Here is a 57,671-nt window from a genome sequence, read left to right on the forward strand (position 1 = left end):
AACCCGAACCCCATAACCCCCGACACTAAAAAGATCAAGAATTCTTACAACAACAGCGGCCGGAAGTTCAAACATTCCCCGCAGCTGCGACCAGGCCCCATATGTAAATATCAAATCCAATTGATATAGTAACGCTTTAATGTTGACGCGGAAAAATAAGGCGTCCACATAGAAAACGAACCCATGTCTGCATAAAATGCAGTCAACGGGCTCGTCACAGAGCGCACTGGCTATTTGATTGCGGCTGCAGCTGGAGCATGATCGCTTGCCAGCCTTCAAAAGTCTTATTAATGCATATACATGAGGCCTACTGTTCCAGGGCCACAGTGGCTGCCGATCACGCAACCTGCATGGATGGTGGCAATTTCGTCCACCCCTGTCTGTTCCCGGAGTGCTTGCTCCAAGTATCTGGCATCCTCTTCTGCCAGGGTGTGGGCGACTATCAGGAGCTCCTTGTCGATCTCATCTGCATGGGCCAGAGCGTGCTGCAGCATCTGCTCGACGACCTTTTCTTTCTTGCCGCGAATCTTGCTGACCGGGACGATGGCACCGTCAATCAAACGCAGCACAGGCCGGATTTTAAGCAAACTTCCAATAAAATTTTGCATACCGGAGCAACGCCCGCCCATATACAGATAGTCCAGCGTATCCACAACAAATTCTGTCTCCACCCGGCTGCGGCACTCCTTCAGCATAGCGGCAATCTCCAGGGCGTTTTGGCCTTTTGCTGCCGCACGGGCGGCTTTTATGACCAGAAGGGCTATGCCTCCGCACAGCGTTTCGGAATCAACTACCTGCACCCGGCCTTCCGGGAACTCCCCGGCAGCCAGCAGGGCATTCTGATATGTAGAGGATAAGGCAGAGGAAAGACTGATATAGACGATATTGTCTCCATCCCGGATCACCGGCTCGAAGGCAGTCATGAAATCGGCAGGCGAGGGTGCGGCTGTCTTGGGAAGGGCACCACGTGCAGCTACCTGTTCATACACTTCCTCAGGCGTGATATCCACCCCATCCTTGTAAGTGGCATCGTCGAACACAACATACAGCGGCACGATACCGATATCATATTTTTCCTTCCAGCTTTGAGGCAAATCAGATGTGCTGTCTGAAAAGATTTTTACGATAGACATGAATTTCTCCTTCACCGATTCTAGGATGACATTCTTTCATAGTATAAAAGCCGTATAATCTGTAATTATACCAAGCCCGCACCAATTCTCAAAATGAAAATAATAGTTTCGCTCCTACATCTGCAAAAAGACCAGCCGCACTGCGGCTGGTCTTGAAAATAAACGTAGAACAGTTACTTCTTCATCACCGGAATCCACACTTCACAAACGTAATCCTCGGCACTCGGATCTCCTGGTGGATATAGCTCAAACTCGGGTCCGCCTGTATGCTCATAGCCTGTTCCCGGGAACCACTCCTGGAAAATCCGCTGCCACACCTGTTGAATCGCATGGGGCATAGGGCCGACTGAAGTGAATACAGCCCAGCTTGCAGCCGGAACCACAGCAGTCTCATAGCCTTCGGGGTTAGTCTCCGGGGTACCCTCCACTGCAATCCAGTAGGACAGCAGTTCTTTTTCCATGTCCATACCCATACAGATTCCAAGCCAATTGGGGTCAGTGCCGAGCTGAATCAGCTTATCCGAAGTGCCGTCTGCATTGCATTCATTCCAGAATTCCGGGATTCTGCGGAAATTTTCTCCATCCCGTGTAGTAACCTCCATAGATTTACCGATAACGGTAAAAGCTGCTTTTTCCACGATTTTGTATTCCATTTCCTGATCTCCCTTCAAAGATAGATGGAAGGAGAGGCGGGGGAATGCTTTGAGCTGCACTCCGGGCTCACGCGCGGCCGATGGGGTTAGCCCATGTGCCTTGCGGAATGCCTTTGCGAATGCCTCGGGGGAGTCGTAGCCGTATTTCAATGCCACGTCCAGCACCCTGATTTTTGAAATAGCCAGCTCTTGAGCCGCCAGGGTTAATCTCCGTTTGCGGATATAGTCTGCCACCGTTACCCCGGTCAGCATGCTGAACATACGCTGGAAGTGAAAAGGAGAGACATGGGCTACCCTGGCAACGTCTTCGATGCGCATGGGTTCAGTCATCTTACTTTCCATATAATCCAGTGCATTTTTCATGCGGATCAGCCATTCCAAATCTGCCATCTCCCTTTGTATCCATACTATCATGCTAATCCTGCGCCAGTCCTGTTATTCTCTGCTCATTGAAGACAGGTCTGATAATAGTATAGCCTTAGAGAGATGAAGAAGTCAGCTCCCCAGCCGGCAGACTCTGGCCTCATAAGGACGCAGGGTTCCCCGGTCCATGGCTGCTTGCTCCTCTGGATAATTGCTGATGATGGTTTCAGTTACAGCGTTCAGCTCATCCAGGAGCTCTACGGTTTGCGGAGTTTCACAGAAATTCAGCAGTATCAGCCACCGCTCGCCCTCAAGCGTCCGGGTATAAGCATAAATGTTTTCATGCTCCGGCAGCAGCAACTCGTAATCGCCGTATACCATAATAGGATGCTCTTTGCGCAGCCGGATCAGCTTCTGATAATAGTAAAATATCGAATCCGGATCGGCCAGCGCCTGTTCCACATTGATCTCCTCATAACGCGGATTGAGCTTCAGCCAAGGAGTTCCTTCCGTGAATCCGGCGTTGGCTGAAGAGTCCCATTGCATAGGCGTACGTGCATTGTCCCGGCCTTTGGAATGGATGGCATTGAGGATCGTATCATGATCACCGCCGCCCTCGGTCACCTTTTCCCGGTACATGTTATGAATTTCAATATCCTTGTAATCTTCAAGCCGGGAGAACTTCACGTTCGTCATACCGATTTCCTCACCCTGATAGATGTAAGGTGTCCCCTTCAGCGTGTGCAGCAGGGTAGCAAGCATTTTGGCCGAAATGACGCGGTACTCCCCGTCATCGCCGAACCTGGAAACCATCCGGGGCTGGTCATGGTTGTTCAGGTACAGGCTGTTCCAGCCTTGTTCCGCCAGACCCACCTGCCATTTATGCAGAATGTCGCGCAGCTTGGTCAGGGTCCAGGGAGCCACATTCCACTTGCCGCCAGGGCCGGAATCCACGTCCATATGCTCGAATTGAAAAACCATCTGCAGCTCTTGCCGGTCTTCAGCAGTGTAGAGGATGGCGTCCTCTACCGTAGCTCCAGGGGTTTCACCCACTGTCATCACATCATATTTAGCGAGAACCTTGCGGTTCATTTCCTGGAGATATTCGTGAACACGCGGTCCGTTCATATAATATTCCCCGCCACCGGCCAGCTCGCCGGGAGCAAGACCCTCCTGATGGGCAGAAGGCAGGCCTTCGACCTTGGAGATCATGTTGATGACGTCCATCCGCAGTCCGTCCACTCCTTTGTCCAGCCAAAAAGCCATCATCTTGTACAGCGCATCCCGCAACTTCGGATTCTCCCAGTTGAGATCCGGCTGCTTGCGGGAGAACAGATGCAGGAAGTATTCGCCTGTCTTCTCATCCAGCTCCCAGGCCGGACCGCTGAAGATGGAACTCCAATTGTTGGGCATTTCGCCATCAGGACCGGCGGGACGCCAGATATAATAGTCCCGGTACGGACTATCCTTGGAGGAGCGGGACTCCAGGAACCATGCGTGTTCATCCGAGGAGTGGTTGATGACAAGGTCCATCATCAGCTTGATACCGCGTGTATGCAGCCCGTTCAGCAGCTCCTCCCAGTCGCCAAGTGTGCCGAATTCATCCATGATATCTTCGTAATCACTGATATCATAGCCGTTGTCATCATTTGGGGACTTATAGACCGGCGACAGCCAGACGACATCGACCCCCAGCTCCTGCAGATAATCGAGGCGCGAGATAATCCCCCGCAGATCCCCGATCCCGTCTCCGTTGCTGTCCTGGAAACTGCGAGGGTAGATTTGATAGACTACGGCTTCTTTCCAAAAGGTTCTGTTCATATGAAACTAGCTCCTTTGAATGGGATTTTAATATAAGATGGGTTATAAAATAGAATTAGCAAGTATGTTGGTTCCAGGGAAAGTTAGGAGTTTCGGCCGCTGTTGTTCTCGGATTTCTATATTTAATGTTCAATATTTCGGATGAAATCCGAGAACAAAGGCGGACGCTAACGCTCCTGCACTTCCAAATTCCCCGCCACCTTTCTTGCCGATTCAATTTTCCAGTGGAACTTATAAAAATATCCCCGAAGCGGAGCTTCGGGGTAACGGCAGCAATTACACCGTAACAGAAGAGCCTTCAGACGTAACGCTGCTCAGACCGTTCACAGTATAATCCTTGCCATGAATCGTGATGGACGCCGGAATATCGGTTTCGTTGACCACGGTAACCAACGCATCCGTAACGTTCACCTTCAGACGGGAGCCGCGGAACATGATCTTGAACGAATAAGCCGTCCAGTGGCCAGGGTTGGATGGATTCAGAATCAGCCGGCCCGACTGCACACGCAGTCCGCCGAAGCCGTGCACGATCGACATCCAGGTTCCTGCCATGCTGGTGGTATGGCAGCCGTCTTCCGTATCGTTGTTGTAATTATCAAGATCCAGTCTCGATGTGCGCAGGTACATTTCATAAGCCTTTTCCTTGTACCCCAGCTCGCAGGCAAGAATCGAATGGATGCAAGGGGAGAGGGAGGATTCATGAACGGTGATCGGTTCATAGAAATCGAAATTGCGCTTTTTGGTCTCCAGGTCATAGCGGTCGCCCAGGAAGTAGAGTCCCTGCAGCACATCGGCCTGTTTGATGAAGCAGGAACGCAGGATGCGGTCCCAGGACCATTTTTGATTCAGCGGCAGATTCTCCGGCAGTACATCCTTGACCTGAATGATCTCCTTGTCGAGGAAACCGTCCTGCTGCAGGAAGATCCCGCGTTCCTCATCGGCTGCATAGTACATTTTAGCGACAATCTCATTCCACTTCGCCGTTTCATCTTCTGCAAGCTCCAGCTTGTCGACCAGCTCCGCATAGCGGGAAGGCTCATTCTCCTGCAGATACGCCAGCGCTTCCAATGTATATTCCATCGTCCAGGAAGCCATCCGGTTCGTATACCAGTTGTTGTTGACATTGTTCTCATATTCGTTCGGACCGGTGACGCCAAGCATTACATATTTGTCCTTGTGCGGCACATAGTGCACGCGTTCCTCCCAGAAGCGGGAAATTTCCACCAGCACCTCAAGGCCGTATTGGCCAAGATAGGATTGGTCTCCGGTGTAGTTCACATAGTTATAAATCGCATAGGCAATCGCGCCGTTGCGGTGAATCTCTTCGAACGTAATCTCCCACTCGTTGTGGCACTCCTCGCCGTTCATCGTCACCATTGGATAGAGGGCACCTTTTTTGAAGCCGAGCTTGCGGGCATTTTCCTTGGCTTTCTCCAGATGTTTGTACCGGTAGATCAGCAGGTTGCGGGCAATCGAGGAATCCGCAGTACTTAAGTAGAATGGTACACAATAAGCTTCTGTATCCCAATAGGTGCTGCCGCCGTATTTTTCCCCGGTGAAGCCCTTGGGTCCAATGTTCAGCCGGTCATCTTCACCGGTATAGGTCTGATTCAGCTGGAAAATATTGAACCGGATCGCCTGCTGCGCTGACACATCGCCTTCAATGATAATGTCGCTTTCCTTCCATTTATCTTTCCAAGCCTCCGCCTGTTCGGTCAAAAGCGCCGAAAAACCGGCTTCCCGGGCACTGTGCAGCGCGGTTTCTGCGGCCTCAACCAACTGGCCCAGCCCATGATTACGGGAGGTGACATTTGCGGCATACTTATAAATTACCACCTGATCGCCGGATTTTACCGGAAAGGATACTTTGCTGGCTACATATTTCTCCTGCTCGATGGCTTCAGCTGTACGGGTAAGCTTGTCACCATTCACGAGAATGTCGAACAGATAAGCCGAGGTCACGTGAAAATCGAGTTTCTTTGTTTTAAGCGTCAAATGCCCGCCGTCCGGTGCGCCTTTTTTCTCGACTTCATTCCAGAATTTCTCGTCATAGTTGGCATCTTTGTTCTTAATGTCACCGTCGAGGTAGGGGGTGATGGTCAGCTCTCCGGCAAAATTAAGCGGGGTGATGGCATAGCGGATGGCACCAATCTCGCGGCGGGCCATGCTGACAATACGGATGGTCTCGACCCGTACTTCCTTGCCGCCCTCTGTGGTGGCTGTGAAGCTGCGGGACAAGGTGCCTTCCTTCATATTAAGCTCCCGGTGGAAATCGTTAACGGTGCAAGTCGCCAAATCCAGCGGTGTGCCGTCAATGTCAATGCTGATCCCGATCCAGTTCGTGCTGTTCAGCACTTTGGCAAAATATTCGGGGTAGCCGTTTTTCCACCAGCCCACCCGTGTTTTGTCTGGATAGTAGACGCCAGCCATGTAGCTGCCTTGCAGGCTATGCCCGCTGTACTGCTCTTCAAAATTAGCGCGTCCGCCCATGTACCCGTTCCCGAGGCTAAAGACGCTTTCGGAAATTTCCTGGGTCTGCGGATCAAAGGATTCTTCGATAATGGACCATTCGTCGATTTTTAAATATTGTTTCATGCGTACCGGCTCCTTTTAAATGGGGAATGATATAAATGGAACTATCTGTTCAATGTTGCAAGTTACATGGCCGCTCCACAAGCGAAAGGTTGTTACGATCGCTGTTGTCCCCGGATGCTCCGATTGAAGCTTAAGGTAAGCATCCGGGGACAAAGGCGAGCGCTGACGCTTCTTCACAATCTTTTCGCCCGTTCCGCTCTCACGTAACTCCAGTTCTCACATATAGTTCTTTTATAAAAAAGTAGGGCAAAAGAGACTCACATTACTTATAACTGTTAATGTTCGTCAAACGCTTGTAAATGATTCCCTGAGTGCTGCAACGCTGATATGCGCCAGCGAAGGGACGACGATATCCGCTGCCGAAAGTGTCTCCGGCGAACCGATACCCACACTGCGCATGCCGGCGCGGATAGCTGCGGTGATTCCTGCTTCGGCATCCTCGAAGACAACACATTCTTCGGGTTCAACATATACGGCTTTGGCTCCGAGGAGGAAGACTTCCGGATCAGGCTTGGCCGCGCTGGTATGTGTGCCGTCGATAATGGCATCGAAATAGGGCGTAAGCCCGGTGTTCTGCAGGATCATCATTGCGTTTTTACTGGCGGAGCCGAGAGCGGTCTTGATCTTCTGCGCCCGGCATTCCTTCAGGAAGTCCAGGGCGCCCGGCAGAATCTCCGAACTGTCCATCTTGGCGATGTATTCGACATAGCGATTGTTCTTCTGCTCGGCGAGCTCGGCTTTGCGTTCTTCGTCCAGAGTCAGTCCGCCGATCTCCAGCAGAATGTTGAGCGATGCCGTCCGGCTGACGCCCTTGAGACGTTCGTTGTCCTTCTCGGTGAAGACGAAGCCGAGCTGCTCGGCGAGCTCTCTCCAGGCAATGTAATGATATTTGGCGGTGTCGACGAGCACGCCGTCCAAATCGAATAAACAGGCTTTGATTTCTGACATATTGAACCTCCTAAAAGTTTTGTGAGCATAACGTCATCGATTCACTTCGTACAAAACTCGCTTCGAAAGCATACGCTTAAGTTTTGTAAGCATAACCTCATCGATTCACTTCGTACAAAACTCGCTTCGAAAGCATACGCTTAAGTTTTGTAAGCATAACGTCATTGATTCACTTCGTACAAAACTCGCTTCGAAAGCATACGCTTAAGTTTTGTAAGCATAACGTCATTGATTCACTTCGTACAAAACTCGCTTCGAAAGCATAGGCTTAAGTTTTGTAAGCTTGCTCTTTATGTAGCGCAAACGTTTGTACAAGTGTCGAAAAAATAAATGAAGCATCGATAGCTTCATTTATTTTGTTGCGAAGTTACTTCTTCACTGGTGAATACATGGAAGATTCCCTGACGATTAAGCGGTGCGGAATCACGAACCGGTTCGTATATCCGTCATGGTTATCCGGTTTCTGGATGCTCTGGATCAGCACCTGGGAAGCGGTGTAGCCTAGATGATAGATACCGATATCGATACTGCTGATCGGCGGGCTCGACAATTCCGAAAGCGGAATATTGTTAAAGCTGACGATGGCCAGATCCTCAGGAACCTTGTATTTCAGCTCATTCAGCCCGCGAAGGACGCCGAAAGAGACCATATCATCGACTGCTACAAGTGCTGTGGGACGGTTCGGGAGATTCATGAAGAAAGACATCGCCCTGTAGCCGCTGTCCTGCAAAAATTCACCTTCGACAATCCATTCAGCCCGCATTTCCAGTCCGTTCTTCTCCATCGCTTTGCGGTAACCTTCAAGCCGGTCGCGTGAAACGATGAGGTTGGGCGGCCCGCTGACGAAGCCAATGCGTTCATGTCCCATCGATATCAAGTGGTTGGTAGCATCGTAAGCAGCCATGATATTATCGTTATCCACCGATAAGATGTTCTCATAGCGGTCACTTCGCCCTACCAGTACAAAAGGGTAGCCACCCGATTCCAGAAAATCAATCACGGCATCGTCTTTGCGTGAATACAGCAGAATAACGCCGTCAACACGGCGGCCTTTGAGCAGGCGTGAGACGGACTCAAGCTCTTCCTTCTCATTCGCGCCGGAACTGATCAGCACATCATAGCCGGACCGGCTGGACTGTGTAACGATCCCGCGGATCAATTCCATAAAAAACAAATTGGAAAACAGCTCTTCAGCCGGTTTTGGCAGGATAATGCAAATGCTGTTCGTCGTCTTCGAAACCAGGCTTTTGGCCATCATATTCGGAGTGTAGCCCATTTCCTCCATAATCACTTTGACTTTACGGGAAGTTTCTAGGCTAATTCTGGGATGGCCTGACAACACCCGGGATACCGTGGAGGGAGATACTCCCGCTTTCTTAGCCACGTCCTTGATGGTAACTGTCATAGAAACCTCCTTATGGAACCGTTTGCTTTACTCTGTAATATTAATCGAAGAGCTGTTAATTGTAAATAGTGAAACTCTTGTTCAGGGATATGATTAGTGGTTCTGCAGGACAGCCGGAGATGGTGCCTCCCTGTACTTTACCAATGAGATCAGGTGATGAAGGGGAGGATTAGGAGCTTTCTGCAAAGGCTGCTGAAAGGGGGGCGGTGTATTTTTCTGTCATCAGCGATGTAATGAACGGACTTACTACTGGTTGCTCTGATCTGGATTTTTCAAACCCGATGATCCGCAGTGTTGTGCAATATTGTGCAAATTACGGGTGTGTTTGTGTGCAAATGATACCTGTTGCAGAATTGGAATTCTAGATGAGGTCTACAGATTCATTTGGAAATGATTGTTGACAACGCTCCAGGTAGAGGATTAGTATGTTGAACAGAAATAAAAAGCGCTTACAATCGTTGGTTTTGCTTGATTAGCCTTTCTCTATCCCTAATTTTATATGGCTTATCCGCCACATTCCTATTTTTGCAAACGTTTGCGCATAAACGGAGCAAATCAGCGGATAGCAGACAATATTATTTGGCCGGGAGGGAGTTAGGTGACAGGGAATAAAGGGGGGATGGAAGAGGAACGGAGAGGATTATGGGATTGAAGCCGCAATGAACAACATGAACTAGTCCAAGAATATGCGGTGAGATTGAGGAACACCTGCTTTTCAGGCTAATTCAATTACGGGGGGTATTCGCACAATGAAACGAGCGTTATGGGGCAAGAAGGCATTTGCCATCTGTATGATTGTGGTTTTTGTATGTTCTTATTTCTCATATCCGGGCAATGTGAAAGCGCAAACATCTAAAGTCGTGCTCGTTGGCAATCTTCAATCGGAATTATCAACGGAGGCAGCGCCTACAAGTGACTGGAATCCGGATGCCAGCGTGACACAATTAACCTATGTGGACAATGGGATGTATAAGTTCACGGGCACCTTGCCGGCAGGCGTATATGAATACAAGATCGCCTTGAACGGCACCTGGGACGAGAGCTACGGATACAGCAGCTATACCAATCCCGCCGGAGTCAATACAGACGGCAATATTCAGATAACGCTTACTGCCGAGACCAGCGTAACTTTTTATTATAATGACCTCACCAAGAAAATCGCCGATTCCACGTACTATACACCTCTTTCGGTTGATAAGCTGCCGAGGCTGACAGGAACACTTCAAACGGAGCTGGGCGATGCCCGGGATTCTTCTCCGGCTGATGCGGGAGCCACGTTGTCCGATCCTGATTTTGACGGGATCTATGAACGGGTAGCCGATCTGCCTGCAGGAGAATATGCCTATAGAGTGTATGTTCCCGGAGATACCCCGGAAGCAGATAAGCTCTATCCAGACCAGGATCAGACCCTGAAGCTTCCTGCCGATCTGAAAGTCACGTTCAGGTACAATGCACAGGACCACGGGGTCAGTGCCTCTTTTACAGCACCGGCTGTACCCGGAAAGGTGATTCCTGTACCGGAGGGGCAGCTGCGGATTCATTACAACCGGCCGGCCGGGGATTACTCCGATCAGGGACTGTGGCTATGGGATGATGTAGCTTCACCTTCTGCAGGCTGGCCGACAGGGGCAACCCCTTTTCCTGAAGGACAGACTGATGCTTATGGAGCTTATGCCGATGTGCCGCTGAAGGCGGGGGCCAAGAAAGTCTCCTTCCTCGTCGTTAACCGCAGCACACAGGCCAAAGACAAAGGCGACAAGCTGTTCACGATCAATACACCGCAGACCAATGAGCTGTGGATCAAGCAAGACTCGGATATTGTGACTCCTTACGAACCGGTGGTGCTTCCGGCCAATACCGTGCGGGTCCATTATACGAGAGAGGACAGCAATCAGAACCAATACGGCTTATGGCTGTGGGATGATGTGGCTTCCCCGCCGGTCACCTGGCCGGGAGATGCAGCACCGTTTCTTGCGGAGCATACCGATGCCTATGGGACTTATGCGGATATTCCACTAAAGGGAAATGCCAAAAAAATGGGCTTTGTGGTGGTGAACCGTTCTAGCGGCGATAAGGACGGAGGCGACAAAACGTTCGGTCTGCTTGACCGCTACAATCAGCTGTGGATCAAAAAGGGTGATGATCATGTATATGTGTCCCCTTTTGGAGAACTGCCTTTGAGTCTTGCATCGGCGGAGGTGCTGTCCACCAGCAAGATTCTTCTGACCTTTACCTTAACGGACGGACTGGACGCTGCCGGGTTGAAATCTGCTATAACGGTCACGGATAAAGCGGGCACTCCGGTTCCTGTCACTGCCGTGACGATCAAGAGCACGACTTCGGTAGAGGTGGACACAGGAGCTTTTGAACTGGATCAATCTCCGCTTAGTGTGACTTATTCCGGGAAAAGTGTATCCGCTTCCGCAGGCTGGAGAATGCTTGATGAAATGTACAATTACACCGGAGATGATCTGGGAGCGACCTATCATCCGGCGGACAAGTCGGCAAGCCTGAAGCTCTGGGCACCTATGGCGAGCAGTGTAGTGGCGAATGTGTACAGCAAGACCGACGCTGCTGCAAAAGTCGGACAGGTCAGCCTGACTCCAGGCGATAAAGGCGTCTGGTCGGTGGAGCTGAAGCCGTCTGATCTGAGTGGTGCGGGGGATGTGCGTGGCTACTACTACCAATACGAAGTAACGAATAACGGCGTAAGCAAGCAGGTACTTGATCCTTATGCCAAGTCAATGGCTGCATTCACTGTGGATACCACGGATGCGGCAGGGCCTGACGGTGACAGGGTGGGCAAAGCGGCAATTGTTGACCTCAGCGGGACGAACCCGCCGGATTTCAAGGCAGGGGCTATTGCTGGCTACCAAAAGCGCGAGGATGCTGTTATTTACGAGGTCCATGTACGGGATTTCACTTCTGATGTATCGATTGAAAGCCAGCTGGGCGGCGAACGTTGGGGCTCTTACGCAGCTTTTGAGAAGAAGCTCGATTATATCAAATCCCTGGGCGTGACCCATATCCAGCTGATGCCGGTGATGGCCTGGTATTATGGCGACGAGACGAAGATGGGCAACAGGGAATCCGCCTATTCTACCCAGAACAATGAATACAACTGGGGGTATGATCCGCACAGCTATTTCTCACCGGATGGGGCATATTCACAGCATCCAACCGATCCCGAAGAGCGGATCAAGGAGCTGAAAGGCCTGATTGATGCGGTCCATAAGGCGGGCATGGGGGTCATTCTCGATGTGGTGTATACCCATATGGCCAAAAAAGATTTTCTGGACGACATCGTGCCGGATTACTACGCCTTTAAGGATGCGAACGGCAACTTCGTCGGGGGTTTCGGCAACAATCTGGCGACCAGCCACAAGATGGCCGAGAAGCTGATGGTGGATTCGGTCAAATACTGGTTCAGCGAATATAAAATAGACGGCATGCGCTGGGATATGATGGGTGACGCGACAGCGGATGCTGTTCAGGCAGCCTATGATGCCGCTGAAGCGATCAATCCGAAGGCGCTGTTCATCGGAGAAGGCTGGAAAACCTTCGCCGGGGCGGCCTCCGATCCGCTACTAACCGGCAAAGGCGCAGACCAGTCCTGGATGGACAAAACGGATAGTGTCGGTGTATTCTCCGATGAATTCCGCAATGAGCTGAAGTCCGGCTATGGCTCGGAAGGGGAGCCGCGGTTCATCACAGGCGGAGCACGTTCTATCGCTACGATCTTCAACAATATCAAAGCACAGCCCTCCAATATTCCTGCGGATGATCCGGGCGATGTCGTGCCGTATATCGAAGCCCATGACAATCTGACGCTGCATGATGTCATTGCACAGTCGATCAAGAAGGACCCGTCAATAGCCGAGAATGAGCTGGAAATCCAGAAGCGGATCCGGCTGGGCAATCTGCTGGAGCTGACTTCCCAAGGGACAGCCTTCCTGCAAGCGGGCCAGGAGTATGGACGCACCAAGCAGTGGAAGGCAGCGGGGGTGCCCGAGCAGAAATATACGGAATTAAAGGATGGGAACGGGCAATCCTTTGGCTATTTCATCCACGACTCCTATGATTCTTCGGATGCGGTTAACCATTTTGATTGGGCCAAAGCAACGGATGAAGTGAGCTATCCTGTTCAGAATACAACCCGGGCTTACACGTCGGGGCTCATTCAGCTCAGACAATCTACCGATGCCTTCCGGCTTGGTGACAAAAGTCTGGTGGACTCCAATGTCAGCCTGATCGCAGCGCCTGAGATCAAAGCAACCGATCTGGTGATCGGCTACAAGAATAAAGCGACCGATGGAACCGGGCTCTATTATGTCTTCATGAACGGGGACAACACAGCAAGAACCCTGACGCTGTCCGAGGATCTGACCGGAGGGCAGGTGCTTGTAGACAACGATCAAGCGGGAACTGGGGCAATCCCTGCCGGAAGCCAGTCGGGCTTCACGCTCACAGCAAATTCGATTACGCTGGCCCCGCTTACTGCCGTGATCATCCGTAAGGACGCTGCCGCCGCCGTTCTGGCTTCTCTTGGAACGGACAGCCCAAGCTATTCGCTCCAAACCGGCAGCACGCATCAAACGGCTGTAATGGCTAAATACGATGATGGCAGCTCCAGAAAGGTTACCGATAATGCGGCCTATATCTCCAGCAATCCGCAGATTGCCACGGTGACAAGCAAAGGACTGGTCAAAGCCGTTAAGGCAGGTGCAGCCACGATCACCATCTCCTATGGCGGTCTCTCTACCAAGGTTACTGTTGAAGTGACCAAAGATGCGGTGGATACCAAAAGGTATGTCCAGATCACCTATGTCCGTAAAGATAAGGATTATACAGACTGGAATCTCTGGGTGTGGAATACGGGGGTCAAAAACGATCAGATTGATTTCACCACCTTCAAGGATGGTAAGGCCAGTGTGCTGATTGAGGTGGCACCGAATGCCACAAGTGTGGGCTTTATGCTGCGCAAGGGAACAGACTGGAACACTGGCAAGCAGGATTATCCGGATGACCGGGTTATACCGTTGACGGCGGGTGAAGCTTTTACCAAGGTGATTGTGACCAGTATGGTAAAAGAGCTGGATATCAAGCCGGTGATAAGCGGTCCGGTGATGAAGGATGGGACGATTACCTTCCGGTACCGGGACGATGCCCTGTTCCGCAGTGATAATCTGGCTGCAATCAATGCAGTTAAGGTCAAAGTGAACGGCACGGAGTATCCAATGGTGTACGAAGCGGCCAATGAATGGTTCAGCTATCAGCTGAAGGATGTGCAGGAAGGCACGTACAAGTATACCTTCCTCGTGACCAGGGACGGAGTGACCGAAGAGCTGACCGACCCGAAAAACACCGTGAACGGTGAATCGGCTGCAGTCTATCATATCCCGGCTGTCACGATTACTGCATTAGTCCAGCCGGAGGCTATTAACTCCAATGAAAATGCAGTGGTTACCGTTAACGCTGCTTCTCCGGAAGATGTATCCTATGTGGACGGTTATATGGATCTGACTGCCCTCGGCGGACCGGGCGCAGTGAAGCTGGATACAGCGCTCATGAAACAGACGGTTGCGGTTAAGGACACTGTGCCAGCGGGGATCAAGACCATCCCGATCACTCTAATGGATCAATACGGGAATTCGCATAAAGGTGCAGCCAAAGTCGAAGTAAAGGCAAGAACGTATACAGATGACCGGCTTGATTTTGACTGGGATGAAGCCCGGATCTACTTCGCGCTGACTGACCGGTTCAAGGACGGGGACAGCACGAATAATACCGGTGTCGACAAAACCCATCTGGAAGCCTATCACGGCGGAGATTTCCGCGGAATGATCGACAATCTGGACTATCTTCAAAAGCTTGGCATTAATACTCTATGGATTACGCCGATTGTAGACAATATCGATTTCAACAAGGGTGTTGATTTCGGCGGAACGCAGTATGCTTACCATGGCTACTGGGCCAAGGATTTCACCCAGCTGGATGAGCATCTTGGCAATATGGCAACGTTCAAGGAACTGATCGAGAAAGCCCATGACAAGGGCATCAAAATTATGGTGGACGTTGTGCTCAACCATGCCGGTTACGGCCTAAAGGCGAAAGACAGCTATCCGGGCGTTACGGCTGAGGATAAGGCTCGTTTTGAAGGGATGCTCCGCACAGACGGTGTATCCGCTGACACCGACCCGGTTAAAGGTGAATTGGCAGGGCTGCCTGACTTCAAAACCGAAGATCCGGCAGTGCGCAAGACTATCATCGATTGGCAGACGGGCTGGCTGGACAATGCCCGGACAGAGCGCGGAGATACCATCGACTATTTCCGTGTGGACACAGTGAAACATGTGGACGGCACAACCTGGAAAGCGTTCAAAAATGCGCTGACCGCGATTGATCCAGAATTCAAGCTGGTCGGAGAATATTACGGCGGCACTTTGGACAACGATGGCGGTAACCTGAAGTCTGGCCAGATGGACGGACTGCTTGATTTTGGCTTCAAGAACGCCGCAAAAGACTTTACAGACGGGAAAATTTCGGCTGTGGATGCGTATCTGCAAACCCGGGAAGCGCAGATGGATAACACCGGAATGATGGCTCAATTCCTGAGCAGCCATGACGAGAACGGCTTTTTGTCCAATGTTGTAGGCGGAGACAAGGGCAAGCTGAAGGTGGCTGCCGCGCTGCAAATTACGGCCAAAGGACAGCCGGTTATCTACTATGGGGAAGAGCTGGGTCGTTCCGGTGCGAATGCCGGAGACATGTCCAAAGGAGAATTCAGTGAGAACCGCGGGGATATGCCTTGGGATCAGCTGAGTGCGGAACAGGGGCTTCACGATCACTACCAGAAGCTGCTGAACATCCGTGCCAAGTATTCGCAGATCTATTCCAAAGGTGTGCGTACCAAGCTGGCCGGCTCGGATGAGCTGGGTTATCTGGCTTTTGACAAGCAGTATGGAACTGAACATATTGTAACAGCGATCAACACGAAGACAGGGGCGGTATCCGTCAGCCTTCCGGTTCCTTTTGCCGCACAGGCTGCGGTTATGGATGAATACAGCGGCAAGACCTATACGGTATCACAGGATCAGAAGGTGACGGTTGAGCTGCCGGGCAGGGATGACGGCGGGACGGTTATTTTGGCCGCAGTTCCGAAGGTAACGCCGACGCCGACACCGTCGGTGAAACCTACACCTACACCTAGTGTGACACCTGCACCAACAGCGACACCTGTGTCTACGCCAGTCTCGTCTTCGGCTGTTGTGCCGACAGCTGTACCTGCTTCAGATACGCAGCTTGTGAGCGGAGACACTCTGAAGAACGGCAAGGACGGTAAAGTCAATGTGGAACTCGCTTCAGGCAAGCAAGCAGTGCTATTGCCCCTTCAGGCTGCAGCCTTGCTGGGGTCAAATGATCTGGTGCTCCACATGAATAGTCTCACAATCACGCTGCCCGCCCAGGTTCTGGGTAAAATTCAAGGGACATTGGCTGGTGCGGATGCGGAGGGTGCGCAGATTCTATTTAGAGCAGCGCCGCTGCAAGGCAATGCATCAAGCACTCTGCTGGCTGGTCTAAGTAAGGACCATACGGCTGTAAAAGCGGCATCGGATGTCTATGAGTTCAAGCTCAATATTGTGCGCAAAGACGGTACGCTTCTTCCGGTAACCTCATTTGCAGAACCAGTTACGCTGGCCTTCCAGATTAAAGGAAATCCCGACAAGGTGCTGCTCGGTATCTACTATCTGGGTGACGGCAACCATTTGGAGTATGTCGGAGGTACGCAGCAGGGGGATGTCATCACTGCTGAGGTTACACATTTCAGCAAATATGCAGCGCTTGAGATCAACAAATTCTTCTCGGATGTTCCGGCTGGCCACTGGGCAGAGACGGCGATTAAATTGCTCAGCGCGAAGCAGGTGATTTCGGGGGTTACGGCTGCCGAATTCAAGCCGGAAACTTCTGTCACCCGTGCGGAATTCACTGCACTGCTCGTACGGGCGCTGGGACTCCGAGCTGACGGGCAGGCTGCATTTACGGATGTGAAGGCGGATGCCTGGTATGCTTCCTATGTGTCCGCAGCAGTCCGTCAAGGGATTGTGACGGGACGCAGCAAGGACTTGTTCGCTCCGGGTGCAGCAATCAGCCGTGAAGAGATGGCTGTTATGATCATTCGGGCACTGGAAGTGAAGCAAGTCAAGAAGATGGAAGCTGTAAATGGCAGCCCGGCATTTGCCGATGCTTCCAGCATCAGCTCATGGGCAGCAGCTTATGTTCATGCTGCTGCAGAGCAGGGGCTTCTGCAGGGCAGAGCGGACAACCGGTTCGCGCCGAAGGCATCGATGACCCGTGCTGAAGCTGCACAGGTGGTCTATAGATTGCTGGATAAATAAGCTGCTTAGTGAGTCTACAACCACAGTGAGAATTGTCTGCTTCACGGAGCGTGTGAAATGTATGGGAATTAGCATGATGTCCTATCAATTTAGTAATTAGTAACCCAAAGGGCCCTCTTCGTCGCGAAGAGGGCTCTTTGTGTTGGTTAGTTGTTTAGTTATGCTGTATGGATGCTAATAAATGCTGATCAATGCTGATCAATGCCTGATAGATGCTAATTGTGCTGATGGACGCATGGATGGTGCTAAGTGGAAAAAGTAAAACTAATTCGTTGCAATCCTGGCTACAAGCGGTTTTAGTTGGATTTTGTATACTTAATATTTCTATTTCACCACATCCGGCCGGATATGTCGGAATTAGTTATCCTTTTTCCAACGAAGACCGCTCCCTGAAGAGGAATGGACTGGATTAGTTATCCTTTTTCCACTATGGGTATTACACACGCTGGATATCTTAGCTTAAGGATACTTTTATTCCGGCTGCAGTTTACCCCTTGAGTTTTGCGTTCAGCTGTGACGAGTCAGAAGCCTATATACCCAGGAGTTACTTCACCGTACAACCGCTCCAACTTCTTTTACAGCAGCGCCTTAAGCACCGCATACCCGTAGGCAGGCAGCTTGATCGACAGCTTGCTGCGGTCGGCGCGCAGCGCTTCGCCTGTGAATAAATTCTCCCAGTTGCGGTCCTCCACATCAAGGCGGAAAGTTTGTGCTGTTTCCTCTGTGTTGACCAGTACCAGGATGATGTCGTCACCCAGACGACGCTCATAAGCCAGCTTGCTGCCGTGTCGTCCGGCTTCCAGGAAGGTGAAGCTGCCGGTACGAAGCGCAGGATGGCTGCTGCGGATTTCAATCAGCTTGCGGTAGTAGCTGAACAGGTCCAGGTCCTGATTCTCAGGATTCCATTCCATGCATTTGCGGCAACCGGGATCACCCTCACCATCCATCCCGATTTCATCGCCGTAGTAAATGCAAGGTGTGCCCATGAAGGTGAATTGGAACAACGAAGCGAGCTTTTGCTTGTTCTTGTCTCCTTCAGCCAGAGTCAAAAGACGCGGAGTGTCATGGCTGTCCAGCAGGTTGAAGGCTACTTCACTAGCCTGCAGCGGGTAGCGGGAGAGCTGTTTGCCAATGGCGTTAGCGAAGCTTTCGGCATCAAGTGTGCCATAGATGAAGAAGTCGAGCACCGCATCGGTGAACGGGTAATTCATGACTGCGTCGAATTTGTCGCCCTCCAGCCACGGTGCAGATTCATGCCAGATTTCGCCCAGGATATAGGCATCGGGGTTTGCTCTTTTGACGACCTTGCGGAAATCGCGCCAGAATTCATGGTCTACCTCATTCGCCACATCGAGCCGCCAGCCGTCAATGTGGGCCTCGGTAATCCAGTATTCCGCGACCTTCAGCAAATAGGCCTTCACTTCGGGGTTCTCGGTGTTCAGCTTCGGCATCAACGGCTCAAACGCAAAAGCATCATAGGTAGGAACACTATCCACTACCTGTAACGGGAATTCACGGATATGGAACCAGTCTTTATAGCGGGAAGCTTCGCCCTTTTCAAGTACATCCACAAACGGGGCAAAGGTTCGGCCCGAGTGGTTAAACACTGCATCGAGCAGGACCCGGATGCCGCGTTTGTGGCAGGCGTCGACCAGTTTTTTCAGCGTTTCGACATCACCGAAATGCGGATCCACAGACATGTAGTCTTCTGTATCATATTTGTGGTTGGTAGTGGCGGTAAAGATCGGCGTGAAGTAGATACCGGTAATGCCAAGCTCGCTCAAATGGTCTAGATGGTCGATGACTCCTTGCAGATCACCGCCGAAGAAGTTCTCCGGTGTAGGCGTTTCGCCCCAGGGCTGCACATGTGCCGGATTGCGGCTGGGATCTCCGTTCGCGAACCTTTCAGGGAAAATTTGATAAAAAATAGCGTCCTTCACCCAAGCCGGTGGAATAAAGACGTCGCCGCGGTTGATGTACGGAAATTCAAACAACCGATTGGGGTTGGTAGGGCGTTCAGTCTGGAAATCACTTTCGGTCATCCAAATGCGTTCATGTCCTTTTTGCAGCAGAAATCCATATTTAAGCCGCCGGTGCTTGGGGACCGAAGAGCATTCCCAATAGTCGAACATCGCATCCGAGGTGAAAAGGGTCATCGGGATTAGCTCCTTGGTGGCATCCCAGGCATATTTATCTCCGGCCCAGGCGAAGACCTCGGTTAAATCCCCTTTTTTGGCGCGCAAGCGCAGATGAATCGTCTCGTGATCATAGGCATAAGACCAGTTTAAACGCGGACGGTGGTAGACAGCTTCAAGCAACATTCATAATTCCCCCTAAAAGTTTTGTGAGCATAAGCAACCTGGAACAGCTTCGTACAAAACTGGCTTCGGAAGCACACGCTGGGTTTTGTGAGCATAAGCAACCTGGACGGAATCTCTGCTAAACAGGCAGCAGTCATCCCTTAGGCGTTACAGATGAATAAGGCCGTATTTCACCACAAAAAGGTAATAACATGAAATATGAATCCGTTATGCCTTGTTGCACCCTTTTTTATGCCTTAATGCACCAACCGGTCCGTTCTATGTACACAACAAAAAGGCACAACCGCCGCCGGGTGGCTTGTCCGAGGTTGTACCTTTTTGAAGTAACATTGCCTTTTAGTTGTTCAAAATGAAAGGACGGCAGTGGTGCCTTGTTGAAAGGACAGGCTGCTTATAATGTTTTGGATTATAGCACGGAATAATTATAGGTTCAATACTTTAGTACAAACCATTGCACAAAATAAAAATACAAAGAAAACCGGTTTTCTTTTGTAAAAAATATTATTAATAACATAAAAATAACCATTTATCAAGAATAAATCTCCGCTGAACACAATTTTATAGTGATTAACTACTGTAAAACGGAAAAAATAGGAGTTTCCTTCTGAAATAGAGAGGAAACCGGTTTTTTTATAAAAAAAACGAACAAATTCGCCTAAATTTACTATGTGCAAACGTTTTTGCAATTATGATTCCTGTTGTATTATGAAATAGGAAATGAAGCGCTTTCCAGAACTTGATGAAGCGTATATAGAAGGGGCAACAACGAATACATACTTTTTTTTTGAATCCCCTGAAATCGTTTGCGCAAGATCTGGGGCATCATCGTAAGTGTGAGGTATGATACACAAATTAGGAGGGGTTTAAGCAATGGAAATGAAAAAGCTCATGGTTCTCACCGCAGCGTTCTCTATGGCAGTATCCATCACGGCGTGCGGTTCTAACAACAATGGCAATAACGGGGGAAATGCTGCGGCAAGCAATGCACCAACAGACAACGCTACAGCTACTAATGCTGCTACGAACAGCGGTAATGCTGCTGCAACTGGTGAAATTGCACCGGAAGACGGCGCATCGCTGCTTGTATGGGAGAGTAAAGAAGAGAGACCTTTTGCCGAAGAAATCGCCAAACAATTTACAGCTAAATATAACGTTCCCGTGAAAATTGAAGAGATAGCTCCGCCGGATCAAGTAGGCAAGCTTACACAGGATGGTCCATCCGGTCTGGCTGCAGACGTAGTACTGATCCCGCATGACAATCTGGGCAAAGCCGTAAGCGCAAGCCTGCTGCTTCCAAACGATATCTTTACTGAGCAGACCAAAGCAGACAACACAGAGGCTTCCATCATAGGCTCCTCCTTCGACGGCGAATTGTACGGCTATCCTAGAGCGGCAGAAACTTATGCTCTCTACTACAACAAATCGTTGGTCAAAGAAGCTCCTAAATCCTTCGATGACGTGATTGCCTTCAGCAAAACGTTCACAGACAAGGCGAAGAGTAAATATGGAATTATGTGGGAAGTGGGCAACATGTACTTTGGCTATCCGTTCATTGCCACTACCGGCGGTTACCTGTTCGGTAAAGACGGCACAGACAAAGACGATATCGGCCTGAACAACGAAGGTGCCATTGAAGGTCTGAAGACTTTCGTCAAATTGAAGGAAGCACTGCCTGTCAAGAGCGGTGATATTACTGCAGACATCAAACGCAGCTTGTTCAGCTCCGGAGATGTAGCCATGGATATGACAGGTCCTTGGGAGCTTGCCGCCTACAAGGAAGCGCTTGGTGACAAGCTGGGTGTTGCCCCAATCCCAACTATTGACGGCAAAACAGCAATTTCATTCTCCGGCATCAAAATTTTCGGTGTCAATGCTTACTCGAAATATCCGAACGCAGCCAAATTATACGCTCACTTTGCGTCAAGCAAGGATGCACAGCTCCTGCTCAATAAATTGATCGGTTCCATTCCAACCAACAATGAAGCGCTGAAGGATGCACAGATTACGGGTGATCCGTACATCTCCGCTTTTGCTGAGCAGGCGAAGAACTCCCAGCCAATGCCGTCCATTCCTGAAATGGGCAACGTATGGAGCCCTGTGAATGCGGCCCTTCCGGAAATTTGGGATAACAACGCTGATCCGAAGGCGGCAATGGATAAGGCCGTTCAGCAGATCAAAGACCTCAATAACGGTTCAACTTCTAAGTAACAGAGGTTTTTAAACAGCACATCATTAGCACATAGTGGATATTCATTCGCCCGCCGCTCCGGGTAGCGGCGGGCGGTTTCCTGAATTCCGCGCGGAGAGGAGAACGGAAGAGAAATGCAGCGACACCGCAGCAGAGCCGCAATACTGTCGACCATTTTTATGGGATTGGGACAAATATATAACCGCCAATTCATTAAAGGGCTTATTTTTTTAGCTGTAGAGGCTGGAGCTCTGGTCTATTTCATCGCTAATTTGGGAAGGGCTTTTTGGGGGATTACTTCACTAGGGGACTCTCCAAGCCATTTGGTAAAGGTAAAGGGAATCACGAAAATGGTGGCTGGAGACCATTCCATCGTCATTCTGATTCAAAGCTTGATCACCCTGATGTTCTTTGTGTTATTCCTGATTGCCTGGTATATGAATATTAGGGATGCCCATAAAACCGGAGAAGAACGCGATAACGGTCGTCCTTCGAATACATTCAAACAGTCTGTACGCTACATTCTGGATTACAAGTTTGCCCAGAGCTTTTTATTGATTCCGGGTCTCGGTATTTTGTTTTTTACCATTATGCCGATTATCTTTATGATCATGCTGGCCTTTACAAACTTTGCCGCACCGGATCATATTCCGCCGGCGAAGCTGGTGGACTGGGTAGGGTTTCAAACCTTCCGTAATCTGCTGGTCCTCAAATCATGGAGCCATACCTTTTACGGTGTACTTACCTGGACGATTGTCTGGGCGGTTCTATCAACTGTAACTACTTATTTCGGCGGGATGCTTGTCGCTCTGCTGATTAATCAAAAAGGTATCCGTTTCAAGGGTCTGTGGAGAATGATTCTTATTTTGCCTTATGCGATTCCGCAGATGATTTCCCTGCTGCTGATGCGCAATCTGTTCAACGGGCAGTTCGGCCCGATCAACCAGTATCTCGGCTATTTCGGACTTGGAAAGCTACCTTGGCTGACAGATCCGTTCTGGGCTAAGTTCACTGTTATTATTGTCAACATGTGGGTAGGGATTCCAGTATCGATGCTGCTGATTATGGGTGTGCTGACTACGATCCCGCGAGACATGTACGAAGCAGCCGAAGTCGACGGGGCGACCAATTATCAAAAGTTCCGGATTGTTACGCTGCCAATGATCTTGTTCTCTACTGCACCTACGCTGATTATGCAATTTGCCGGCAATATCAACAACTTTAATGCAATCTACCTTCTGACTCAGGGGAATCCGGTCAACGGGAATTATCAGTATGCCGGATCAACGGACTTGCTGGTAACGTGGCTCTACAAGCTGACGGCGGATCAGAACAAAAATAATATGGCTTCCGCAATAGGCATTATACTCTTCATTATTGTAGCCGGGTTCTCCCTGTACAATTACCGCCGGACCAAATCATTCCAAGAGGAGGATATGATTCAATGATTATCGGACGCAAGCTTACGAGCATTATTCGCTTGAGCCTCAGTTACATCGTTCTGATTGCGCTGGCGATTGCTGCAATCTATCCGGCACTCTGGATTCTGCTAGCATCCTTCCGGCCGGGCAAGTCTTTGTACAGCAAAACGCTGATTCCTGAACACTTTACGTTAGCGCATTACAAGGAACTGTTCACTTCACCGGTCTATATGTTTGGGACCTGGTATGCGAATACACTTAAGATTGCCGTATTCTCTATGCTGATCGGTGTGGTGCTGACCCTTCTGACCAGTTACGCTCTATCCAGATTCCGCTTCAAAACCCGTAAGACTACCATGTCGGTACTGCTCATTCTCGGGATGTTCCCGGGCTTCATGAGTATGATTGCGATCTATCTGCTACTCAATCAGTTCGACCTGCTGGATACGCACATGGCACTCATTATCGTCTATGCGGCAGGAGCGCCCCTTGGCGGTACGCTGATCGCCAAGGGCTTCCTGGATACCATTCCACGATCATTGGATGAAGCGGCGCGGATTGACGGAGCCAGCAATTTCGGTATTTTTGTCCGGATTATTCTTCCGCTCTCCCGGCCTATGATTACCTATATGGCGCTTACTCAGTTTGTCGGCCCGTGGGTGGATTTCATCTTTGCCAAGCTGATTCTGCGGACCAAGGAGAACTGGACGGTCGCTGTCGGGATGTGGGATATGGTCAATACGATGCAGAATTCCAATTTCACACTGTTCGCAGCGGGGGCGGTGTTGATTTCCGTACCGATTATGATTCTGTTCGGATTCCTGCAGCGTCTGCTCGTTGACGGTTTGACCGCTGGCGCCAGCAAAGGATAGTTGTCTTGCCTGCTTCATGAATCACCGAAACACAAGGTACAGCCTTTATGTTGTCTATTAAGGGCTGTACCTTTATTTTGTCCTGAGGAGAGAGTGTAATGAAACGCCCGCGTAACTTACGATTTAGATCGGTAGGCATCAAGTTGTTCGTCATTTTGTTCTGTACGATTGTGCTGCTGTCCTCGGTCCTGGGTCTGACTTCATATTATGCAGCAAAAGGCATCATTACAGATCAGGTTGCTGCTGCTTCCTCCCAGTCCATCGTGCAGGCTGCAGACAAGCTGGATTTTCTATTTGCCGAGTATGAAGCACTTTCGCGGCAGTTTGCCGTGGATTCCATTTTAAAAGCAGATATGGAGACGGTGAACCATCCGGGAGCCGGAACTGTCGCCAAAGCGGCGGCTGAGGACCGGATCCGCCGCAAGCTGGACTCGGTCAAAGGCTCGGATGAACGGATGCTGGGCATCCGGCTTATCTCAAGAAACCTGGTGGAGTCCGAATCTTACAAGTCGACAGGCATCAGCGCCGTCCGCAGCGACGAAGGCATTCTGGCAAGAGTAAAACAGATTGATGAAGCCAAAGGCGATCCCGTCTGGTTCTCGGTAAGGGCCAAAGGCTTCTTCGATGTGTATGCCGAGTCTTCGATGACGATGGGCAGGCTATTACGGAATATCAAGCATCCCGAAGCGGAGTACTACATGCTGATTGAGATCAAGGGTCAGGCGCTTACAGATATTCTCTCCAATCTGCATATCGGGCGTGCCGGTGAGATTCGCATTCTGGACCCGTCAGAAAGTATTGTGTATGGAGCGGACAACAAGCTACTCGGCGAAGCCTCATACATACACCCTGAAACAGAGCCACCGAAGGGGCAGCTTCATTCGTTCACAAGTGAAAACGAGCAGGGTGCTCCTCAGCTTGTGGTCTATCAGCCGCTGGATACGGCCAAGTGGACGCTGATGGGATATGCTCCGGTTAGTGATTTTACCAAATCTGCGGACAAGCTGCTCTACATCACACTGTTGGTTGTTCTCGCTGCGGTTGTGATTGCTCTGTTGATCGGCTACCTTCTGGTCCGCCAGATTGGCCGTCCTCTAGGCAAGCTAGCCCGGCTGATGGAGGAAGGCGAGCAAGGCAATCTTCAGGTGCGCACGAGCTTCAAAGGCCAGGATGAGATTGGCCGGCTGGGCCACAGCTTCAACAAGATGATGGAGCAGATCGCATTATTAGCAGGCCAGAGCGGCAGCTCGGCAGCTCAGGTTCTGTCTACCTCGGAGCAGTTGGTGAATGCGTCCGGTACGACCTCCACCCATGCAAGAGAAGTGGCGGCTGCCACTGAAGAAATTGCTCACGGGGCAGCCAGTCTGGCGCTTGAAGCAGAGAGCAGTAACCGCAACGTGGAATTGATGAATCTACAGATCAAGGAAGTGAAGGAGATCAATCAGGCCATGGATACTTCGGCGGAGAAGGTCATCACAGTCAGTGACCAGGGAGCCGAGCTGATGAAGACACTGGTTGCCCAGAGCGAATCCACTGTGCGGATGATGGATTTGATTCAGGAAAATTCCATCAGACTGAGAGAAAGCACACATCTGATCCGCAGCATCCTGACCCCAATGGTCGCTGTGAACAAGCAGACGAATATTCTGGCGCTCAATGCTTCCATTGAAGCTGTTAGAGCCGGAGCAGCCGGAAGAGGCTTCATTGTAATTGCCGACGAAATCCGCGGTCTGGCCAATCAGTCCAACCAATCGATTGCCTCCGTGTCAAGGATTACCGAGGAGATCAGCAGTCATATTGACAATACGGTTCAGGTTGTGGGCGAGACTGCTCCGCTATTTCGTGAACAGATTTCTTCCGTACGGGAATCTTCTATTATCTTTGAAGATGTCCGGGCAGAGATGGAGCAGTTCATCGGCTATTTGAATGAGTCGTCGGCGTCGGTCACGGCACTGACAGAATGCCAGCACCTGCTGGGTGAATCCATGGCTAGCGTCCGGGCGGTGGTTCAGCAGACCAGTGCCTCCACGGAGGAAGTGGCCTCCATGTCCTCACAGCAATTCATCGTGAGCGAGGAGCTGGTCGCTCTGTCCGGCAAGCTGGAGACGCTGGCTGAGGAGCTGAAGCAGTCGCTGGTTTCTTTTCACGGATAAGCTTGATAGATAAAATGGGCCCCTGCGTCGAATCAATCATCGGCGCGGGGGCTTTTTGCATAGTCTGTTTTCTGTTATACCTATCCGATTCTTGTACGGGCAGGGTTCAAGGGATACACTTGTCCTATATGGAAGGCTCCGAAAGGTCTTATAGGAAGAAATATGAACGCTGCATACAGAAAGGGGGAGACTGGCTTGCCAGAATTAAATGGAAGCCTGTTTCAGCAGGCTTTGCTGGAAGGAGAATATGGTCCACATTTTTTTGCCTACTATTATAAGCAGTGGAATTCATATACGATGGCGTACCATCAGCATCATTCGACGGAGATCATGTACCTGATTTCGGGAAGCTGTATAGTCGATGTGTGGCAGGATGCGAATGCAGAGGAACGCTTCCGCCTGAAGCGGGGAGAGCTGATTATGCTGGATGCTAATGTGCCGCACCGTCTAATTGTCGAGGAGGGCACGTCCTGCCGGATGCTGAATGTTGAATTTGGCTTCACAGCTTCTACGGGAGCGGCCCCTTCCATCGCCAGACTGGCCGGGGAGGAAGAGGACCTGGCCGCACTGCTGCGTATGCCATTCCGCAGTCTGGTGCTGCCGGACCCTGAAGAGGTATTTCATGTGCTTAAATCGCTTGTACTGGAGCTGGACCGGCACGGCGGCGATGGTGAAGCACGGGGAGCCGGGCAAGGGGGCATAATGATCGGGCTGCTGTTTGCCGAGCTGCTGCTGCGCTTATCCAGACTTCGTCGGGAACAGCTTCAGACCAGCCAGCAGCCCTCGCAGCTCTATGTGCGGCGCGCGATTGAATTTCTGCATCAGAATTATGACCGCAGTATTCAGGTCAAAGAGGTTGCTGCCGAGGTCAGCGTTCATCCCGGTTATTTGCACCGCATCTTCCGGGCGCATACGGGCCGGACACTGACGGACTACCTGAATATGCTGCGTATGGAGAAGGCAAAGATGCTGCTGGGACAGAGCGAAATCCCTGTTGCGGAAATCGCTGACTATGTAGGGATCAGCAGCAGGCAGTATTTTCACCTCCTGTTCAAGAAGTACACCCGCTGTACTCCAGTGGAATACCGTAATTCGATAGAACGCTTCTCATGGAGTGATCATCAGCCAACGGCTACAGACAGGTGAGGATTATTGACAGGTTACCGGTAAAATAGTCATGATATTGGTAACGCTTCCCGCGGCCACCTTGCTACAATGGACAGGAACCATTCATTCATTGGGAGGATGATGATAGCAATGTCTTTTAAAGTAGCTTTTATAGGGGCGGGCAGTATCGGGTTCACACGCGGCTTGTTGCGTGACCTGTTGACGGTACCGGAATTCAAGGAGATCGAAGTCTCCTTTATGGATATTAATCCTCAGAATCTGCAGATGGTCACCGAGCTGTGCCAGCGGGATATCCGGGAGAATGGCCTGAAGATCACCATCTCGCCTACGACAGATCGCAGAGAAGCTCTCGAAAATGCCAAGTACGTATTTTGTACTATTCGTATGGGAGGGCTTGAGGCGTTTGCAACCGATGTGGATATTCCGCTGAAGTATGGCGTAGACCAGTGCGTAGGTGATACCTTATGTGCAGGCGGAATCATGTACGGGCAGCGGGGGATTGCCGAAATGCTGGAGATTTGCCGTGATATCCGGGAGGTGGCTGCGCCGGATGTGCTCCTGCTCAATTACTCGAACCCGATGGCCATGCTGACCTGGGCCTGCAATAAATACGGGGGTGTACGGACGATTGGACTGTGTCACGGAGTGCAGCATGGGCATCAGCAGATAGCCGAGGTCTACGGGCTGGAGAAATCCGAGGTGGATATAATTTGTGCCGGGATCAATCACCAGACCTGGTATATCTCCGCGAGGCATAATGGCAGGGATCTGACCGATGGGCTGCTTGAAGCTTTTGAACAGCACCCGGAATTCAGCCGGACGGAAAAGGTACGGATTGATATGCTGCGCCGCTTCGGCTATTACAGCACCGAGTCTAACGGACATTTGAGTGAATATGTTCCGTGGTACCGCAAGCGCAGCGGTGAAATTATGGACTGGATCGACCTGGGCAGCTGGATCAACGGAGAAACCGGGGGATATTTACGGGTCTGCACAGAAGGCCGCAACTGGTTTGAGACCGATTTTCCCAATTGGATGAAGGACCCGGCGCTGGAATACACTTCTGAGCAACGGGGCGAAGAGCATGGCTCCTATATTATTGAAGGTTTGGAGACGGGCCGAGTGTACAGAGGCCATTTTAATACCGTCAATAACGGCATTATTGCCAATCTGCCGGATGATGCCATTATTGAAGCGCCGGGATATGTCGATCATAACGGCATCTCTATGCCGCTGGTCGGTGAGCTGCCGCTTGGTCTCGCCGCTGTGTGTAATGTCAGCATTTCCGTACAGCGTCTGGCCGTTGAAGCTGCCGTTCATGGCGATGACAAGCTGCTGCGCCAAGCCTTCATGATGGACCCGCTGGTTGGAGCCGTCTGCAATCCGAAGGAAATCTGGCAGATGGTCGACGAGATGCTGGTTGCCGGAGAACCTTGGCTGCCGCAATACAGCGCTGCGATTGCCGAAGCGAAGGCACGCCTCTCCTCGGGTGAACAGATCCCGACCCTCACTGATAATGCCGGCGCTGCCCGGTTGAAGGTGAAAAGCGTGGACGAAATGATGCAGGACCGTGATGCCGCGAACAAAAACGCCGGTGAATCCGATAAAGGCAAGGATCGGGAGAAGGTAAATTAGGACTTCAAAGGAATGACATGGAAGTTGACGATAAAGTAGAAAGGGTGATTTTAATTATAATGGGGGTATAAGGTATTTGATGAAGAATTTAAATATGAGTAAAATTGCAGTGTTCTTTCTGGCCTTCGTTCTGACAGTTATGTCTTTGGGTCCGGCAGCAGCCTCCGCAGCGGCACCAAACGTGAAGACGATCCGTGTCTTCGTCCAGAGCAAGGAAATCCATCCGAAGGCTGCTCCTATCCTGCAGGGGGGCAGAGTGTACATCGAGTTCCGCAGTGTTGTACTGGCTTTAGGATTCAAGTTCAACTACGATGCGGCCAAAAAGGTGATCACAGCAGATTCGGAGGATACTTCCTTCAAAATTGATCTTAAATCGGGGAAGACCTTTCTTAACGGCCGTGAATTTACCTACAGTAAAGATGCTCCAATGATACTGGGCTCCGGAGCCAATGTACTGGTTATGAATCATTTGTTCAATGCTACCTCCAATATTAGAGTGAACTATGATGCCGTTCATAAAAATATTGTTGTCTACCAGACCGAAGCAGAGTCTGTCGATTATCTCTCCCTTGCCAATAAGGAAGCGGTTGTTCCGGATGCCGACAAGGTAGCCATCTATACGTTGCTTGATAAATATATACAAGCAATGAACGATGAGGATGCACTGGCGCTGATGGCGGTGGATCGCTCTCCTGAAGCATATTATACCAATCGGAATCTGAGCAAAGATCAGGTCAAGCTGCTGCTGGAAAACAACTTTCTCAAACACGAGCTGAAGTATACCAAGAAGCAGGCGACCGTTGTCTCATATGGACCGAATAAGGCCACAGTCTATTTTGTTTATACTGTCAGTGACAAGGATGATAAAAGTTCAGTGATACAACTATTTTATTATCTTAAATCGGTTGTCAAGGCCTCCGATGGCAAATGGTATTTGGATAACAAGGGGGATACTGTGCTGCATGTTGAGCTTTTATTAAGTGACGAATAACTGTCAATTGTTCAAAAGGATATCGACAGTAAAAGACCTCCACCTTTCCGGGTAGAGGTCTTTTCTTACTGCACAGTGTGCTTTTTGCCGAAAAAGGTCTTCAGTGCCTGATAGACTTCCTTCTTGTCCTTGATCACATAGTGCATGAACTGCTCCTGCTTCAGATGACGGTATGCAGACATCAGGGTACTGCTTCGGTTGTATTGGTTAACCTCTCCATAGCCGAACATGTTGCTGCGCTTCAGCAGCTCTCCGATCAGCTTGACGCAACGTTCATTATCAGAGGTGAGATTGTCGCCGTCAGAGAAGTGGAAGGGATAGATGTTATATTTGGAGGGCGGATAACGGCTGTCGATAATGTCCAGCGCCTTCTGATAGGCTGAGGAGCAGATGGTTCCCCCGCTCTCGCCACGGGTGAAGAAGTCATGCTCGCTGACCTCCCTGGCCTCTGTGTGGTGTGCCAGGAACACAATTTCCACCTTTTCATACTGGCGCCGGAGGAAGCGGGTCATCCAGAAGAAGAAGCTGCGGGCACAGTATTTTTCAAAGGTGCCCATGGACCCGGAAGTATCCATCATCGCAATAATCACCGCGTTGGAATGAGGCACCGTGATATCATCCCAGGTTTTGTAGCGCAGGTCGTCGGGGCTGATGCTGTGAATGCCGGGTTTGCCCCGGCTGGCATTGCGGCGCAGGTTCTCAAGCAGGGTACGCTTCTTGTCAATGTTGGACATCATGCCTTTTTTGCGGATATCGTTGAAGACGATGGATTTGACTTCGATCTCTTCTTGTGCCTTGGGGGCAAGATGGGGCAGTTCCATATCCTCGAACAAGATGTCCTCCAGATCCTCCAGATCGACCTCCGCTTCTACCGTATCCTGACCGGGCTGATCGCCTGCCTTATCGCCTTTACCCGGCTGGGCGGACTGGGAATCGCGGCCGAGTACATCCCCGACCTGACTTTCACCGTCGCCCTGGCCGACGTGCTTCTGCTTGCGGAAATTGTAGATAATCCGGTACTCATCCAGACTGCGGATAGGCACTTTAACGATTTGCTTGCCGTCGGACATAATAATATTTTCTTCGGTCACGAGGTCAGGCAGGTTATCCTTAATGGCTTCCCGGACCTTCTGCTGATGACGTTCCTGATCCTGATGGCCTTTACGGTGAAGGGACCAGTCTTCTTTGGATACGACGAACGCGTAATGACCGGATGATTGCGGCAGAACGACCACCTCCCATGGAATATTAATCGGTACGGGCACAAAGGGTGACTGAAGGGCAGGTTGTAACTAAAGTATATTCATGGGGCTGGGGGATATGTGAACCTTCTTATTCACTGATTTCTTCGATGATCATTTTATAGCTGTTCGAGCGGGTCTCCCCGGAGTATCTATGCCCATCGATAGTGTACATATAGAGTGCGGTTAAAGAGCCCTGGAGAGCACGGCCCAGATAACCGGGATTGATGCGGATTACATAGCTGAGTTGGATGGTTTGCCCCGGTTGTACCGTACCGAGGGGGATAATCCCGCTGTACGGGGTTTCAGGTGTAACATAACCCGTTGCGAGGGTGCTTCCCTGGGGAATGATCTCTATGAGCGATACCTCAGCCGGATAGTTGCCGCTGTTGGTAACGGAAATATAGAATTCGGCAATACCGCCGGGTTCAGCTATTGGAGGCTCACCTGTAACTTGAACAGAGATGACCGGTGAAAACAGCAAGGAGACTACGGTGTTGGAACGTTCAGTCTCCCTTACAATGCGTCCATCAGGCAGTCTATAAGTATACTGTACGCTGCCCTGATTCTGGATTACAGGGTTCTGGTGTATGTTGGTCTCGGCCGGGATGGAGACAAGAAAATCAACAATAGCCGCGGAGCCTGCCCTTAGGGTGCCAAGGGGAATACCCTCTCTGGGATGGGTCCCCTTCTGAGCAGTTCCGTTGAGATTCACACTATCCCAGATAAATAGTGTGTCGTCAGGCATAATATCTGCAAGGACTGCATCCACCGCCAGATTCCCGCTATTGCTGACGGTGAACACATAACGCAGATGATCCCCGGGAGCTGCGTTGGATTTATTAACCTTTAGGCTGACGGACAGCCCGGAGTGAACAACGGTGACATTGACCGTGTTGCTCTTGGTATCAGCCGTATCCCCGCCTGTGTAGTAAGAAACAACGGCCTGCGTGGTTAATACTGATGTTGCAGGGGTTGAAGTGACTCTAACCTGATACGTGATTTCTGTGGTTGTACCTGTGCCCAGCGGCGCCACTAGTATGCCTTTGGCCGGGTCGTTATCAGGCGAATAAATACCGCCGGAGATGACACTTCCGGGGAGGAACACGGTCCCATCCGTCACAGGAATGGTTGCTGTAATATCGGTCAGCAGCCGGGTTCCCTCGTTCTTTAGCCACAGTGTGTAGGTTACAGTATCCCCGATAAATGTGGTAGATGTGCTTGCGACTAGCAGAATGGAGAGCTGGTAGGAGAGCAGAGCAACTGTAACCTGGTTTGATAAAACTTCTCCCTGCACGATCCTCCCCTCCGGAGTGCTAAAGGAATAGACGGCCTTGGCTCTATTGCTCAGCTTCAGTGAAGGCGGAAGTGCAACAACAATGACCTGAAAGGCAATCTGTACGTCGGTCTGTGGAAAGATCGTTCCCAGCGGTATGCCGGAGGAAGGAGAGACCCCGGGAAGGGGAACTCCATCTCGCAGGACGCTGTTGGCCATAAAGGATACGCCAGAAGGAATAGCGTCTATCAGGGTAGCCAATGCCGACACATTGCCTTCATTTCGGGCAACGAATGTGTATACTAGGGTCTCTCCAAGGGAGGCACTGGTTTGATCCGCGCTTTTTAATATAGAAAGAACCGGACCTACAATCGGGGTGTTGATCTTATTAGAGTAAGTAATGGAGTCTATGCCCGCTGCCGATCGGAAGAACACCTTGGATTGATTGGTTACAACAGGTTGAAAGGGGGAAGCAGAGCTCATGTCTGAATCACCCTTACCTGGAAGGTGGTGGTAGAGGAGGCTCCGGGCGCAACCGTTCCAATTACAATGCCTGTAGCAGGACTAGCGCCGGGACGGGCGGCTCCATCCACCGTGACACTGCCGGTGACGAACTGGCTGCCTTCTGGAATCGGGTCAACCACCACTACATTATTCACGGGAACAATTCCGTTATTCGTGACCACAATAGTATACGTGATTATGTCTCCGACGACCGCATCAATAACAGGAGTGCTCTTGACGGCCGTTACATCAGGAGAGGAGACCGGAATAACCAGTTTGTTCGACAAAGATGAGCCAGAGAGCAGACGGCCATCCGGCGGACTGAATGTGAAGGTGGACGCGGCCTGATTCACAAGCTGCTGCGGTGATGGCAGCGATGCCACGGTGACCTGCAAGGTAATCGTCACGGTGATAGTTGCACCCGGAGCAACACTGCCGACATTCAGCCCGCTCGCCGGATCAGCTCCAGGCTGTGATACGCCATTTACGATTACACTGTTCGGAATAAACACCGCGCCTGGAGGAATAGTGTCTGTAATCGTGACATTCGCCGCAAGGTTGCCGGTATTCGTGATGTTGAGGAAATAGGTTACAGTATCTCCGACCGTTGCGTTTGTGGTATCCGCTGTTTTGACAATGTTAATGAACGGCTGGTACACCGGGGTAGCTAGAGTGTTGGAATATGAAGCCCCTGAGAACGCCCCGGAGGTAAAGCTCACGGAAGCCTGGTTGTTCAGAATGGCTGGCGTAGGCAGTGTATTAACAAGGATGCTGAAAGTGACTTGTATTGTTGCTCCCGGTGCAACGGTGCCCAGTGATATGCCATTGGCCGGATTGGCTCCCGGCAGAGGAGTTCCGTCAACGACTACGCTGCCGCTGACAAAGGAAGCGCCCGCCGGAATGGGATCACTGAGTACTGTATTATTGACCGGTGTAATGCCGCTGTTGGTAACAGAGATGCTGTAACTGATGGTATCCCCGATAACGGCATCGGTTGCAACTGTAGTCTTGGCGACAAGCACATTTGGCGATGAGACTGAAATCTGATTGATGTTGGAGAGCGATGTCTGATTGAAGGTCCGGGCATCCGGTAAGGTATAGGCATAGGAAACAGTAGCCTGGTTGGTCAACTGCTGGCTGACCGGCAAAGTATCGATAACAACAGAGAAAACAACACTAAGGCTTGCCCCGGCGGCAATCGATCCCAGTAGAATTCCTGTTGCAGGGTCAGACCCCGGAGACGGAGAACCGTTAATCAGCACGCTGTTGGCGAGAAGAGTGGACCCGGCGGGAATGGTATCCGTTAAAGTGGCATTTGCCGGGTAATTCCCTTGATTACTTACATTGACCGTATAAGTAATCGTGTCTCCAACCGTCGCATTTACAGAGCTTGAGCTTTTGGCTGCACTGATAACCGGCTGATAGACTGGTGTAGTCTGGATATTGGAGAAGCCTACACTAGAGAGTGCTCCGGAGGTGAAACTGACAGAGGATTGATTGTTCAGCAATCCGGTTGCCGGCAGCGAGGTTACCGTAACGTTAAAGCCTACGGTAACTGAAGCGCCAGGGGCAATAGTGCCTATGGTTACACCTGTAGCCGGAGAGGTTGCGGGTCGCGCCACACCATTCACCAGCACACTGCCTGTTACAAATGTAGTACCTGCAGGGAGCGCATCTGTGAATACAGCATTATTGACAGCAGCAATCCCATTGTTGGTCAATGTCACTGAATAAGTAATGGTATCGCCAATGGTGGTAGCGGTTGTTATTGTCGTTTTGACTACGGCGAGATTCGGATTCGAGACAGGAAATGTAATGGTATTGGACAGGACCGAGCCGCCAAGCGTCCGCCCATCAGGCAAGGTGAAACTGTAAGCTACGGTTCCTTGATTCACCAGCACTTGAGGATTGGGGAGTGAAGTGATCACTACCGAGAAGGCGACTGTTACTGTTCCTCCAGGAGTGACAATGCCGGCGGCAATTCCAGTAGACGGATCAGCCTGAGGGAGCGGGGAGCCATTAATCAGCACGCTGTTGGGCACAAAGATGGTACCGGCTGGAATATTATCCGTAATGGTTAGGTTTGCTCCATAATTGCCTGTATTGCTGACCGCTAAGAAGTAGGTTACGGTATCGCCTACTGTGGCATTCATTGTACTGGCGCTTTTGACGGCGGCAATAATCGGCTGATATACGGGGACGCTAACCAGATTGGAGAATACCGAGCCGGAAAAAGAAACGCCCGAGGTATACGTAACTGTGGCCTGATTGTTGATTGATACGCTAGCCGGGAGGGATACAACCGTTACACTGTATGAAACTATAGCAGATGCGCCAATAGCCAATGTGCCTATGCTTATCCCGGTAGCCGGATTGGCATTTGGAAAAAGAACGCCGTTGACCGACACACTGCCTGGCACAAAAGCAGTTCCCGGTGGGGGAGGATCACTTAGTATTATATTGTTGACCGGATCAATCCCGTTGTTGGTAATATTGACGGAATAAGGGATAGTATCTCCAATGGCAACCGATGTAGAGGTTGTGCTTTTCACCACAGCGACGTTAGGCGCGGAGACGCCGATCGTCACCACATTGGATAATGCTGTGCCGGTCAGCAGACGTCCGTCAGGCGGTGTAAAAGTGAAGGTTGCCGAAGCCTGATTGACTATTTGCTGTGGGGAGGGCAGCGAAACAATAATGACGGTGAAACTGACGGTCACACTTGCGCCCGGAGCCACAATTCCGACAGCGATCCCCGTATCCGGGGCTGATCCCGGCTGGGGGAATCCTCCTACAATAACACTGTTGGGATCAAATTCAGTGCCGTCCGGGATGTTGTCTGTAAGGGTTACATTTGCGGTAAGATTGCCGGTATTATTGACTATAATCGAGTAGATGACAGTATCGCCAATGGTTTTATTGAACGCGTCGGGACTCTTGACCAAGGAAATTTGCGGCTGAATGACCGGTGTAGTTGTAATGTTGGATGATGAGGAGCCTGAGAATACACCGGAGGTAAAGCTGACGGTTGACTGGTTGTTGATTTGTGAAGGAATCGGCATTGTTATCTTCACCTCAAATGTTACGGCGACTGAGGCCCCGGGGCCCAGACTGCCGATTGGAATGCCGGCGGACGGGATTGATAGCGGCTGGGAGACACCGCCCACAATTACGGTTCCGGAAATGAAGGCTGCATTCTCAGGCAAGGGATCACTGAGAATGATCTTGCTGACAGCAGCAATACTGTTGTTCGTCAGAACGGAGGTGAATGTTAGAATATCACCCGTAACGGCGTCAATGGCATTCACGCTTTTTACAATACTTACGTTAGGCGCGGAGACAGGAATGGAGAGTGTATTCGATACGGAATTCCCCCCAAGCTGCCGGCCATCGGGCAGGGTGAAGCTGAAGGCAGCCGCCGCTGTATTAAGCAGCAGCTGGCCGGGTGGCAGCGCGGTAACTGTGACCAGGAATGAGACGGTAACACTGTCGCCTGGTGCGAGTGGTCCTACAGGAATGCCTGTGGCGGGATTGAATCCCGGCAGAGGCGTGCCACCAATGGTCACGCTGTTTGCTTCGAATACTGCCTGCGGCGGCAGAGTGTCGGTCAAGTTCATCGTTGCGGCAATGTTCCCGGTATTACTGACAAGAATGGAATAGGACAGGGAGCTGCCGACAGAGGCCTGTGCTGCATTCGCGCTTTTTTCAAGAACGATAACGGGGATGAACACTGCAGTGCTGATCGTATTTGACAGAGCGGCACCACTGAAAGAACCGGAAGTGAAAGAAGCGCTTGCCCTGTTCACAAGGACTGCCGGATTCGGCACGAAACTCACATTCACCTTAAAGGTTACAGTTGCCGTGGTACCTGCAGCGATGGTTCCAAGGCTAAAGCCGGCGCCAGGGTTAGCGGAGGGTAGCGGCGTCCCGTTGATGGTGACACTTCCGGCTACAAATGCACCGCCAGTTGGAACCGGATCGGACAGGACCACGTTGTTCACAGGTACGCCACTGGGATTTTTGACAGCCACAGTGTAGGTGATATACTCCCCGACAGCAGCATTGGTAAGATTCACACTTTTGATCAGGGTGATGCCCGGTGCGGATACCGGAATACTCACCGTGCTGGACAAGCTTGTTCCAGAGAGGGAGCGCCCGCTCGGCAGTTGATAGGTGTAGTTGCTGCTGGCTTGATTCACTAGCACGGCTGGTGACGGAAGTGACTGCACCACTGTAAGGAAGGTAACAGTAACCGTTGCTCCAGGGCCCACAGCTCCCAGCGGTATCCCCACAGTGGGTGAATCCGATGGACGGACCACACCGTTGACGGTGACACTGCCGGGCACAAAGGCTGATCCTGCCGGAATGTTGTCACTTAGAATAACTGTGGCAGCCAGATTCCCCGAATTCTGCATCTGCAGGGTGTAGAGAACATTCCCGCCTACAGTCGCACTGGCTGTATTCGCACTCTTATTGATCCCTATGACTGGCTGATAGACAGGCGTTGCCGTCGTATTGGATTGGGTGATCCCTGTAAACACACCGGAGCTGTAGGATGCGGATGAGCGGTTTGAGAGCTGTGCAGGTGAAGGTACAGAGGTCACAGATACCTGAAAGGTAACGGTGACACTGGCGCCTGCTGCAATAGTACCTACAGTTATTCCCGTTCCAGGATCAGCAGACGGGCGCGAAGATCCGTTGACATTGACGCTTCCCGCAACAAAAGTGCTACCCGCCGGAAGCGGGTCAGACAATATAAGATTGGTGACCTGGGCAATTCCATTATTGCTGATTATGGAGGTATATAGGAGGACGTCACCTACGGCAACATCAGGGAAGCTTGCGCTTTTTACGATCACAACATTCGGCAGAGTAACAGGAATTGTAAGCGTGTTGGAAGCGGCTGATCCGGCCACCGTCCGGCCATCCGGTACCACAAAAGTATACGCGGCAGTTGCCTGGTCTACGAGCTGAGACGATGGAGAAAGACTATTTACCACTACCCGAAACTGGACGGTTGAGCTGCCTCCGGCAGCAATGACGCCGATGGCGATACCTGAGGCTGGATTGCCTGCTACCGGGGTTCCGTTCACTGTGAAGCTTCCGGGCACATAGGAGCTGCCGGCGGGAATATTATCGGTTAGCGTAGTAGTTGCGCCAATATTACCCGTGTTAGCAATCTGCAGGGTATAAATAATTTGATCGCCGACAGTGGCATTTGTGGTGTTGGCGCTTTTGACAATGCCAAGGACCGGAGAGTATACCGGCAGAGAGTCAGTATTTGAAGGAATAACTCCAGTCAATATCGATCCGCCCGCTACGCTCTGGAACGTAAATGCGAGATTGGCCGTATTGGCAACAATCTGCGAAGGTGGCAATGAAGTGACTTTGGCTTGGTATGTAATGGTCACAGAGGTGCCGAGAGTCAAAGTCCCAAGGGGAATGCCTGCTGTTATATCATACATAGGCCTAGGTATACCGGCTACAACCACACTTCCGGTCACAAAAGTTAAGCCTGCCGGCAAGGCATCTGACAAAACGGCGCTGGTCGCACTGGCAGTGCCCGTATTGCTGACAGTTACGGTATAGGTCAACGTATCTCCGACGATGGTTCCCGCCGCATTTGAGCCTTTGGTTAAGGTGATTTTGGGAGCATTGATGTCAATCTGCAGCGCATTTCCATTGACAACATAGGCATCGCCAGATGTGGTTAGGGTCAATAAGGCAGAAGACTGATTGTTGACGAGTCTCGCGGAGACATCGACATTGGTGATATCCCAGCCTTGACGTCCAGCAATGATGTTGGTTCCAGGACTGCCGTTGGTCTGATTGCGGGTCCCAAAGGTCCCGGTTGTATTGAGCACACCGGCATCATTATTTATCTGTGAAGCAAAAAAGTTGGTGGCGAAGTTATTGGGGCCAGACAACGCTACCTGGGTAGAGGTAGTTGGACCAAACAGCGCCTGATCTCCGGAACGGTTGGCATCTCCTTCCTGTGCGCTGAACAGAATTCTTCCGCCCAGTGCTCCTGACACAGGAGTCGCGAATCCAGTAATGGTTGTGACCACAGGAGCAGAACTGGCCTGTACAAGCACAGCGCCTGCCCGGAGAGACATATTGCGGAAAGGAAGAGACGGATTCGAGTAAATAACGCCTAAGGTCCAGCCCGCATGATTCGCTGTAGTATCGCCAGTAATTACTATCGTACCGACTACACTGCCTGCGGTATAGCTTCCGGCCCCCCCTGTCTGAATAATGCTGGTTACATTCGCGGAACGTACATAAGCGAAGCCTCCGCCGCCCAAATCGACAGAATTGCTGGTCGCTGCGTCCGGGGAGACACTGAAGAGAGTGCCCGCCGGCGTGGTGAAGGAGATCGGATTGTTAATGACAGAACTCAGGTTGACGGAACCGTTAATATAGGAGCCTGCCCAAATCAGCTCTGCATACAGCACTGTACTTCCTGAAGGTATTGACAGAATGGCGGCCGAGCTGTTGCTTGTATATAGATTTGTAGTTCCAGCGGGATAGGTTCCAAATGTGGAGGAAGTATTTACTGTGGTAAACGCCCCGATACTATCTTGAGTGCCCGGTACACCAGTTGTTTCAGACCTGCTCAGGCCTAGCGTGTTGCCCGTGAAAGTGATGGCACCGGTCGCGTTAATTGTAGCCCGAACGACTAGAGGAATGATTTTCACCTCCTTATAAAGAAGATACAGTATGTTATGACAACAATAAAAAAGGCAGACCGCTCGTTTTTTGAGAACGGTATGCATTTTATTCGGTTTGTTATTAGCCTATGACAGAATGTGGTAATAATTGTTTGTTATGGGCACATAATTAAGTTTATCTTGTCTATTCTGTGATCGGTCTTCTCCGGGCGAGCAGGGCGCGGGGTTCAGGGTAGGCTTTGCGGCTCATGTCTTCGAGCTCTTCAGCAGTTATTGGTTTTTTAATCACCGCAAAATGGTACATAATTTCATGAACGACATTGGACTGCAGCGTCTTCAGAATCTCCAGTTCCTCGGCTTCATAAAGAATGTCGTCAAAAGGATACTGATAGAACAGCTCCATCCGAAGCAGCCGATAGTCAAAGGGTGGCGCAGGCACCGGATAATCGGGGATTTCCGGAGAGACGGCTCCGGAGGAAGGCTGGAAAAAGCTGCCCGTTAAATGGCGGGGAGTATACTCGTCGAATTTCTGCTTGAACAGAGGATTAGAAATGTGGGGGAAACTGTGGGCATAAGGGGCCAGAATACAAACAACAGCTTTGTGGGTGCTGATCCGGTAGATTTCCGCCATTACGGCAAATAAATTGTCCACATACGGCAGCACACGGCTGGCCATAACAAATTCTGCAGTATTGTCCGGCAGTGGAATTCCCGTATTAATATTGCACACGATATCCACTCCGGGGCAACCTTCACGGCCGATTCCCAGATAACCAGATTCTTTGCCGGAACCGCAGCCGATATCTATTTTCAAGGAAATCACTCCTTCAGGGTCATTCTAAAAAAGGCTCTTCACCATTGTATTAATTTTGCAGCATGCTGCGTCCGGCGAATGCCTATCCAAGTTGTAAACGGTCCAATCTATATAGCAGAAAGTTTATGCAACCCGGGCGAAGGGTTATTCGTTAATAAGAGTAAGCCTAGCCAGGCGATTCGATTACCGTTTCACCAATGAGGAGGCAGTCAACATGAAATCACAACGTAAACTACCTGTTCTGGCGGCAACTGCTGTATTAATGCTGGCTATAACCGCATGCAGCGGTAATACCCCGGCCGAGGCTCCGATAGAGCCTTCGTCCACCGCCTCTCCCTCTCCGGCACAGAGCACGGCATCACCGTCACCAAGCCCTTCGACTGAACCCAGTTCTTCTTCTGCAACTGAACCCAGTTCATCTCCTGCACAGGAAGCAAAGATGATTCACGGTACAGGAATCTATGTCGGACAGATTGATAATCACTCGGTAGAGATCAAGACAGAAGAAGGAGCAACATCATTTGAGCTTGGTGCGGGGCTGGAGCAGTCTCTAGAGACCTTAAATATGGATGATCCTGTAGTCTTCGAATATGCCAAGCGAAGTGTAGAAGGAGACTCCTCCATTTCACAGCGGGTGCTGTCGAAGCTGGAAAAGTCTGCGGAGAGCGGAAGCGCAGCACCTTCAACAGGTAGACTCGCCAAGACGAAGACATTCAAGCTGACGCTGGAGGGCATGGAGGAAGAAAAGACGGCGACCCTGGCGACTGGAGCGGGATATTCACTCTATGTATTCGATATCTTCACGTTTGATGCGAAGACTGGCAAGCTGGCAATGAAAGTTGATCCCGGGTATTACGCCGAGATTACCAAGCTGCCCTCCGACTTCAATCTCGATGCCCTTCAACTGGAGGGTGAGGAGGAGCTGGCTTCTACTGGCAAAGTGACTGCACTTGGTCAAAAGGAGCGTGACCAGCGGATGACCGGCATCCGGCTCTATCTTACTGCTATGGGATCCGATTTGACCCGGGAGTATGTGGTGAAGGAAATGGACGGGCAGGGATATGTCATCAAGCTGAACATTCCGCAGCGGGAGGCTTCAGAGGGATTTGGACCGCATGTCTATGCTTCGCTGGACAGTATGGTCAGCCGGTAATTCCGTACTGGGCTGCAGTTTACACTAGGAAAAAAAGGGCCGCTTCCGAATAAAATCGGGGCGGCCTCTTCTTTGGAATGGGTAAGTGTTTGGCCTCAGGCTGAACCGGCATTAACGAGTACGGTGGCAATCATCAGCATGAACAGCAGCAGAATGACTCCATTAATTATAGTGCCGATGACAGCAAGTACCCTGCGGCGCTTGCGGAGGGTAAGTCCGATTATGCCGATTACAGCCCCGATCACATTAACCGCTGCCAGGACGAGTACAGACATTCCCAGGTAAAAGATAGACTCTGCAGAATTGGTAATGAAAGAGTCGCTTCCACCTGTGACGGAGGAGACGTTAGCACCTACAACGACAAAGGCAATAATATAGCCGGCAAGGGTAATCAGGGCGATAACAAACGAGGCAATACCGGGGCCGGAATGTTTGAAATCCCGAGGGTTTTCTTCATACAGAACTTGCTCTTCTTGTGGCGGAGAATAATCGTCCATGTGAGGCACTCCTTGTATCCTATTTGATATAAATGATGGTAGTACCCACTTTTCCATAAGATGGCGGCAAATGCAAGCCCGGTTTGCAAAATGTTCCAAACTTACGGCTGCTGGAAATACAATGTCCAGTTACGGTAAGATAGGAGAAGTTCAATAGAAGGAGCTGTGTATCCATGCAACGAAGATTTATAGCCTATGGAGCCTTGCTGGTCATGCTGTCTGTCGGCATAGGCGCGTTCGGAGCGCATCTGCTTAAAACTGTGATCAGTGAAGACTACCTGAAGGTCTACGAGACCGGTGTGCATTATCACATGATTCATGCGCTTGGACTGATTCTCATTGGGCTGGCGGCAGGTCAATGGGGGGAGAGCTCACGTCTGCGCTTAGCGGGACGGCTGCTGATGCTGGGGATTATTTTCTTCTCCGGCAGCTTGTACATGCTGAGTATTACCGGCATTAAGGTGCTCGGAGCGATTACTCCTCTTGGCGGGGTATGTTTTATTGCCGGGTGGCTTTGTCTGGCTTGGGAAGCTTTTTCACGAAAAGATTGATGGATACTCAGAACGAAGACCATAAAAATACAAACAAGCACCTGCCCCGAAGATTCCTTCCGGGACAGGTGCTTGTTTGTCTGGTGGTGAAGGTGTACATGGTCTACGAAAATTCGTCGATTTCATTGAGCTTGAACGTATACACTTGCTTCTCATCCACATGATATACACTGAGTGAATTGGCGGCTTCATCAAAATTCAGGATACGGCAGGGCATAGACACCTGTTTGCCGTGCCGGTTAGCGCGGAGCCGGACCAGTTGGTTGTTCTGAATGTATAGTCTGATTTTACCGTACGCATCTGCAGGAGTTGCCGCAGTTGTAGCCGCAGGTGTGACTGCGGGGACATTCTTGGGTTCAGGATTTTCAGCCTGCTTACCCGGTTGCTTCACTGGCAATTTAAAAGGTACATGAGCAGCCGTGGCGGGTTCCTGCTTCAGTGCAAGCTTCGCGGACCGGAGGAGGTTATCAATTGTTTTTCCGAGCTCAAGACCTGAGTTAATGTTGAAATCCGTGATTTTCTCATTGCTGTTCAACATTTCAAGCAAGTATTGCAGTGCAAGCGGGTTAGTACGGGCGTTGATCAGGATGTCGACATTGAATAAATAATTGCCGTCCGTGTGTTGTAGTTTCTTGTCCATAAATCCCCCAGCTTTGTCAGTAGACACTATTGAAAATACTATTTTAAAAGTATATAAACTATACCATTAATTAATGAATAAGCATATACCTCCTTATTGGGAAATCAGGACTATTGACCCTCATTTAGCGGAGAACTAGTCCTTCATCCGCACACTGATCCCCAATAAAGCATACACATACAACGTGATGGAGGATCAAGAACAAGGAGGTCATGTTGGTTGGTTACCATGGAGCCTGTTGTCGTAGGTGGTCATGTAATGATTGGTGTCGAAGTAAAGCTTCCCAAGACTACGCTGCTGTCGATCAGCACGGATAAAGGGTATATCATGTGCGGAGCGCTTGACGTGGGGTTGCTCAATGGAACGCTTAGCGACCGCAGGATTATAGCAGCCCGGGCCGTTGGTGTGCGGACATTGCCGCAGCTTCTGTCTGCACCTATGGAGTCCGTAACCATAGAAGCTGAGAAGCTGGGAATTGTACCGGGAATGACCGGGGCGGAGGCCTTGCTTCTTATGCTGTAAGCTGCTCTCACCCTGCCCGGTACTTTATTAAGGGAGGCCTCCGGGCCTCTTTTTGCTGCTTCCACCGCTTCAGTCCAAAGTTGATACTTCTGGAAAAGCATAAGCCGGACAGGCTTGGCTCATCCTACAGAATAAGCCATCAACAAGGAAGGCGTTCAGACTTGGTGTCTTGCACCAGAAAGGATATTTCATGTTTCGTCTCCAGTATGAAAGGGTAAATTCAGTATAGACAACTGCATGCCGGACCATGGACAGGCAGCCGGCTAAATTATGGATAAGGAAGGGATATTACAATGGCTAAAGCATCTGGCAAAGTCAACACAACTTCACTCGAACAAGTACTCAACCGTGAGGTTGCAAACCTGAACGTACTATACGTCAAAATTCATAATTATCACTGGTATGTGAAAGGAGAGCAATTCTTCTCCCTGCACGTGAAATTTGAAGAACTGTATGATGATGTTACCCTCAAAATGGATGAGGTGGCTGAACGTCTGCTGAGCATCAAGGGCAGTCCGGCGGCTACCATGAAAGAATATCTTGAACTGGCTACCATTCAGGAAGCTACAGGCAAAGAAGATACCCGCGGCATGGTTCAGACCCTGATTGAAGACTTCGCCACCGTGGCCGAAGAGCTTACTGAAGGCATTGAGCTGGCCGAGCAGGTGAGTGATCAGCCAACGGCCGATTTGTTCATCAAAATCCGCAGCGATTTGGAGAAAAACCAATGGATGCTGCGTTCTTTCCTGGGCTGATCATCCATTGCGAATAATCGCATCTACAATAGAAGTAAAGCCTCCAGTGCGGGGGCTTTCTTTTTTGATTTTTTTCAAATACAAGACTTTAAATGATTACATGGATTGAAAATAGATATTTGTAAAAAAACATGGTTTGTAATAAAATTAGTGAGAATCATTGATAATCACTCCGTTACACTTTATAATAATTATAATATGATATAAAATCTAATTTTGCTGGCATCAGGGATAACCTGTTACAATACAGCTTTCTGATTTCGCAAATCGAACAATGGGGGGAAACATTATTATGGCAGCAGATTTTGTCATTGAGGGACTGAAAGCATCAATTGAAGGAAAAGAAATTCTGAAGGGAATTAACCTTCAAATGAAGGGCGGCGAAATTCACGCCATCATGGGACCGAACGGTACCGGTAAAAGCACCCTGGCTTCGGCTCTGATGGGTCATCCCAAGTACGTGGTTACTGAGGGTACGGCTGTTCTGGAAGGCGAAGACCTGCTCGAAATGGCTGTGGATGAACGCGCGCGTGCCGGTCTATTCCTGGCGATGCAGTATCCAAGTGAAATTAGCGGTGTAACGAACTCCGACTTCCTGCGCAGCGCGATCAATTCCCGCCGTGAAGAGGGAAGCGAGATTTCCTTGATCCGCTTTATCCGTCAAATGGAAGCCAAAATGAAAGAACTGGATATGAACCCTGAGTTTCTGCACCGCTATTTGAACGAAGGCTTCTCCGGCGGCGAAAAGAAACGCAACGAAATTCTGCAAATGATGATGCTGGATCCTAAGATCGTCATTCTTGACGAAATTGACTCCGGCCTTGATATTGATGCGCTCAAAATTGTCGCTGAAGGCGTCAACTCCATGCGCAGCCCGGAACGCGGTTTTCTTGTGATTACCCACTATCAGCGCCTTTTGAATTACATCAAGCCAGATTATGTGCATGTCATGATGCAGGGACGGATCGTGAAATCCGGCGGCTCCGAACTGGCCGAGCGTCTGGAAGCAGAAGGTTATGAATGGGTAAAGGAAGAGCTTGGCATTGAAGATGAAACTGTAGGACAGGAAGCTTAAGAGACGCCAGGAAGGAGGAAACCACTTATGACGACGCAAACCATTCTTCCGGTGGATGCACAGCTGCTCAGCGAATTGTCGCAGAGCAGCGGCGAACCGGGCTGGCTGAAGGACAGCCGTTTGAACGCACTTACGCTGGCCGCTGGGCTGGCATTGCCGAAATTGGAGAAGACCCGGATTGACCGCTGGAATGTGAATACTTATGGAAGCTACAAAGCAAGCCAGACCATTACTTCACTTAGTGAAGCCCCTGCTTCTGTTGCGGCTCTGATCAAGGATCAGGAGGAAGGCAGTCTGATCATTCAGCGCAACTCCAGCGCCGTGTATGTCCGGCTTGCTCCGGAGCTAGCGGCTCAGGGCGTTATTTTCACCGATCTGCAAACAGCAGTCAAAGAGCATGGGGATCTGGTGCAGCGTTATCTGCACAAAGCTGTCCTGCCTGACGAGCATTCCATTGCTGCGCTGCATGCGGCCCTTTGGAACGGCGGGGTATTCCTCTATGTACCTAAGAACGTCATTATTGAGACCCCGCTGCAGGCGGTTCTGCTCACAGATGATGCTGAAGCTGCTTTTGTTCCGCATATTCTGATTGTAGCCGAAGCTAATAGTTCTTTGACCTATGTCGACAACTATGTATCGGACAAAGCGGAAGCCGGACTACACAACGGTGCGGTGGAAGTATTTGTAGGCGCTGGTGCCAAGGTACGTTATGCTACAGTTCATCAGCTGGGTGAGGATACGACCGACGTGACTTACCGGCGCGCTATTGTTGAGAATGATGGAACGATTGAATGGATTGTAGGCGAGATGAACTACGGTGATACCGCTAGCGACACCAAGTCCGTGCTGAAAGGCAACGGATCCAGCTCGGATGCCAAAGTCATCGCAGTGGGATCGGGCGCGCAGAAGCTCAGCTATACAACACAGGCCCAGCATTTTGGCAAAAACACACCGAGCGATATGATTACCCGTGCAGTAATGCGCGATTCCGCAACCTCTATTATTAACGGTATTACGAAAATTGAGAAAGGCGCAACCCGGGCCGATGGCCAGCAGACGGAGAAAGTTCTGATGCTGAGTCCCAAAGCACGTGGCGACGCCAACCCGATTCTGCTTATTGATGAAGACGATGTTACAGCAGGCCATGCCGCTTCCGTAGGACAGGTCAATTACGAGCAGGTGTACTACCTGATGTCCCGGGGGATTTCACGGCATGATGCAGAAACACTGATTATATACGGCTTCCTTGCACCTGTAGTGTCGCAAATTCCACTGGAGGGACTGCGCAATCAGCTCCAATCTCTTGTGGAAAGGAAGTTAGGCCAATGATTAACAGCGCCATCCGGGAGCAATTTCCCATACTGAACCAGAAAATCAACGGACATCCTCTGGTGTACCTGGACAGCGCGGCAACCTCACAGAAGCCGCGTCAGGTCATTGAGGCCGTGAAGTCTTATTATGAATGGGATAACGCTAACGTGCACCGCGGTGTCCATACACTGGGCAGCCGCGCTACGGATGCATATGAAGGAGCCCGCGAGAAGCTGGCCAAATTCCTTCATGCCCGCAGCACGAAGGAGATTATTTTTACCCGCGGTACAACAACCGCCCTGAATATTGTGGCTTCGTCTTACGGCCCGGCCCATGTGGGTGAAGGCGACGAAATTGTCATCACCCAGATGGAGCATCACAGCAACTTCATTCCATGGCAGCAGCTTGCGAAGAAGACAGGGGCAACCTTGAAATTCCTTCCGCTGCAGAAGGATGGAACGATTACACTTGCAGATGCCGAGGAGACGATAACGGATAGAACCAAGATCGTCGCCATCGCCTATGTCTCCAATGTAATGGGTGTTACCCATCCGGTAAAAGAGCTGGCAGCCATCGCTCACCGTCACGGCGCTGTAATTGTTGTGGACGGAGCTCAGAGCACACCGCATATGAAGGTGGATGTTCAGGATCTGGACTGCGATTTCTACGCATTATCCGGTCATAAGATGCTTGCACCTACAGGTATAGGCGCCTTGTATGGCAAAAAAGCCTTGCTAGAGGCAATGGAGCCTGTTGAGTTCGGCGGTGAAATGATCGATGATGTGGGTCTGTATGAATCCACCTGGAAAGAGCTTCCATGGAAGTTCGAAGGCGGTACACCGATTATCGCCGGTGCTGTTGGCCTCGGGGCAGCGATTGATTTCCTTCAGGAAATCGGGATGGATGAAATACACCGCCACGAGATGGAGCTTGCCGCATGTGCGGAAGAGCGCCTCTCGGAGGTGGACGGACTGACTATTTATGGTCCTCGCAGCCGTCAGGTCGGTGTGGTCACCTTCAATCTTGGGGATGTTCATCCTCATGATGTGGCTACTGTGCTGGATGCTGAAGGCGTTGCTGTCCGTGCCGGGCATCACTGCTGCCAGCCGCTGATGCGCTGGCTGCAGGTCAGCTCGACCGCCCGTGCCAGCTTCTACCTGTACAATTCGGAACAGGATGTAGATGCGCTGGTGCAGGCTTTAATCAAGGCAAAGGAGTATTTCGCCTATGAACTTGGATGACTTGTATAGACGCGTAATTATGGATCATTATAAAAATCCCCGGAACCGTGGTTCTTTTGCAGATGACGCTCTGAAGATTGAACTGAACAACCCAACCTGCGGTGACCGCATTACGCTTCAGATAAAGGTGGAGGACGGCATCGTCAAGGATGCCCGTTACAGCGGCGAAGGCTGTTCAATCAGCATGTCGTCGGCTTCCATGATGACGGAAGCGGTCAAAGGCCAGACCGTCCAGCATGCACTCGAGCTGGCTGACCGCTTCTCCTCCCTGATGAAGGGGGATGCAGTGGATTTTGGAGACTATGAAGATATCGAAGCCCTTTCCGGTGTTAATAAATTTCCGGCGCGGATCAAATGTGCGACCCTCGCATGGAATGCACTTCGCAAAGGTATAGACGTGGAAGAAGAGCATCATCAAGAACACTAAAAACAAGGAGGCTGACACCATGGCTAAGAAAGCGCCTGATATGGAAGAGTACCAATACGGGTTCCGTGACGAGCATAAGTCGATATTCCAGTCTGGTAAGGGACTTACGGCCGAAATTGTTAAAGAAATCTCCGCCATCAAGAATGAACCGGAGTGGATGCTGGAATTCCGTCTGAAATCTCTGGAGCAATTCTACAAAATGCCGATGCCTAATTGGGGCGGTAATCTTGACGAGTTGGATTTTGACGAAATCCAGTATTATGTAAGACCATCCGAGAAGCAAGGTAAGACTTGGGAGGAAGTTCCTTCCGAGATTAAAGAGACCTTCGACAAGCTGGGTATCCCCGAAGCGGAACAGAAGTTCCTGGCTGGGGTCTCCGCGCAGTACGAATCCGAGGTTGTCTACCACAGTATGCAGAAGAGCCTTGAAGACCAGGGTGTGATCTTCACCGATACCGACACAGCACTGCGTGAGCACCCGGAACTGTTCAGAAAGTTCTTCGGTACGATTATCCCGCCTACGGATAATAAATTTGCTGCACTGAATAGTGCGGTATGGTCTGGCGGAAGCTTCATCTATGTTCCAAAGGGTGTGAAATGCGAAGTACCTCTCCAGGCCTACTTCCGTATTAACTCCGAGAATATGGGCCAGTTCGAGCGTACACTGATTCTTGCCGATGAAGACAGCTTCGTGCATTATGTAGAGGGCTGTACGGCTCCAATCTACAGCACAAACTCGCTTCACAGTGCGGTGGTTGAGATTCTGTGTATGAAGAACGCACGCGTTCGTTACACAACCATTCAGAACTGGGCACCGAATATCTACAATCTGGTTACCAAACGTGCCGTTGCGGAAGAGAACGCTACGATGGAATGGGTCGATGGCAACATCGGTTCCAAGCTGACCATGAAATATCCCGCAGTGGTACTCAAAGGCCGCGGAGCCAAAGGTTCTGTATTGTCCATTGCGGTTGCCGGCAAGGACCAGCATCAGGATGCAGGTGCCAAAATGATCCACTTGGCTCCAGACACGACTTCGACGATCGTCTCCAAGTCGATCAGCAAACACGGCGGTAAAGTAACATACCGTGGTCTTGCCTCCTTCGGCCGTAAGGCGGAAGGTGCGAAATCCAACATCAAATGTGATACGCTCATTCTGGATAACCTGTCCACTTCGGACACGATTCCTTACAATGAGATCATGAACGATAACATCGTGCTTGAGCATGAAGCGACTGTCTCCAAGGTCTCCGAGGAGCAGTTGTTCTACCTGATGAGCCGGGGCCTTACCGAAGCCGAAGCGACTCAGATGATCATCATGGGCTTCATCGAGCCATTCACCAAAGAGCTGCCGATGGAGTATGCGGTAGAAATGAACCGTCTGATCAAGTTCGAGATGGAAGGCTCCATCGGTTAACAAAAACAAAAAGTAAAGGGCAGAAGGCGAACTGTAAAGTTCGTCTTCTTCTTGATTTAGGCTGTCTTCTTTAACAGATGAATCTGTTTGAGAAGGCAGCTTTTTTGTTGTGTCAATTTATTCGGAAGAATAAATATACATAAAATACATTAAAAGTCTGTACTCGCCCGCAGGAAAACAGGCTGAATCTTGGATAATCTTAATCCAATAGGATTTTGGAGGAAATGGAAGCATTTAAAGCTGAAGCTGTCCTTTTCCTGGAGAGGAAGACCGATTCTTTCGGGAAAAACCGAGAAAACGGTGATTTCTCCCCTTTGCCGCATTAAATCAGGGGTGATAAACTGCATAAAGTCACTAAAAATGGAAGCGCTAAAAATCTAAAGCTTTAAGGAGGAGAGATATGGATGTTCTCAGGCAACTGCGGGGCTTTTATCGGGAGAAGCTGCACTATCTGATTCTGTCGATTGTTTGTTTGGCGGCCGCAACTGCAGTGGGGCTTATTACCCCCAACTTGTTAAGACGTTTAATTGATGATGTTATTGTGCCCATGAAGTTTACTGAGGTGCCCGTTCTTGCTCTAAGCGTATTGGCTGTCGTTTTTGTTAAGGCTTGTCTGCAGTTTGCGCATGGATTTTTCGGAGGACGGCTGGGTAACTTTCTGGCCTACCGCCTGCGCAATGCCTGCTATGAGAAGCTGCAATTCCTGTCTTTCCGCTATTATGACACGGCGAAGACAGGTGACCTGATGTCCCGGCTGACCGGGGATCTTGAGGCCATCCGGCTGTTCATCGGCTTCGGATTTGCCCAACTGCTGAATGTGTTTTTTATGGTGCTGTTTGGCTCTATTATGATGTTCACGATCAATTGGCAGCTAACCCTTGTCACACTGATCACTATGCCGTTTCTGGCTGCTGTTGCATTCCGATTCGAATCCAAGATTCACCCGGCCTTTCAGGAGATGCGGCTTGCGCTTAGCGCTCTTACAACGGCTGTTCAGGAAAATGTGACCGGTGTGCGGACGGTCAAGTCGTTCGCCAGAGAATCCTTCGAGGTAGAGAAGTTCTCACACCGTAATGAACGCTACAAGGATAATCAGATTTTTGCCGCGGAGCTGTGGAGCAAGTTTTTTCCGGTGATGGAGCTGTTAGCTTCGGTCAGTGTAGCGATATTGCTCGGGGTTGGCGGAACACTGGTCATTAAGGGACGGATGTCGCTTGGTGAGCTTGTAGCCTTTTTCAGCTTAATCTGGTATATTATCGGCCCTGTCTGGGGCCTTGGCTTCCATATCAACAACTATACGCAATCCAAAGCTTCGGGAGAACGTGTGCTTGAAGTGCTTAACCAGCCTATCGATGTAAAAGATAAAGATAATGCCCGTGAGCTTGTGGCAGCTGAAGTAAAGGGCGAAGTCGTCTTTGATCACGTGACATTTGCCTACGGCAACAAAATGCCTGCAGTCAAGGACATTCATTTCAGCGCCAAGCCAGGGGCGGTCATCGGGTTCCTGGGCGGTACCGGCTCCGGGAAGTCAACCATTATCCAGCTGATGATGCGGGCATATGATGTGAATAATGGCAGCATAACCCTGGATGGTGTGGATATCCGTGAATACAATGTGCGCAGCCTGCGGTCACAGATTGCCACGGTGTTCCAGGAGACGTTCCTGTTCTCCTCCTCCATCCGCAACAATATTTCGTACGGCCTGAAGAATGTGAGTATGGAAGAGATCGTCCGTGCCGCACAACTGGCGAAGGCTCATGATTTTATTATGGAAATGCCGGACGGGTATGATACGGTGGTTGGCGAACGGGGGATGGGACTCTCAGGCGGTCAGAAGCAGCGTATTGCGATTGCCAGAGCACTTCTGAAGAATCCGCGGATCCTAATCCTCGATGATGCCACCAGTGCCGTTGATATGGAGACCGAGCATGAGATCCAGGCCGGATTCCAGGAGGTTATGCGCGGACGGACCACCCTGATTATTGCCCACCGGATCTCCTCGCTGCGGCATGCCGATCAGATTATTGTCATGAATGAAGGTCATATGGTTCAGCAGGGTACCCACCATGAGCTGATAGAGGTTCCTGGTCCTTACCAGGATGTCTACCGGATTCAGTATGCTGATTATCTGGCCAGGGACAATGGAAGAGGGGCAGGTGATACGGCATGAAGCTGGAAGCTAACCAAGAGAAATCCGTAAAAATGAAGCAAGGTTCGGCCCAGGAGCAAACGCTAGACGAACGGTTCGTGTACAAGGATGATGACGTCATTGACAAGGCGTTCGACTGGAAGCAGTTCACCAGGCTGTTCAGTTATATGAAGCCTTATGCCAGGCAAATGCTGCCGCTCGTGTCGGTGATGATGATCCTCGGCACGATTACGAAGCTGACGGTCCCTTACCTGACGAGTATGGCTATCGATAAGGCGATTGCTCCGAAGTCGGGGAATCCCAGTCTGACCCTGCTGTACACCTTGACGGCTGCTGTAATTGTACTCTATCTGATTCAATGGATTGCTGGGGTCTACCGGATCAAATACACGAATGTAATCGGACAGCGGGTCATATACGATTTGCGCTCAGACCTGTTCCGGCATATTCAAAAGCTTTCCTTCAACTTTTTTGATAAACGTCCGGCCGGCTCGGTGCTGGTTCGGGTCACCAATGATATCAACTCCCTGCAGGATCTGTTCACCAACGGGGTCGTCAATCTGATGATCGACAGTGTGCAATTAATCGGAATCATGGTAATTCTGCTGCTGATCAACTGGAAGCTGGGGCTTGCGGTGATGATCACTGTACCAGTTATGTTTTTTGTCTCCACCAAGCTGCGCCAGAAGATCCGGATTGCCTGGCAGGATGTGCGGATGAAGAACTCGCGGATCAATTCCCATTTGAATGAGTCGATTCAAGGGATCAGAGTGACCCAGGCCTACACCCAGGAACAGGAGAACATGAACTATTTCGACGCCATGAATATGGATAGCCGGAAATCCTGGAACAAGGCGTCGGCGATGAACCAGGCGTTTGGACCGATTATTGAAATTACAGGCGGCTTCGGAACGATGATTCTCTTCTGGTTCGGGGCATACCTGATCCAGACCGGTGATCTTACCGTGGGCTTTCTAGTGGCATTCAGTACCTATGTCAGCAACTTCTGGGACCCGATCAACCGCCTGGGCCAGATGTATAACCAGTTGTTGGTGGCGATGGCTTCCTCGGAACGGATCTTTGAGTATCTGGATGAGCAGCCTGCCGTACAAGACCAACCAGGGGCAACACCGCTGCCGAAGATTCAGGGCGATATTCAATTTAATAAGGTAGTGTTTGAATATGAAAAAGGCCGGGCAGCCCTGAAAGGCATCGATCTCGATGTGAAGGCCGGCCAGTCGATTGCGCTTGTCGGTCATACGGGCTCAGGAAAAAGCACCATCATCAACCTGATCGGCCGGTTCTATGATATCAAGAGCGGACGCATCACCATCGACGGCAGGGATACACGTGACGTGACGCTGCAGAGTCTGCGCGAGCAGATCGGGATCGTGCTGCAGGATACGTTTATTTTCTCAGGGACAATCCGGGATAATATCCGCTTCGGGCGGCTGGATGCTACGGACCAGGAGGTCGAGGATGCGGCCAAGGCAGTGGATGCCCATGATTTCATCAGCAAGCTGCCCGGAGGCTACGAGACCGAGGTCGAGGAACGCGGCAGTGCGCTCTCCATGGGACAACGCCAGCTGTTGTCGTTCGCACGTGCGCTGCTGGCCAATCCGCGGATATTGATCCTGGATGAGGCGACAGCAAGCATTGACACCGAGACGGAGATCAAGATTCAGGAGGCGCTGAAAATTCTGCTTCAGGGCAGGACTTCCTTCATCGTCGCCCACCGGCTGTCTACCATCCGGCATGCGGATAAGATTGTCGTACTGGATCACGGCGAGATCAAAGAAGAAGGCACCCATGCCGAGCTTACAGCGCGTGACGGCATCTATAACGGTTTGATCGAAGCGCAGTTCCGCTTCCTGTAGAATATAACAGCAGCAGCCCTTTCCGGCATATTCATGTGAGGAAGGGGCTGTTTTATTTGCGCCTTTTGCCTGCTCTGCCGGTCACCCTGACTTCATACATTTGCGCGCTGATCTCCTGCTGCCACTCGGCATCATCTGTATCTGCGGCAAGCCTGGCTTCATTGTTCAGCCGTGCCATTTCCCAGCAGTACTTGGCATTTGCCTGCAGGCAATGCCGTTGCTCGGCTACTTCATCGTCTGTCAACGGGCGCTTGCGGCTTAAGGTATACAACTCTGCAAGCCGTTGATGAATGTCCAGCATTTTTACCTCCTAGTAAGTGTTGATTGTATTCATATCTTTGAACACCCTCGGACAAACGGGGTTCATAAGCATCCGCCTAGTTCGTGAGCATGAGCCTTACGTAGTATCTGCTATCAGCCTCGCCATGGGACCAATGGTCCAAACCTGGGGGAGAGACTCTGGAAATAATTTTTCCGTAAAATTAATAACGAAAGCCTTGTAATCGCTTTTATTTATGCTACAATAGCAGTAATACAGGATTGTGACCGGTAACGCGGGCAATGCCTAAGCTGATTCGAGTATCATTTAATTAATGATATTGGGATCAACTTAGGCTTTTTTTGTACAAACTATGTGACAGGAGGTGACTACAGATGATTATTGAGAAGGTGCTGAACAACAACGTGCTCCTGACGAAAAACCAGAAGGGCAAGGAAGTTATTGTGATGGGAAGAGGCATTTCCTTCAATAAAGTGGCAGGCGATTATGTGGATCCCGCCAAAGTCGATAAAATCTTCCTGCTTAATGAAAACGAATTTACGGCCCGGTTAACCGAACTGCTGAATGATATTCCAGTGGCTCATCTGGAGCTGGCGAGTGAAATCGTAACCTATGCCAACGGGATTCTGGGCACCGAGCTCAGCGATAATCTATATCTAACCTTAACGGATCATATCCACTTTGCTGTGCAGCGTATGGAGAAGGGGATTTTCCTGAAAAATGCGATGTTGTTTGAAATCAAGCGGTTCTATAAAAAGGAATTCTCCATCGGAATGGACGCGCTGAAATTTATCGAGAAGGCTACCGGGTTTGCGTTAGGTGAGGATGAAGCGGGCTTCATTGCACTGCATCTGGTGAATGCGAAAATGGACGGAAATGAAATGAAGTCCACGATCAAAATGACGGAGATTGTCCAGAATATTCTCAACATCGTCACCTATCATTATAAGGTGGTCCTGGATGATAGCTCACTCAATTATTCGCGGTTCCTGACGCATTTACAGTATTTCTCCATGCGGGTACTGAAGAAGGAAACCAGCAACAGTGGAGAGGACTTCTTGTACAATCAGGTCAAGCAGACGTATGTCAAAGCTTTTGAATGCGCAAACAAAATCAATGATTATCTGGAAAAAGCGTATGCACAGAGCCTGAGCAAGGACGAATACGTCTACCTGACGATTCACATCCAGCGTGTCACGGAGCGTAACAGCCTGGAATAGGAGCGATATCGCCAGGAGGATAAGGAACAGACAACTAAATACGATCATCTGACAGGGTGTTACTGGTAAGGCAGGCAAAACCTGAACTGATGGCAAAATAAGCGTGAATTGACGTTTCCTTTTGCTGTGAGTTCAGGTTTTTCTTGTTTGCAGAGGAATTAAAGATAACTGCTGGCACATCCTAACCCTACTGCAACGATCACAAGATATATCCATCTTAATTTAAAGGAGCAAACAATATGAGCAACAAGGACTTGTCCAAACAGATCATCGCGCTTGTTGGCGGTGAATCGAATGTGAATTCGGTTTTCCACTGCGCCACACGGTTGAGATTCAAGCTGAAGGACAATGGGAAGGCGAATAAAGCGGCACTCGAAAAAACACCAGGTGTAATCACAGTAGTCGAGAACAGCGGTCAATTCCAGGTTGTCATCGGAAACAATGTCAGCCAGGTTTTTGATCAGATCATGAAGGAGACCTCCTTACAGGATGCGGAGAGAAGCGGCAAAGATGATGATTCCTCCGAAAGTACAGGTGTTCTCGGTAAAGCAGTAGATATTATTTCAAGTATCTTTTCTCCTATACTCGGGGCACTTGCGGGTGCAGGGGTCCTCAAAGGGTTGCTGGCGTTAATTCTGTCACTGAAGTGGATCAGCGCCACAAGCGGTACCTACCTGATTCTGAATGCGGCGTCGGACAGTGTGTTCTACTTCCTGCCGATATTCCTCGCGGTAACGGCGGCACGCAAGTTTAAAGCCAATCAATTCGTATCCATCGCCATAGCCGGAGCACTAATCTACCCGTCGGTCATTGCTGCTGTCGGCTCCACGGGAACGCTGAGCTTTGTGGGAATACCGATTGTACTGGTCAATTACTCCTCCAGCGTTATTCCGATCATTCTGGCGGTATGGGTACAATCCTATGTAGAGAAAGGGTTCCGTTCGATTATCCATGAATCGGTTCGAAATATCCTGGTTCCGATGTTCGCATTGCTGATTGTCATTCCTTTGACATTCCTGGCGTTTGGGCCTGTGGGCTCTCTGATCAGTGAAGGACTGGCTTCCGGGTACACCTGGCTGTATAATCTCAGTCCGCTTGTCGCCGGGGCCATCGCCGGAGCGTTCTGGCAGGTGTTCGTTATCTTTGGTGTTCACTGGGGCTTTGTCCCGATTATGCTCAGCAACATTGCTACTCTTGGTTACGATACCATGCTGCCGATTCTGGCGGCGGCTGTACTCTCACAAGCTGGTGCTGTATTCGGCGTGTTCCTGAAGTCCAAGAATACGCAGTTAAAAGCGTTATCCGGATCATCTACATTGGCTGCTGTGTTCGGGATCACCGAGCCAACCATCTACGGGGTCACCCTGAAGCTTAAAAAGCCATTCATCTACGCCTGTATCTCAGGGGCAATAGGGGGAGCAATTATCGCTGCAGGTGGTGCCAGAGCTATTGCCTTCTCCTTGCCGGGGCTGCTTGCGCTGCCAACGTATTTCGGTACAGGATTTGCCTGGGCGGCTATAGGGATTGTGGTGGCCTTTGTACTGGCCGTTATTCTGGTATTCGTGCTTGGGTTTGACGACCCTGAAGCAGCGGCTACAGAGAATGCTTCCCGGCCGTTTGTGAACCAGGAAATGACACAAATCGATAAAGAGTTGATCTTCAGTCCACTTACGGGTGCGCTGTTGCCGCTGGAAAGTCTGCCTGATGAAGCTTTCGCCACAGGGGCAATGGGAAAAGGGATTGTGATAGAGCCGTCCTCCGGCGTATTGACTTCTCCAGTGAACGGGACCGTAACGACCGTATTCCCGACGGGTCATGCCATTGGTATCACCTCTGAAGGCGGTGCGGAGCTGTTAATCCATATTGGGGTCAACACAGTCAAGCTGAAGGGCAAGCATTTTCATAAAAAGGTGCAGGAAGGTGACAAAGTCGAAAAGGGCCAGCTGCTGCTGGAGTTCGATGTGGATGCAATCCGCGCAGCCGGATTCGTGACGGCAACACCTGTGATTGTAACCAACTCTGCCGGT

Annotated in this window: 35 protein-coding genes (1 of these 35 running past the window's edge); 21 read left to right on the forward strand and 14 right to left on the reverse strand. The window is 50.5% G+C overall.

What is annotated here, in order from left to right; genetic code table 11:
* Positions 1 to 287: 287 nt before the first annotated feature.
* From A3844_RS09710 to A3844_RS09735, 6 genes are all read right to left on the reverse strand, one after another.
* A complete protein-coding gene (locus A3844_RS09710) occupies positions 288 to 1,133 on the reverse strand; it encodes a DegV family protein (protein WP_074107302.1) in 846 nt (281 codons plus the stop codon).
* A 173-nt stretch (positions 1,134 to 1,306) separates the two neighbouring features.
* A complete protein-coding gene (locus A3844_RS09715) occupies positions 1,307 to 2,167 on the reverse strand; it encodes an AraC family transcriptional regulator (protein WP_178382391.1) in 861 nt (286 codons plus the stop codon).
* A gap of 114 nt (positions 2,168 to 2,281) precedes the next feature.
* A complete protein-coding gene (locus A3844_RS09720) occupies positions 2,282 to 3,970 on the reverse strand; it encodes a glycoside hydrolase family 13 protein (protein ID WP_074107303.1) in 1,689 nt (562 codons plus the stop codon).
* Between the two features lie 276 nt (positions 3,971 to 4,246).
* Entirely contained in the window at positions 4,247 to 6,565 is a 2,319-nt protein-coding gene (locus A3844_RS09725) for a glycoside hydrolase family 65 protein (protein ID WP_074107304.1), read from the reverse strand.
* Between the two features lie 285 nt (positions 6,566 to 6,850).
* Positions 6,851 to 7,513, reverse strand: a complete 663-nt coding sequence (pgmB, locus tag A3844_RS09730) for a beta-phosphoglucomutase (RefSeq protein WP_074107305.1) — start codon at positions 7,511 to 7,513, stop codon at positions 6,851 to 6,853.
* Positions 7,514 to 7,880: 367 nt separating this feature from the next.
* Positions 7,881 to 8,918, reverse strand: coding sequence for a LacI family DNA-binding transcriptional regulator (locus A3844_RS09735; RefSeq protein ID WP_074083879.1), 1,038 nt, complete (start codon positions 8,916 to 8,918; stop codon positions 7,881 to 7,883).
* 749 nt (positions 8,919 to 9,667) lie between these two features.
* Between A3844_RS09735 and A3844_RS09740 the strand changes: the two genes are divergently transcribed.
* Positions 9,668 to 17,314: a pullulanase gene (locus tag A3844_RS09740; RefSeq protein ID WP_074107306.1), complete on the forward strand. Its 7,647-nt coding sequence runs from the start codon at positions 9,668 to 9,670 to the stop codon at positions 17,312 to 17,314.
* Between the two features lie 575 nt (positions 17,315 to 17,889).
* Here the strand turns inward: A3844_RS09740 and A3844_RS09745 are convergent.
* Positions 17,890 to 19,635, reverse strand: coding sequence for an alpha-glycosidase (locus tag A3844_RS09745; RefSeq protein WP_074107307.1), 1,746 nt, complete (start codon positions 19,633 to 19,635; stop codon positions 17,890 to 17,892).
* 870 nt (positions 19,636 to 20,505) lie between these two features.
* On the opposite strand from A3844_RS09745, the gene A3844_RS09750 reads away from it, so the two are divergent.
* The 7 genes from A3844_RS09750 (at position 20,506) to A3844_RS09780 (ending at position 30,023) form a co-directional block, all read left to right on the forward strand.
* Positions 20,506 to 21,843, forward strand: coding sequence for a sugar ABC transporter substrate-binding protein (locus tag A3844_RS09750; RefSeq protein WP_074083882.1), 1,338 nt, complete (start codon positions 20,506 to 20,508; stop codon positions 21,841 to 21,843).
* A 114-nt stretch (positions 21,844 to 21,957) separates the two neighbouring features.
* Positions 21,958 to 23,271 carry a sugar ABC transporter permease gene (locus A3844_RS09755; protein WP_074102778.1) on the forward strand — a complete coding sequence of 438 codons (1,314 nt, stop codon included), beginning with the start codon at positions 21,958 to 21,960 and terminating at the stop codon, positions 23,269 to 23,271.
* A complete protein-coding gene (locus A3844_RS09760; protein ID WP_074102777.1) occupies positions 23,268 to 24,116 on the forward strand; it encodes a sugar ABC transporter permease in 849 nt (282 codons plus the stop codon). The genes A3844_RS09755 and A3844_RS09760 overlap by 4 nt, the downstream gene beginning before the upstream one ends.
* 98 nt (positions 24,117 to 24,214) lie before the next feature.
* Positions 24,215 to 26,269: a methyl-accepting chemotaxis protein gene (locus A3844_RS09765; protein ID WP_074107308.1), complete on the forward strand. Its 2,055-nt coding sequence runs from the start codon at positions 24,215 to 24,217 to the stop codon at positions 26,267 to 26,269.
* A gap of 162 nt (positions 26,270 to 26,431) precedes the next feature.
* Positions 26,432 to 27,415: a helix-turn-helix transcriptional regulator gene (locus tag A3844_RS09770; RefSeq protein WP_074107309.1), complete on the forward strand. Its 984-nt coding sequence runs from the start codon at positions 26,432 to 26,434 to the stop codon at positions 27,413 to 27,415.
* Between the two features lie 111 nt (positions 27,416 to 27,526).
* Positions 27,527 to 29,032, forward strand: coding sequence for an alpha-glucosidase/alpha-galactosidase (gene melA, locus A3844_RS09775; RefSeq protein WP_074107310.1), 1,506 nt, complete (start codon positions 27,527 to 27,529; stop codon positions 29,030 to 29,032).
* A 94-nt stretch (positions 29,033 to 29,126) separates the two neighbouring features.
* Entirely contained in the window at positions 29,127 to 30,023 is an 897-nt protein-coding gene (locus A3844_RS09780; RefSeq protein ID WP_167374662.1) for a stalk domain-containing protein, read from the forward strand.
* A gap of 65 nt (positions 30,024 to 30,088) precedes the next feature.
* Here the strand turns inward: A3844_RS09780 and yhbH are convergent, their stop codons facing one another.
* The 4 genes from yhbH to A3844_RS09800 all read right to left on the reverse strand — a co-directional run bounded on the left by yhbH (position 30,089) and on the right by A3844_RS09800 (position 40,529).
* Positions 30,089 to 31,249 (reverse strand): sporulation protein YhbH, encoded by a 1,161-nt coding sequence (yhbH, locus tag A3844_RS09785; protein WP_074084048.1) that lies wholly within the window; start codon positions 31,247 to 31,249, stop codon positions 30,089 to 30,091.
* A 106-nt stretch (positions 31,250 to 31,355) separates the two neighbouring features.
* Positions 31,356 to 33,023: a DUF11 domain-containing protein gene (locus A3844_RS09790; RefSeq protein ID WP_074107312.1), complete on the reverse strand. Its 1,668-nt coding sequence runs from the start codon at positions 33,021 to 33,023 to the stop codon at positions 31,356 to 31,358.
* Complete coding sequence (locus A3844_RS09795) at positions 33,020 to 39,499, reverse strand: DUF7507 domain-containing protein (RefSeq protein ID WP_244169741.1); 6,480 nt, start codon at positions 39,497 to 39,499, stop codon at positions 33,020 to 33,022. The genes A3844_RS09790 and A3844_RS09795 overlap by 4 nt, the downstream gene beginning before the upstream one ends.
* Positions 39,500 to 39,899: 400 nt before the next feature.
* The gene (locus A3844_RS09800; RefSeq protein WP_074102773.1) at positions 39,900 to 40,529 is read right to left on the reverse strand and encodes a class I SAM-dependent methyltransferase; all 630 of its coding nucleotides are present in this window, start codon (positions 40,527 to 40,529) and stop codon (positions 39,900 to 39,902) included.
* A 214-nt stretch (positions 40,530 to 40,743) separates the two neighbouring features.
* Between A3844_RS09800 and A3844_RS09805 the strand changes: the two genes are divergently transcribed.
* Positions 40,744 to 41,682, forward strand: coding sequence for a hypothetical protein (locus A3844_RS09805; protein ID WP_074107313.1), 939 nt, complete (start codon positions 40,744 to 40,746; stop codon positions 41,680 to 41,682).
* A gap of 95 nt (positions 41,683 to 41,777) precedes the next feature.
* Here the strand turns inward: A3844_RS09805 and A3844_RS09810 are convergent, their stop codons facing one another.
* A complete protein-coding gene (locus A3844_RS09810; RefSeq protein WP_074083892.1) occupies positions 41,778 to 42,179 on the reverse strand; it encodes a hypothetical protein in 402 nt (133 codons plus the stop codon).
* Positions 42,180 to 42,352: 173 nt separating this feature from the next.
* On the opposite strand from A3844_RS09810, the gene A3844_RS09815 reads away from it, so the two are divergent.
* Positions 42,353 to 42,730 (forward strand): DUF423 domain-containing protein, encoded by a 378-nt coding sequence (locus A3844_RS09815; RefSeq protein WP_074083893.1) that lies wholly within the window; start codon positions 42,353 to 42,355, stop codon positions 42,728 to 42,730.
* Between the two features lie 103 nt (positions 42,731 to 42,833).
* Here A3844_RS09815 and A3844_RS09820 read toward each other — a convergent pair whose 3' ends face one another.
* Positions 42,834 to 43,370, reverse strand: coding sequence for a hypothetical protein (locus tag A3844_RS09820; protein ID WP_074107314.1), 537 nt, complete (start codon positions 43,368 to 43,370; stop codon positions 42,834 to 42,836).
* 219 nt (positions 43,371 to 43,589) lie between these two features.
* On the opposite strand from A3844_RS09820, the gene A3844_RS09825 reads away from it, so the two are divergent.
* The 9 genes from A3844_RS09825 to A3844_RS09865 all read left to right on the forward strand — a co-directional run bounded on the left by A3844_RS09825 (position 43,590) and on the right by A3844_RS09865 (position 54,144).
* A complete protein-coding gene (locus tag A3844_RS09825) occupies positions 43,590 to 43,892 on the forward strand; it encodes a YunC family protein (RefSeq protein ID WP_074083895.1) in 303 nt (100 codons plus the stop codon).
* A gap of 293 nt (positions 43,893 to 44,185) precedes the next feature.
* Positions 44,186 to 44,647, forward strand: a complete 462-nt coding sequence (locus A3844_RS09830; protein WP_074083896.1) for a Dps family protein — start codon at positions 44,186 to 44,188, stop codon at positions 44,645 to 44,647.
* Positions 44,648 to 44,939: 292 nt separating this feature from the next.
* Complete coding sequence (gene sufC / locus A3844_RS09835; protein WP_074083897.1) at positions 44,940 to 45,722, forward strand: Fe-S cluster assembly ATPase SufC; 783 nt, start codon at positions 44,940 to 44,942, stop codon at positions 45,720 to 45,722.
* A 27-nt stretch (positions 45,723 to 45,749) separates the two neighbouring features.
* Positions 45,750 to 47,051, forward strand: a complete 1,302-nt coding sequence (gene sufD, locus A3844_RS09840; protein ID WP_074083898.1) for a Fe-S cluster assembly protein SufD — start codon at positions 45,750 to 45,752, stop codon at positions 47,049 to 47,051.
* Positions 47,048 to 48,274, forward strand: a complete 1,227-nt coding sequence (locus A3844_RS09845) for a cysteine desulfurase (RefSeq protein WP_074083899.1) — start codon at positions 47,048 to 47,050, stop codon at positions 48,272 to 48,274. The genes sufD and A3844_RS09845 overlap by 4 nt, the downstream gene beginning before the upstream one ends.
* Positions 48,261 to 48,701: a Fe-S cluster assembly sulfur transfer protein SufU gene (gene sufU / locus A3844_RS09850; RefSeq protein WP_074107315.1), complete on the forward strand. Its 441-nt coding sequence runs from the start codon at positions 48,261 to 48,263 to the stop codon at positions 48,699 to 48,701. Before A3844_RS09845 ends, sufU begins: the two co-directional genes overlap by 14 nt.
* 19 nt (positions 48,702 to 48,720) lie before the next feature.
* Entirely contained in the window at positions 48,721 to 50,118 is a 1,398-nt protein-coding gene (sufB, locus tag A3844_RS09855; protein ID WP_074083901.1) for a Fe-S cluster assembly protein SufB, read from the forward strand.
* A 400-nt stretch (positions 50,119 to 50,518) separates the two neighbouring features.
* Positions 50,519 to 52,288: an ABC transporter ATP-binding protein gene (locus tag A3844_RS09860; protein WP_074107316.1), complete on the forward strand. Its 1,770-nt coding sequence runs from the start codon at positions 50,519 to 50,521 to the stop codon at positions 52,286 to 52,288.
* A 32-nt stretch (positions 52,289 to 52,320) separates the two neighbouring features.
* Positions 52,321 to 54,144 carry an ABC transporter ATP-binding protein gene (locus A3844_RS09865; protein ID WP_074084050.1) on the forward strand — a complete coding sequence of 608 codons (1,824 nt, stop codon included), beginning with the start codon at positions 52,321 to 52,323 and terminating at the stop codon, positions 54,142 to 54,144.
* Between the two features lie 52 nt (positions 54,145 to 54,196).
* Here A3844_RS09865 and A3844_RS09870 read toward each other — a convergent pair whose 3' ends face one another.
* Complete coding sequence (locus tag A3844_RS09870; RefSeq protein WP_074083903.1) at positions 54,197 to 54,445, reverse strand: DUF7667 family protein; 249 nt, start codon at positions 54,443 to 54,445, stop codon at positions 54,197 to 54,199.
* Between the two features lie 353 nt (positions 54,446 to 54,798).
* Between A3844_RS09870 and licT the strand changes: the two genes are divergently transcribed.
* Complete coding sequence (licT, locus tag A3844_RS09875) at positions 54,799 to 55,644, forward strand: BglG family transcription antiterminator LicT (protein ID WP_074083904.1); 846 nt, start codon at positions 54,799 to 54,801, stop codon at positions 55,642 to 55,644.
* A 239-nt stretch (positions 55,645 to 55,883) separates the two neighbouring features.
* Positions 55,884 to 57,671, forward strand: partial view of a beta-glucoside-specific PTS transporter subunit IIABC gene (locus A3844_RS09880; protein WP_074107317.1) — the 5' portion only. It continues 72 nt past the right edge of the window; 1,788 of the gene's 1,860 nt are visible here — the first part of the coding sequence; it begins with the start codon at positions 55,884 to 55,886; its stop codon lies beyond the right edge, outside the window.

Source organism: Paenibacillus helianthi, from assembly GCF_001909055.1.
In the GTDB taxonomy this organism is placed as follows: domain Bacteria; phylum Bacillota; class Bacilli; order Paenibacillales; family Paenibacillaceae; genus Paenibacillus_AQ; species Paenibacillus_AQ helianthi.

Bases quoted from the DNA above. Each gene is read 5' to 3' on its own strand.
- A3844_RS09710 (WP_074107302.1), bottom strand. From the start codon at position 1,133: ATGTCTATCGTAAAAATCTTTTCAGACAGCACATCTGATTTGCCTCAA.
- A3844_RS09720 (WP_074107303.1), bottom strand. From the start codon at position 3,970: ATGAACAGAACCTTTTGGAAAGAAGCCGTAGTCTATCAAATCTACCCT.
- A3844_RS09725 (WP_074107304.1), bottom strand. From the start codon at position 6,565: ATGAAACAATATTTAAAAATCGACGAATGGTCCATTATCGAAGAATCC.
- pgmB (WP_074107305.1), bottom strand. From the start codon at position 7,513: ATGTCAGAAATCAAAGCCTGTTTATTCGATTTGGACGGCGTGCTCGTC.
- A3844_RS09735 (WP_074083879.1), bottom strand. From the start codon at position 8,918: ATGACAGTTACCATCAAGGACGTGGCTAAGAAAGCGGGAGTATCTCCC.
- A3844_RS09740 (WP_074107306.1), top strand. From the start codon at position 9,668: ATGAAACGAGCGTTATGGGGCAAGAAGGCATTTGCCATCTGTATGATT.
- A3844_RS09745 (WP_074107307.1), bottom strand. From the start codon at position 19,635: ATGTTGCTTGAAGCTGTCTACCACCGTCCGCGTTTAAACTGGTCTTAT.
- A3844_RS09750 (WP_074083882.1), top strand. From the start codon at position 20,506: ATGGAAATGAAAAAGCTCATGGTTCTCACCGCAGCGTTCTCTATGGCA.
- A3844_RS09755 (WP_074102778.1), top strand. From the start codon at position 21,958: ATGCAGCGACACCGCAGCAGAGCCGCAATACTGTCGACCATTTTTATG.
- A3844_RS09760 (WP_074102777.1), top strand. From the start codon at position 23,268: ATGATTATCGGACGCAAGCTTACGAGCATTATTCGCTTGAGCCTCAGT.
- A3844_RS09765 (WP_074107308.1), top strand. From the start codon at position 24,215: ATGAAACGCCCGCGTAACTTACGATTTAGATCGGTAGGCATCAAGTTG.
- A3844_RS09770 (WP_074107309.1), top strand. From the start codon at position 26,432: ATGAACGCTGCATACAGAAAGGGGGAGACTGGCTTGCCAGAATTAAAT.
- melA (WP_074107310.1), top strand. From the start codon at position 27,527: ATGTCTTTTAAAGTAGCTTTTATAGGGGCGGGCAGTATCGGGTTCACA.
- A3844_RS09780 (WP_167374662.1), top strand. From the start codon at position 29,127: ATGAGTAAAATTGCAGTGTTCTTTCTGGCCTTCGTTCTGACAGTTATG.
- A3844_RS09790 (WP_074107312.1), bottom strand. From the start codon at position 33,023: ATGAGCTCTGCTTCCCCCTTTCAACCTGTTGTAACCAATCAATCCAAG.
- A3844_RS09805 (WP_074107313.1), top strand. From the start codon at position 40,744: ATGAAATCACAACGTAAACTACCTGTTCTGGCGGCAACTGCTGTATTA.
- A3844_RS09810 (WP_074083892.1), bottom strand. From the start codon at position 42,179: ATGGACGATTATTCTCCGCCACAAGAAGAGCAAGTTCTGTATGAAGAA.
- A3844_RS09815 (WP_074083893.1), top strand. From the start codon at position 42,353: ATGCAACGAAGATTTATAGCCTATGGAGCCTTGCTGGTCATGCTGTCT.
- A3844_RS09820 (WP_074107314.1), bottom strand. From the start codon at position 43,370: ATGGACAAGAAACTACAACACACGGACGGCAATTATTTATTCAATGTC.
- A3844_RS09830 (WP_074083896.1), top strand. From the start codon at position 44,186: ATGGCTAAAGCATCTGGCAAAGTCAACACAACTTCACTCGAACAAGTA.
- sufC (WP_074083897.1), top strand. From the start codon at position 44,940: ATGGCAGCAGATTTTGTCATTGAGGGACTGAAAGCATCAATTGAAGGA.
- sufD (WP_074083898.1), top strand. From the start codon at position 45,750: ATGACGACGCAAACCATTCTTCCGGTGGATGCACAGCTGCTCAGCGAA.
- A3844_RS09845 (WP_074083899.1), top strand. From the start codon at position 47,048: ATGATTAACAGCGCCATCCGGGAGCAATTTCCCATACTGAACCAGAAA.
- sufU (WP_074107315.1), top strand. From the start codon at position 48,261: ATGAACTTGGATGACTTGTATAGACGCGTAATTATGGATCATTATAAA.
- sufB (WP_074083901.1), top strand. From the start codon at position 48,721: ATGGCTAAGAAAGCGCCTGATATGGAAGAGTACCAATACGGGTTCCGT.
- A3844_RS09860 (WP_074107316.1), top strand. From the start codon at position 50,519: ATGGATGTTCTCAGGCAACTGCGGGGCTTTTATCGGGAGAAGCTGCAC.
- A3844_RS09865 (WP_074084050.1), top strand. From the start codon at position 52,321: ATGAAGCAAGGTTCGGCCCAGGAGCAAACGCTAGACGAACGGTTCGTG.
- A3844_RS09870 (WP_074083903.1), bottom strand. From the start codon at position 54,445: ATGCTGGACATTCATCAACGGCTTGCAGAGTTGTATACCTTAAGCCGC.
- licT (WP_074083904.1), top strand. From the start codon at position 54,799: ATGATTATTGAGAAGGTGCTGAACAACAACGTGCTCCTGACGAAAAAC.